Below are 56462 nucleotides of genomic sequence, written 5' to 3'. Positions count from 1 at the left end.
CCCACCCGGGGCGGTACGCGGCCACCCAGATCCGCGTCGACCCCGCCCTCGCCGCCGACTCCCCCGCCATGCGCCGCACCGCCGAGATCACCTACGGCATGCTGCGCGGCTACGGCCTGTCCGAACCCGACCTCACCGACGCGGTCCGCCTGCTGCGCGGCACCTTCCACGGCTACTGCGCGCTGGAGGCCGCCGGCGGCTTCAACGCCGCCCGGGACGTGCGCGCTTCGTGGGACAAGGCCGTGGACGCGCTGCACACAGCGCTCACCCACTGGCCGCGCGAGACGCCCGAGGCATCCGGGACGCCCGGGGCCTCCGCGACATCCGAGACTCCCGAGGAGGGGCCGGCCGCATGAGCGACCTGTACTACGACGTGAGCGGCGCCGGGCCGGTGCTGCTGATCCTGCCCGGCGGCGCCGGGCACCCCATGGGACTCGAACCGCTGACCGAGCGGCTCGCCCGGCACTTCACGGTCGTCGTGCACGACCCGCTCGGCCTCGCCCACGGACGGCTCGGACAGCCCGTCGCCGACCAGCGGGTCGAGGAGTGGAGCGAGCGGGCGCACCGGGTGCTCGACGCGGTGCTCCCGGCGGGCGAGTCGGCGTACGTCCTGGGCACCAGCGCGGGCGGCGTCGTGGCCCTCGACCTGGCGGCCCGGCGCCCCGGGCGGCTGCGGCACGTGGTCGCGCACGAGCCCCCGTGCGTGACGGCGCTGCCGGACGGGGAACACCAGCGCGCCCTGTTCGGCCAGGTCTACGACGCCTACCGCACGGCGGGCCCGCAGGCCGCCGGAACCCTGCTGAGCGCCGTGCTGACCGGGTCTCCCACGGGGAAGGTTCCCGGCGGGCGGCCCCTCTCCCCCGCCGAGGAGGCCGCCTCCCCCATGGCCCTGTTCCTCGCCCGCGTGCTGCGGCCCTTCACCTCGTACGCGCCGCCGGCGGGCTCCGTCGAGGTGCCGCTGACCCTGGCCGCCGGGGCGGACTCCGCCGGTCAGCTGCTCCACCGGACCGCCGCCCTGCTCGCCGAGCGGTGCGGCGGGGAGTTCGCCGAGTTCCCCGGCGGACACATCGGGGTGGTGGAACGGCCCGAGGCGTTCGCGGACCGGCTGGCCGAGGTGCTCGGCGCCCCGGCGCGCTGACCGCCGCGCCCGCGCGCCGACGCGGTGCCGTACCGGACGCGCCCGGCGGCCCGCCGTACGCAGGGGCGGGCTACCGTCGTGGCATGACCGGCGACGACACCTTGCCCGACCTGGCCGCCGCGCTCGCCGCCGGGACGGTGGTGCTCGACGGCGGCCTGTCCCACCAGCTGACGCGGGCCGGGCACGACCTGGACGACGCGCTGTGGTCGGCGCGGCTGCTGGCCGAACGGCCCGAGGCCGTCACCGAGGCGCACCTCGCCTACTTCACGGCGGGCGCCGACGTGGCGATCACGGCGAGCTACCAGGCCACCTTCGAGGGGTTCGCGCGGCGCGGCGTCGGCCGGGAGCGGGCCGCCGCGCTCATCGCGTCGAGCGTGGACCTCGCCCGCGACGCGGTACGCCGGGCACGGGCCCGGGGCGTGGCGCGGCCGCTGTGGGTGGCCGCGTCGGCCGGGCCCTACGGCGCGATGCTCGCGGACGGCTCGGAGTACCGGGGCCGCTACGGCCGTACCGTCGGCGAACTGGAGCGCTTCCACCGGCCCCGGCTGGAGGTGCTGGCCGCCGCCCGGCCGGACGTGCTGGCCCTGGAGACGGTGCCGGACGCCGACGAGGCGCGGGCCCTGCTGCGGGCGGTGCGCGGACTGGGCGTGCCGGCCTGGCTGTCGTACACCGTCGAAGGCGCGCGCACCCGGGCCGGGCAGCCGCTGGAGGAGGCGTTCGGCCTGGCCGCGGACGCGCGGGAGGTGATCGCGGTCGGGGTGAACTGCTGCGCGCCCGAGGACGCGGACGCGGCGGTGGCGACGGCCGCGCGGGTGACCGGCAAGCCGGTCGTCGTCTATCCCAACAGCGGTGAGACCTGGGACGCCGGGGCCCGGGCGTGGACCGGCCGCCCGTCCTTCCACCCCGAGCGGGTGACGCGCTGGCGCGCCGCGGGCGCCCGGCTGATCGGGGGCTGCTGCCGGGTGGGCCCGGAGACGGTCACGGAGATCGCCCGGACCCTGGCCGCCCGCTGACCCGCACGCCTCGGCGGTCCGTCCCCGTCCTGGTTCAGACGCCCGGTTTCAGGCACCGGGCCACAGACGCCTGGTTTCAGGCGCCGGGTCAGGCGCCGCGCACTCCGCCGGAGCGGCGCAGGCGGCGTATCACCGCGCGGAGTTCCGCCGCCCGCGCGGGCGAGGCTTCCAGCGGGGTCGACGCGGTCCGCGCGGGCGCCGGACGGGGCGCGGTGTCGGCCGTCCACAGGGCGAGTTCGGCGTCCCGCGGCCCGTACGCGGTGTACGCGGGGCCGTCGCCGAAGATCCGTACCGGGTGGGTCCGGTCCCAGGCCGCCCAGCCGGGGTCGCCGTCGGCGGCGAAGCGCACCCAGGCGGTGTGCATGGCGTCGGCCAGTTCCTGCGGCGCGTCCTCGCCCGCGAGCCGGCGGGAGTCCGGCACGTCGCCGGTGTCGAAGACGAAGCCCAGTTCCAGCGCGTGGCAGGAGCCGAGGCCGGGCAGACCCGAGGGCCAGGCGAACTCGTAGACGTACGAGGAGCCCGGGCGGGCGTCGGCCAGGCGGTGCAGCGGGCGGCGCAGCAGATGGTCGGTGACCAGCTGGCCGACTGTCTCGGCGGTGCCGGCCCGGGGGCGCAGCGACCGGTAGCCGCGGACCACCTCGTGCCCGCAGTGGCAGCGGGCCATGGCGCCGGCCAGGCCGACCGCCCCGAGCCGGTCGACGCGCTCCAGCAGGCCGCCGGGCACCAGCCACAGCCGGTACTCGTCGCGCGTCCACCCCATGAGCAGGTCCGCGCCGCGCGCCGCGTCCCCGGCCGCCAGCGCCTCCAGCGGGTCCCGGGGCACCAGGTCGCCGTCCACGACGATGCCGAAGGCGGGGCCGCCCAGGACCGGGCTGCTGAGCCGGCCGACCTCGGCCTGGGTGCGCAGCAGCAGGTCGCGGTCGACGGCGGCGAAGGCCTCGGCGGTGGCGGGCACCTTCAGCCGGGTCGCCATCCGGCGCACCATCCGCCGCACCTTGGTACGGTCCGACGCCTCCGGCGGCCCGCTCTGGAGGACGGCGCGCCGGAACAGGCCCTGGGCCTGCGGGGCGGCGATCAGCGCGCCGGTGCTGATGGCGCCGGCCGACTGGCCGCCCAGGGTGATCCGGCCGGGGTCGCCGCCGAAGGCCGCGATCGACTCGTGGACCCACCGCAGCGCGGCCAGCTGGTCGCGCAGGCCGGGGTTGGCGGGGGCGTCCGGGAACAGTCCGTAGCCCTCCACGCCCAGTCGGTAGTTGACGGAGACGAGGACGACCCCGTCGCGGGCGAAGGCGTGCCCCGCGTAGACGGGGACGGCCGAGGAGCCCCGGGTGAGGGCGCCGCCGTGCAGCCACACCAGCACGGGCAGCCGGGCGCCGGGGCCGGGTTCGGGCGTCCACACGTTGAGGTTGAGGCAGTCGTCGCCGGGTACGGCCGGGTCGGACAGGTACTGCGCGAAGGCCTCCGAGTACGGCGGCTTCGGCGCGGTCGGGCCGAAGGCGACCGCCTCACGGACCCCGTCCCACGGCTCGGGCGGTACGGGCGGCCGGAACCGGCGGGGGCCGAAGGGGGGCGCCGCGTACGGGATGCCCCGGAAGACGGCCACGCCGTGCTCGTACCTGCCGCGCACCGCCCCGTGGGGCGTTTCGACCACGGGGTCCGTCCGGTCTGCCGCCATACGCCCACCAGCCCTTCGCCGCGCTCGCTCCACGCGCTCGCGCACCGGTGACTCCAGAGCACCACAGCGACGCGCGGTATTCCGCCGCACGGGGTCCCCGGCGGGGCCGTTCGGCGTACCTCACGGCCCCGGCCACCCGCCCGACCGCCCGGCTCGGAGCACGCGGGCCGGGTGTCCGAGGCGCGCGGGCCAGGCGTCGGAAGCGCGCGGGCCAGGCGTCCGGAAGGTGCCGGCCGCGCGCCCGCGAGACGGCGGCGAGACGGCGGCAAGCGCCTCTTTCCGTACGCCACCCGGGGGAACGATGCCCGGAGCGCGGCAGCCGTGGCGGGCGGGAGCGAACGGCCGGGTGGGGCCGGCCGTTCGGGAAGTGTCAGGCGCCGTCCTCCTCCGCGTCGTGGGGCGCGCCCACCAACGCCTCCATCATGTCCACGGCGCTGCCGTCGTGGTCGCTGCCGGCGGTGCCGCTGCCGGTCTGGACGTTGCCCGTGCGGTCGACCTCCAGGATGGAGTCCGCGCGCGAGTTGTCGAGGACGGTGACCACGCTGCGGTTTCCCCCACCGGCGCCGGAGTCGTCGTCCGCTGCCGCCGTGGCCGCCGCGGCGCCCAGCAGGGCCACCGCGAGGGCGACCGCGGTCCTCATCCGCGAGACCGTGCTCACGCGCCCACGCCCGCCCGCTCGGGCCGCCGGTGCGCCAGGTTGCGCTCCAGCAGGCTGGTGGACGCCTGTACGCCGATGCCCTGCGCGGGGTCCACCACGGGCAGCCGGCCGTCCTCCTGCCGGAGTTCGGCGAGCGCGCTGTCCATCGCCTGGTGCGCGGCGAACAGGCACGGGGTGCTGTAGATCGCGACGTCCACGCCGAGCGCGGACAGCTCGCCCAGCGACAGACGCGGGGACTTGCCGCCGGCGATCTGGTTGAACAGCAGCGGCTTGTCGCCGACCACGTCGCGCACCCGGCGGATCCACTCCACGCTGCGGATGCCGTCGACCAGGATCACGTCCGCCGCGGTGGCCGCGAGGGCCTTGGCCCGGTGCAGGATGTCGGCCTCGTCCGTGGCATCGGTGCGGGCCACCACGACCAGGTCCTGACGGGTCGCCAGCACCTGCTCCAGCTTGGCGAGGTACTCCTCCAGCGGGAGCACCTGCTTGCCGTCGGCGTGTCCGCACCGGCGGGGCCGCTTCTGGTCCTCCAGGATCACTCCGGAGGCCCCGATCCGCTCCAGCTGCTCCACCACGTGGCAGGCGACCTCCGGGTCGACGTACCCGTCGTCGATGTCGACCAGCAGGTGGTGGGCGGGGAAGGCGCCGCGCAGCCGCTGGACGAAGGCGACCATGTCCGGCCAGGCGATGAAGCCGATGTCCGGCAGGCCGTAGTAGGAGGCGGCGAAGCCGAAGCCGGAGACGAACATCCCGTCGTAGTGCTTGGCCGCGATCGAGGCCGAGTACATGTCGTAGACGCCGATGAGCGGGGTGGTCTCCGGCCCGGCGATCTGCTCGCGCAGCTTCTTTCCGTACGTCAAGGCGTGACTCCTCCGGTGTGGGGGTGGGGCGCGCGGCGCGGCCGCCGGGCGCCCGTGGGACGTGCGACGCCGGGAGGACCGCCGGGGGCGGCGGTCCGCGGCGACTGCCCCTTTGCCAAGACAAAAGGATCGCTTGATCCGTGCCAGACCTCACCATGGGACGCCCTTTACTCACTCCGATGGAGCAATCCCTTCACCGCAGAAACGTCACTGACCGGCGTGTCGCGACGCCCGGTTGATGCCGCCGCCCGGGCGCGACGGCCCGCCGGCCGAAAAGATCCGGGGCCGCCGCCGGCCCCGAGGACCCCACCGCGCGCCCTGTTGGGTCGTTCCGCCTCCCCCGGCCGCCCGACACCGCCACAATGCGTGTATGACCGACGACTGGCAGCGACAGCTGCACGCGCTCCACGAGGAGTTGATCCGCCGGGACGATCCGGCGGCCTGGGTGAAGGAGGCCGACGCGGTGGACGCGTCCCTGCGCTACCCCCATCTCACGCTGCGCGGGCCGGTCTTCGGCGTGGCCGTGCAGGACCCCGCCGCGGGGCCCGCCTGGCGGCTGCTGAAGCCGGTGGTGGACGGCATGCCGCAGGTGGCCCGCGACAGCATGCACTCGCACTTGTGGTTCACCGCCAAGGACGGCACCGACGACCGCGCCGAGCGGCGCGAACTCCTGGCGGCGGTGGCGGTGCTGGAGCGCGAGCCGGCGAACGAGGTGACGGCGTGCGGGGTGCGCTACCGCGTGGTGCGCGGGGAGGAGTTCGCGCGCTGCGACCAGGACGGCGGCCCGGAGCAGCCCCGGCCGACCGACCCCGAGCCGGCCGACCGGAGCTGGGACCGGCGGCTGCGCGACGAGCCCTCCCCCGACGCGGACTTCGTGCTCGATCCGCACCGCGCGGACGGGCCGATGGCGTACGCCATGAAGCAGGGGCTGCGGGACTTCTCCTACAAGGGCGGCCGCTGTCCCGCCGACATCCGCGCCGACTCCGAGCGCGCCCTCACCAGCCACCCGGACGTGGTGCTGCTGCCGGCGGCGTTCGGCCTGGTCGAGCGCCAGGGCGAGGACTGGTTACCGCTCGGCGCGCTGACGGCCACCCCGCACCAGGCCCGGCGGATGCTCTACGACGGCATGGCCGAGGTCTGGGCGATGCTGTACGGCTACGACGACGCGAAGAAGGCGGCGTACGCGCGGGCCGCCGAGGAGTACAAGGCGGCGCAGCGCGCCGACGAGTTCGGCGTGGACGGCCGGTCGTTCCGGATCTGCCGCGTCGAGCGGATGGTGCGGACCGGGCCGGACGGGCCCGAGCCGGCGCGGCCCTCGGACGTCGACGAGTACGGCCCGATGAAGATGCACCCGACGATGGACGAGGACGGCACCATCACCCACTGAACCACGGCGCCGCCGCACCACGGGTGCCACGGCGCGGGGGCGACGGCGCGCGCCTGTCCGATTCCTTCAAGACCGGCGGGCGGGGCGCGCCTAGCGTGGCGGCATGACTCCACGATGCGCCGTGATCGGTCTGGTCGTCTCCGACCTGGCCGCCGCACTCGCCTTCTACCGCCGTCTCGGCCTCGCCTTCCCCGAGGGCGCCGAGCGGGAGCCGCACGTCGAGGCGGAGCTGCCCGGCGGGCTCGTCCTCGCCCTGGACACCGAGGACACCGTCCGCTCCTTCCACCCCGGTTGGCGTCCGCCGGCCGGCGGCGGCCGGGTCTCGCTCGCCTTCCGCTGCGACTCGCCCGCCGAGGTCGACGCCGGGTACGACGACCTGGTCGGCGCGGGGTACCACGGGGAGCTGAAGCCGTGGGACGCGTTCTGGGGGATGCGGTACGCGGTGGTGCACGACCCGGACGGCAACGGGGTCGACCTGTTCGCGCCGCTACCGGGCGCCGCCCAGTAGCACCCCGAGCGGCCGGCCCGCCAGCTCCTTCACGTCCCGTGCCAGGTGCGCCTGGTCGGCGAAGCCGGCCCGGGCCGCGCACTCGGCGTACGGCACCCCGGCGCGGGCCAGCCGCAGCGCCCGCTGGAGCCGCAGCACCCGGGCCAGCGTCTTGGGGCCGTAGCCGAAGGCGGCCAGCGCGCGCCGGTGCAGCCGGCGGGCGCCCAGGCCGAGGGCGTCGGCGCTGACGCCGACCGGGCGGCCGGCGTCCAGGGCCGCGACGAGCGCTCCCAGCAGCGGGTCGGGCGGGCCGGCCTCGGCCGCCCGGTCCAGGACCGCCTCCTCCAGCGCGGCCGCGGCCGACGGCGCGGCCTCGATCCGCTCGCGCAGGCGCCGTACGGCGGCGGCCGGCCACAGCTCGGACAGGTCCACGCGCCGGTCGCGCAGCTCGTGCGCGGGCACCCCGAGGTAGCCGGGCGCGGTGCCGGGGAAGAACCGGACGCCGGCCCAGTGCGCGGGCGGCCCGGCCGGGTCGAACGCCCGGGTGTCGGGTCCGGCGACGAGCAGCCGCCCCTCGCTCCACAGCAGGTCCATGCAGCCGTCGGGCAGCACCGGGCCCGACGCCCCCGGCCCGGCCGGGGTCTTCGTCCACACCACCGCGCCGGGCAGCCGGGCGGGCCGCTGCGCGTACCCGTCCGCCCGCACGGGCTCCTCGGCGCTCATGTCCGCCGGGCCGGTGCGGCGCGACCGGGCCGGGGCGTCATCCGCCGGGCGCCGAGCCGTTGCCGTTGCTCCGCTCCTTGTACGGGTCGCGGGCCTGGGTGTTCCTGGCGTGGGTCCGCAGGCGGGCGGTGACGTCCTCGGGCGGCAGGAAACGCGACCAGCGCTCGGGGAACTCCGAGGGCATGTCGGCGTCCTCCGGGTCGTACGGGTCGCTCTCGCGGGCGGCGGCCCAGGCGACGTACTCGGCGATCTGCGCCTCGCGCACCCGCTCGTTGGCGGCGCGGGCGGCGGCCGTCGCCGCGGCCGGCCAGACCCGGTCGATGGCGGCGTTGACCGCGGCCCCGACGAGCACGGCGAACGCGGACACGCCGATCCACAGCAGCACCGCGACCGGCGCCGCCAGCGAGCCGTAGATGGTGGGGCCCTCGACGGTGCCGGTCAGGTAGATGCGCAGCAGGAAGCTGCACACCACCCACATGGCGAGCGCGACCAGCGCGCCGGGCACGTCCTCGATCCACGGGGAGCGCACCGGCACGGACACGTGGTACAGGGTGGTCAGGAAGGCGATCGACAGGACGATCACGACGGGCCAGTACAGGATCTGCACGACCGTCGTCGACCAGGGCACGATCCGCACCACCGCGTCCGGCCCCGCCACCATCAGCGGCAGCGCGACCGAGCCGATCAGCAGCGCCACGACGAACAGCGCGAACGCCATCAGCCGGGTCTTGACGATGCCGCGCACGCCGTCGAGGCCGTACATCACGGTGATGGTGTCGATGAAGACGTTCACCGCGCGCGAGCCCGACCACAGGGCGAACACGAACCCGATGGAGATGACGTCCGGTCTGCCGCCCCGCATCACGTCCTTCAGGATCGGCTGGGTGATCTCCTTGACGCCCTGGTCGGACAGGACCGTGCGGGAGGCGTCGAGGATGTTGCGCTCCAGGCTGGCGATGGTGTGCGCGCCGGTCCAGGAGTCGACGTAGAAGAGCAGGGCGATCAGGCTGAGCAGCAGCGGCGGCACCGACAGCAGGGTGAAGAACGCGGCCTCGGCGGCCAGGCCGAGGATGCGGTACTCCATGCACGAGTTGACGGTGTCCTTGAGCAGCAGCCAGGCGGTCCTGCGTTTGGAGACGTTCCGGTAGAGGGCCCGGGCCCGGTGGAAACGGCCGGTCGGCCCGTCGGGGGTTTCACTGGCTTGCTGCACGACCTAAAGGTATCCCTGTCCGGGCTCCTCCCCCTCACCCGCCGGGAACGGGCCGCCGGGCGGGTCACGGCGGGTGCGGGCGGGCCGCGGCGGGCGGGCCGCCGGGCGTGTGGTGAGCGGCGGCGCGACGCGGGTAGGTTCCGTGCCATGGCAGCCAGCACGCACACCGTGACCAACCAGCCGCCGCCGCTGGCCGGCTACGACGTCTTCACCGCCGACCGGGCCCTGGCCGAGGCGGTCGGCCGGCACGTCGGGGCCGAGCTGCGCGACGAGGTGCGCGGGGAGCTGGCGGCCCTGGGGCGGGCCGCGGGCTCCGCGCAGCTCCAGGAGTGGGCCGCGCAGGCCGGGGAGAACCCGCCGCGGCTGCGCACCCACGACCGCTACGGCCACCGCATCGACGAGGTGGACTTCCACCCGGCCTGGCACCGGCTGCTGGGCAAGGGCGTCTCGGCGGGCCTGACGGCCGCCTGGAGCCGTCCGGCCGGGCAGGTGCGGCGCGCGGCGGCGTTCCTGGTGTGGACGCAGGTCGAGGCGGGCACCTGCTGCCCGCTGTCGATGACGCACGCGGCGGTGCCCGCGCTGCGCGCCGATCCAGCACTGGCCGCCGAGTGGGAGCCCCGGCTGACCTCCGTGATCTACGACCGCGAGCTGCGGCCCGCCGGCGAGAAGCCGGGGGCGCTGTTCGGGATGGGCATGACCGAGAAGCAGGGCGGCAGCGACGTCCGGGCCAACACCACCGCGGCGCGGCCGCTCGCCGAGGACGGCGCGTACGAGCTGACCGGGCACAAGTGGTTCTGCTCGGCGCCGATGTCGGACGCGTTCCTGGTGCTCGCCCAGGCTCCGGCCGGACCGACCTGCTTCCTGGTGCCGCGCGTCCTGGCGGACGGCGCCCGCAACGTGTTCCGCCTCCAGCGGCTGAAGGACAAGCTGGGCAACCGGTCGAACGCCTCCGCCGAGGTCGAGTTCGACGGGACCTGGGCGCGCCGGGTCGGCGAGGAGGGGCGCGGGGTGCGCACCATCATCGAGATGGTGGCGGCCACCCGGCTGGACTGCGTGCTGGGCTCGGCCGGGCTGATGCGGCAGGCGGTGGCGCAAGCGGTGCACCACTGCGCCCACCGGGAGGCGTTCGGCGGGCGGCTCGTCGACAAGCCGCTGATGCGCAACGTCCTGGCCGATCTGGCGCTGGAGTCGGAGGCGGCGACGACGCTCGCGCTGCGGCTCGCCGCGGCCTGCGACGACGGCGGCGAGCAGGAGCGGGCCCTGCTGCGGATCGCGGTGCCGGCCGCCAAGTACTGGGTGACCAAGCGGTGCGCGCCGCTCGCCGTGGAGGCGTCCGAGTGCCTGGGCGGCAACGGGTACGTGGAGGAGTCCGGGATGCCGCGCCTGGTGCGCGAGTCGCCGCTCAACTCCGTCTGGGAGGGCGCCGGCAACGTGCAGGCGCTGGACGTGCTGCGGGCGCTGCGACGGGAGCCGCAGGCGTTCGACGCGTATCTGCGGGAGGTGGGCCTGGCGCGCGGCGCCGACCACCGGCTGGACGCCGCGATCAAGGACCTGCTGACCGACCTCGCCGACCTGGCCGGCGTCGAGGCCCGCGCCCGGCGCCTGGTGGAGCGGCTGGCGCTGGTGCTCCAGGGATCGCTGCTGGTGCGGTACGCGCCGCCCGAGGTGGCCGACGCGTTCTGCGCCTCCCGCCTGGGCGGCGACTGGGGCACGTCCTTCGGCACACTGCCCCACACACTGGACCTGGCCTCGGTGGTGGAGCGGGCGCGGCCGGTGGAGTGAGGAGGCCGCCGGCGGCCGGCACGGCCCGACGCGCCGGACCGGTCCCGGCCAACCGCCGCCCCGCTCACCGCGGTTGCGTGCGGGCCGGGCCGCTGCGCCGGGAAGGAACCGGAGCGGGGCGCGTCAAGGGGGCCGGGGCGGGGGTGGTCCGACTGGTCCCGGCGTGGCATCTTCCGCATATTTGCCGGGTCTTCGTCCTGTGCCGCCCCGGACTGCCGTAGCATCCCTTGCGGGTCGTCCCATCCGTTCCTCGGTCAACGCTCGACCGGCGCGACGCAGTTGGCCCGCCGCGGCCGGCGGGCGTCCCGGCGGCGGACCGAGCCCTGAGACAAGGGGGGTTGGATGAGGCAGCGTGGCAGACACCGCAGGCGCGCGCGGGGCCGGGCGCTGCGCGCGGCGCTGGCCGGGGCCGGGCTCGCGCTGACCGGCGCCGCCACCCTGATCAGCACCTCGCAGGCCACGGTCACCGACGACCCCGGCGCGCTCAGGCCGCTGACCTCCGCCGCCCGCCTCGACCCACTGCGGCTGACCGAACAGCTGGTGCCCGAGCGGTCACTTGACCGGCTCGCCGCGGCGATGGGCCGGCCGGTCGACGCGGGCACGGTGCTGACCAGCACCGACCGGACCCTGCGCGCCGCGGACGGCTGCACCGCCGACGAGAAGAGGGCGCTGCCCGTCGAGCCGGCGGCCACCCGCGCCTACTGCTGGAACACCGCCGACTCCGCGTCCCGCCAGTGGCGCCCGCAGTCCGTGACCACCTCCGGGGACGCCGCCGACGACGGACTGTGGGGCACCCACCGGGCGATCCTCTCCGGCTGGAGCCGGCACGGCGACCGCGCCACCGGCGGCGACCTGGCCCGGGTCGCCTTCGTCAACGCCGACGACCCCGACCGCCTCACCTACACCTGGGCGCTGCTCGTGATCCCGGTCGACGGCGGCCGCGACTACCGGGGCCTGGCCTCGCACGTGTCGGGGATGGTCTGGTACCGCGACAAACTGCTGGTCACCGCGTCCGGCGACGGCGGGGACGCGCTGTACGTCTACGACCTGCGGCGCGTCCAGCGGGCCACCGTGGCCGGCGACGAGGTCGGCCGGGTGCCGGGCGGCTGGGCGGCGCACGGCTACCGCTGGGTGCTGCCCGCGGTCGCCTCCTACCGTCCCACGCGGGGAAGCTGCGCCCCGGCGGACGCGTCGGCGTCGGCGACCGGTTCCGAGGACCGCGTCGACAGCGCGGACTTCGCGTCCGGGTCCGGCGCGAACACCGCTCCTTGTCCGAACAGCCTGTCCGTGGAACGCGGTTCCGTCCCCGGCAGCCTGGTCGCCGGTGAGGCCGCGCCCCGGGGCAGCGGACGGCGCACCCTCCTGTGGCGCTACTCCTTCAGCGCGGACCCCGCCCGCGCCGGACTGCTGGCCACCGACTCCGCCGGGACGGCGAGCGCGCGGGAGGCGTACGAGACGAAGGTGGACGGCGTGCGGGGCGTGCTGTCCCGGCGTACCGGCGCCGTCGACGGCGCCTCCTGGTACCTGGCCCGGGCCGCCGGACCGGACAGCGCGCACGGCACGCTGTGGCGGCAGGACCGGCGGGGCGCGGAGACGACGGAGTGCGGTTCCTCCTCCGACACCCACCGCTGCTGGGGCGACGGGACCGGCTCCCTGTCCTACTGGCCGCAGACCGACGAGGTCTGGTCGCTGTCCGGACGGACCCTGTTCGCGGTTCCCGCGCCCTCGGTCGAGCGGGCGCTGCGGTAGGCGGGGCGCGCCGGGGGGCGCGCGGGCGTGCGGCCGGGCACTGCCGTTCGACAGGGGCCGGAGCCGGATGGTTCCCTGGCCGCCATGACGAACATCGCCGTGACCACCTGGTCCCTGGAGCAGACCGCCCCGACCGACCTCCTCCCGGCCACCGCGCCCGAGGGCGACGTCCGGGTCGTGCGCGCCGAGGTGCCCTCGCCCGAGTTCAGCCGGTTCCTGTACGCCTCGGTCGGCGGCGACATCCGCTGGACCGACCGGCTCGGCTGGACGTACGCGCGGTGGCGGGAGCTGCTGGAGCGTCCGGGGGTCGAGACGTGGGTGGCGTACGACCGGGGCACGCCGGCCGGCTACGTGGAGCTGGAGGCGCAGGACGACGGGGTGGTGGAGATCCTCTACTTCGGGCTGGTCCCGGCCTCCCGGGGCCGGCGCATCGGCGGTCACCTGCTGTCGTACGGGGCGGCCCGCGCCTGGGACCTGGCCGACCGCTGGCCGGGGCTGGCCACGACGAAGCGGGTGTGGCTGCACACGTGCAGCAAGGACGGCGAGCACGCCATGGACAACTACCAGCGCCGCGGCTTCAAGCTCTTCGACACCAAGGTCGAGGAGGAACCCGTGACGCCCACCCCGGGCCCCTGGCCGGGCGCGTTCCCGGCCTGACCCGGGCCCGCCGGCGGACCTGAGCCACTCCCCGCGGGCAGACTGAGCCGCCCCGCCCGGCGGACCGGAGCCCGCGCCGTACGAGCTTGTGATCAACGACACCCTTGTCCCACGATGCGGGACAAGGGTGTCCGCATTCTGGATTAAGCTGGACTGTGTCCAGATCGCCGTGCCACGCTGCGGTCATGTCTGGAACTGGAATCGCCTTGGTGAGCCGACGGCACGTCGACCACGGCCGCATGTCCAGCGCCATCTGTCCGGCGAGCTGAACCGCCAGCCCCGCCGCGTTCCCCCGCTTTCCCTCGCCTGCCGCGCACGGACCCGCCTTCCTGCCTCCTGCGCCAGAACACGCAGCTCCGAGCCGCTTTCCGCCTGTCCCGAAGGACGTACCAACCATGGCCGCCACCCCGCAGAACGCCGCTGCCGCGACCCCCCGCCGCAAGGTGAGCCGTCACCGCGGCGAGGGACAGTGGGCCGTGGGGCACCTGACCCCGCTCAACGGCAACGAGCAGTTCAAGAAGGACGACGACGGTCTCAATGTGCGGACACGCATTGAGACGATCTACTCCAAGCGCGGTTTCGACTCCATCGACCCCAACGACCTGCGGGGCCGGATGCGCTGGTGGGGCCTGTACACCCAGCGCAAGCCCGGGATCGACGGCGGCAAGACCGCGATCCTGGAGCCGGAGGAGCTGGACGACAGGTTCTTCATGCTGCGGGTGCGCGTCGACGGCGGCCGGCTCACCACCGAGCAGCTGCGGGTGATCGGCGAGGTCTCCCAGGAGTTCGCGCGCGGCACCGCCGACATCACCGACCGGCAGAACATCCAGTACCACTGGATCCGGATCGAGGACGTGCCCGAGATCTGGAACCGGCTGGAGGGCGTCGGTCTCTCCACCACGGAGGCCTGCGGTGACACGCCCCGCGTGATCCTCGGCTCCCCCGTCGCCGGCATCGCCGCCGACGAGATCATCGACGGCACCCCGGCCGTGGAGGAGATTCACCGCCGGATCGTCGGCAACCCGGCCTTCTCCAACCTCCCCCGCAAGTTCAAGTCGGCGGTCTCCGGCTCGCCGCTGCTGGACGTGGCCCACGAGATCAACGACATCGCGTTCGTCGGCGTACGCCACCCCGAGCACGGGCCGGGCTTCGACCTGTGGGTCGGCGGCGGCCTGTCGACCAACCCGAAGATCGGCGTGCGGCTCGGCGCCTGGGTGCCGCTGGCCGACGTCCCGGACGTCCACGAAGGCGTCATCTCGATCTTCCGCGACTACGGTTACCGCCGGCTGCGCAACCGGGCCCGGCTGAAGTTCCTGGTCGCCGACTGGGGCCCGGAGAAGTTCCGCCAGGTGCTGGAGGACGAGTACCTCGGGCGGAAGCTGACCGACGGCCCCGCGCCCGAGCAGCCCACCCAACGCTGGCGCGACCACGTCGGCGTGCACCGGCAGAACGACGGCCGCTTCTACGTCGGCTTCGCCCCGCGGGTGGGCCGGGTGGACGGCGCCCTGCTGGCCAAGATCGCCGATCTCGCCGAGGCGCACGGCTCCGGCCGGGTGCGCACCACGGTCGAGCAGAAGATGATCGTCCTCGACGTCGAGGAGACGCGGGTCGAATCGCTCGTCGCGGGTCTGGAGGCGCTGGACCTGCGGGTCGGCCCGTCCCCGTTCCGGCGCGGCACCATGGCCTGCACCGGCATCGAGTTCTGCAAGCTCGCCATCGTCGAGACCAAGGCGCGCGGCGCCTCCCTCATCGACGAACTGGAGCGCCGGCTCCCCGAGTTCGACGAGCCGATCACCATCAACCTCAACGGCTGCCCGAACGCCTGCGCCCGCATCCAGACCGCGGACATCGGTCTCAAGGGCCAGCTGATGCTGGACGAGCGGGGCGAGCAGGTCGAGGGCTTCCAGGTCCACCTGGGCGGCGCGCTCGGTCTGGAGCCCTCCTTCGGCCGCAAGGTGCGCGGCCTGAAGGTGTCCTCGGCCGAACTGCCCGACTACATCGAGCGGGTCCTCACGCGCTTCCAGGCGGAGCGCGCGGACGGCGAGCGCTTCGCCGCCTGGGCCGCGCGCGCCTCCGAGGAGGCCCTGTCGTGAGCGAGCGCGCCGCGCCGTTCCACTGCCCCTACTGCGGCGAGGAGGACCTGCGGCCGAATGAGCGGGGTCACGGCGCCTGGGAATGCGCGGCGTGCAACCGCGCATTCCAGTTGAAGTTCCTCGGGCTGCTGGCCCGGGGATTTCAGCGGGCCGACGACGGAGGGGACGAGCAGTCATGACGACCACTCAGCGAGAGCGCACCGCCGAGGAGTTGCGGGCGCTGGCCGAGCGGGCCGGACGCGAACTGGAGGACGCCTCCGCGCTGGAGATCCTGCGGTGGGCGGCCGACACCTTCGGCGAACGGTTCTGCGTGACCTCGTCCATGGAGGACGCGGTCGTCGCCCACCTGGCGGCGCGGGCCAGGCCCGGCGTGGACGTGGTGTTCCTCGACACCGGCTACCACTTCCCGGAGACCATCGGCACCCGGGACGCGGTGGAGGCCGTGATGGACGTCAACGTCATCACGCTCACCCCCGCGCAGACGGTGGCCGAGCAGGACGCCGAGTTCGGGCCGAAGCTGCACGACCGCGACCCCGACCTGTGCTGCGCGCTGCGCAAGGTCCGGCCCCTGGAGCAGGGCCTTGCCGGCTACCAGGCGTGGGCGACCGGGCTGCGCCGCGACGAGTCGCCGACCCGGGCGGACACCCCGGTCGTCGGCTGGGACGAGAACCGGCGCAAGGTGAAGATCTCCCCGATCGCCCGCTGGACCCAGGACGACGTGGACGCCTACGTCGCCGAACACGGCGTCCTGACCAACCCGTTGCTCATGGACGGCTACGGCTCCGTCGGCTGCGCGCCCTGCACCCGACGGCTGCTGGAGGGCGAGGACACCCGGGCCGGCCGCTGGGCGGACCGGGCCAAGACCGAGTGCGGGCTGCACGGCTGAGACGATGACACACATACAGGAGACACACGTGACGACCGGAGCCACCGTCTGGCTCACGGGTCTGCCGAGCGCCGGCAAGACCACCATCGCGCACGAGCTGGCGGGCCGGCTGCGCGAGGAGGGCCACCGCGTCGAGGTGCTCGACGGCGACGAGATCCGCGAGTTCATCTCCGCGGGCCTCGGCTTCAGCCGCGAGGACCGGCACACCAACGTCCAGCGCATCGGCTTCGTCGCCGAACTGCTCGCCCGCAACGGCGTCCTGGCGCTGGTGCCGGTGATCGCGCCGTACGCGGACAGCCGCGACGCGGTGCGCAAGCGGCACGAGGAGCACGGCACCGCCTACGTCGAGGTGCACGTGGCCACGCCGGTCGAGGTGTGCTCCGTACGCGATGTGAAGGGTCTGTACGCCAAGCAGGCCGCCGGCGAGCTGACCGGGCTGACCGGGGTCGACGACCCCTACGAGGAGCCCGAGTCGCCGGACCTGCGGATCGAGTCGCAGCACCAGAGCGTGCCGGAGTCCGCGGCGTCGGTGTACGCCCTGCTCAGCGAAAGGGGACTGGCATGACGACGACCGTCGCCGAGGCCGGGGAGGGTACGGGCAGCCCGTACGCCCTCTCCCACCTGGACGCGCTGGAGTCCGAGGCGGTGCACATCTTCCGCGAGGTCGCGGGCGAGTTCGAGAACCCGGTGATCCTGTTCTCCGGCGGCAAGGACTCGATCCTGATGCTGCACCTGGCGCTCAAGGCGTTCGCGCCGGCGCCGGTGCCGTTCGCGCTGCTGCACGTGGACACCGGGCACAACTTCCCGGAGGTCCTGGAGTACCGCGACCGGACGGTGGCCGAGCACGGGCTGCGGCTGCACGTCGCCTCCGTGCAGGACTACATCGACCGCGGTGTGCTCAAGGAGCGTCCGGACGGCACCCGCAACCCGCTCCAGACGCTGCCGCTGACCGAGAGGATCCAGTCGGCGAGGTTCGACGCGGTCTTCGGCGGCGGCCGCCGCGACGAGGAGAAGGCCCGCGCCAAGGAGCGGGTGTTCTCGCTGCGCGACGAGTTCTCCCAGTGGGACCCGCGCCGCCAGCGCCCCGAGCTGTGGAACCTGTACAACGGCCGGCACGCGCCCGGCGAGCACGTCCGGGTCTTCCCGCTGTCCAACTGGACCGAGCTGGACGTGTGGCAGTACATCGCCCGCGAGGGCATCGAACTGCCGGAGATCTACTTCGCGCACGAGCGGGAGGTGTTCCGGCGGGCCGGGATGTGGCTGACCGCCGGCGAGTGGGGCGGCCCCAAGGAGGGCGAGGACGTCGAGAAGCGGCTGGTGCGCTACCGCACGGTCGGCGACATGTCCTGCACCGGCGCCGTCGACTCCGACGCGGTGACGCTGGAGCAGGTGATCGCCGAGATCGCCGCCTCCCGGCTCACCGAGCGCGGCGCCACCCGCGCCGACGACAAGCTCTCCGAGGCCGCCATGGAAGACCGCAAGCGCGAGGGGTACTTCTAACCATGTCGAGCACCACCGAACCCGCCGAGCCGCTGTCGGTCGAGCAGCTGTCGGAGACCACCCTGCTGCGCTTCGCCACCGCCGGGTCCGTCGACGACGGCAAGTCCACCCTGGTGGGCCGGCTGCTGCACGACTCCAAGTCGGTCCTCGCCGACCAGCTGGAGGCCGTCGAGCGGGCCTCGGCCGGCCGCGGCCAGGACGGCCCGGACCTCGCGCTGCTCACCGACGGCCTGCGCGCCGAGCGCGAGCAGGGCATCACCATCGACGTGGCCTACCGCTACTTCGCCACGCCGCGCCGCCGGTTCATCCTGGCCGACACGCCGGGCCATGTGCAGTACACCCGCAACATGGTCACCGGCGCCTCCACCGCCGAGCTGACGGTGATCCTGGTCGACGCCCGCAACGGCGTGGTCGAGCAGACCCGCCGGCACGCCGCGATCGCCGCGCTGCTGCGGGTCCCGCACGTGGTCCTCGCGGTCAACAAGATGGACCTCGTCGACTACCGCGAGGCCGTCTTCGCCCGGATCGCCGAGGACTTCACGGCGTACGCCACCGAGCTGGGCGTCCCCGAGGTCACCGCCATCCCGATCTCCGCGCTGGCCGGCGACAACGTGGTGGAGCCGTCCTCGGTCATGGACTGGTACGGCGGCCCGACCGTGCTGGAGCACTTGGAGACGGTGCCGGTCAGCCACGACCTCAGCCACTGCCACGCCCGGCTGCCGGTGCAGTACGTGATCCGCCCGCAGACCGCCGAGCACCCCGACTACCGGGGCTACGCCGGTCAGATCGCCGCCGGCACGTTCCGGGTCGGCGACGAGGTCACCGTGCTGCCGTCGGGCCGCACCTCGAAGATCTCCGGCATCGACCTGCTCGGCGAGCCGGTGCGGGTGGCCTGGACGACGCAGTCGGTGACCGTGCTGCTCCAGGACGACATCGACGTCTCGCGCGGCGACCTGATCGTGCCGAGCAAGGACGCGCCGGCGACCATCCAGGACGTCGAGGCGACCGTCTGCCACGTCGCCGACGCGCCGCTGACCGTGGGCCACCGGGTGCTGCTCAAGCACGGCACCCGCACCGTCAAGGCGATCGTCAAGGACATCCCGTCCCGGCTCACCCTGGACGACCTCTCCCTGCACCCGCACCCGGGCCGGCTCGTCGCCAACGACATCGGCCGGGTGAAGATCCGCACCGCCGAGCCGCTGCCGGTCGACTCCTACGCCGACTCGCGCCGGACCGGCTCGTTCATCCTGATCGACCCCAGCGACGGCACTACGCTGACCGCGGGCATGGTCGGCGAGTCGTTCGCCGCGCCGGACCCGGTCAAGGACGCCGCTGACGAGGACGGCTGGGACTTCTGACGATGACCTCCCGCGACTTCTACTCCACGTTCGCCAAGGAAGGCGGCCGCGTCGGCAGCGGCGCCCTCGGCAGCGGGCAGGGCGGAGTGGCCCGATGTGTGCGCTGACGTACGCGCACCGCTCGCGCGCCCTCACCCCCCACCGCCGAAGTAGACGAAGACCTGCCGACCTCCCGGCCACGACCTGAGAGACCGTGACCGCCGGGCCTCCGAGAGGACAGCCTCCCGTGCCTGTCAACACCTCCGCCATACTCCGCCGCACCCTCGCCGCGGCCGTCGCCCTGCCGCTCCTCACGCTCACCGCGTGCAGCTACGGCTCCAAGGCCAAGGACGACGACCCCGGTCAGAAGGTCGCCGCCGGGGCGAAGAAGATCGACGGACTCGACTCCGTCAAGATCGGTTACTTCGGCAACCTGACGCACGCCACCGCTCTGGTCGGCCAGCAGAAGGGCTTCTTCCAGAAGGAGCTGGGCGCCACCAAGGTCAAGCCGTCGGTCTTCAACGCCGGCCCCTCCGAGATCGAGGCGCTGAACGCGAAGTCCATCGACATCGGCTGGATCGGCCCGTCCCCGGCGATCAACGGCTACACCAAGTCCGACGGCAAGGGCCTCAGGATCATCGGCGGTTCGGCGTCCGGCGGCGTCAAGCTGGTGGTGAACCCGAAGAAGATCACGTCCCTGAAGGACGTCAAGGGCAAGAAGATCGCCACCCCGCAGCTCGGCAACACGCAGGACGTGGCGTTCCTCAACTGGATCGCCGAGCAGGGCTGGAAGGTCGACGCGCAGAGCGGCAAGGGCGACGTGTCGGTGGTGCGCACCGACAACAAGGTCACCCCGGACGCCTTCAAGTCCGGTTCCATCGACGGCGCCTGGGTGCCGGAGCCGACCGCGTCCAAGCTGGTCGCCGAGGGCGGCAAGACGCTCCTGGACGAGTCCACGCTGTGGCCGGACAAGAAGTTCGTGATCACCAACATCATCGTCCGGCAGGACTTCCTCAGGGACCACCCCGAGGCCGTCGAGGCGGTGCTGAAGGCCTCGGTCGAGACCAACAAGTGGATCAACGCCAACCCCGAGGAGGCGAAGGCCGCCGCCAACAAGCAGCTGGCCGCCGACTCCGGCAAGGCGCTGCCCGCCGCCGTCCTGGACCCGGCGTGGAAGTCCATCCAGTTCATCGACGACCCGCTGGCCGCCACCCTCAACACCGAGGCGGAGCACGCGGTGAAGGCCGGTCTGCTCAAGCAGCCCAAGCTGGACGGCATCTACGACCTCACCCCGCTGAACAAGGTCCTCAAGGCCGCGGGCGAGCCCACCGTCAGCGACGCCGGTCTCGGCGTCAAGTAGAGCCCGTAGCCCAGTAGTTCCCAGGAGGTGACGACCATGGCCACGACCTTCGCCAAGGCCGCCGAGTCCGTAGAGCACGCGGCGCGCCTTGAGAACGTCTCGAAGTCCTTCGCGGCTCCGGGCGGGCAGCAGCTGGTCCTGGACGACATCACGCTCGATGTCGCCCCGGGCGAGTTCGTCACCCTCCTGGGAGCCTCGGGCTGCGGCAAGTCCACGCTGCTCAACCTGGTGGCGGGCCTGGACCGGCCCACCGCCGGCTCCATCACCACGGACGGCCGCCCCGCCCTGATGTTCCAGGAGCACGCCCTGTTCCCGTGGCTGACCGCGGGCAAGAACATCGAACTCGCCCTGAGACTGCGCGGCGTCGCCAAGCCGGAGCGCCGCGGCCGGGCCGAGGAACTGCTCGAACTGGTCCGGCTCAAGGGCGCGTACGGCAAGCGGGTGCACGAGCTGTCGGGCGGTATGCGCCAGCGGGTGGCGATGGCCCGGGCGCTCGCCCAGGAGAGCAACCTGCTTTTGATGGACGAGCCGTTCGCGGCCCTGGACGCCATCACCCGGGACGTGCTGCACGACGAGCTGACCCGGATCTGGCAGGAGACCGGCGTCTCCGTCCTGTTCGTCACGCACAACGTGCGCGAGGCGGTGCGGCTCGCCCAGCGGGTGGTGCTGCTGTCCTCCCGTCCGGGCCGGGTCGCCCGCCAGTGGACGGTGGACATACCGCAGCCGCGCCGCATCGAGGACGCGCCGGTCGCGGAGCTGTCCCTGGAGATCACCGAAGTCCTGCGTGGGGAGATCCGCCGCCATGGCCAGCACTGAGACGAAGACGGCGCAGGGCGCCGAACTGGCCGGCGTGGAGGCCGGACTCGACGCGCTGGAGGCCGCCGACAGCGGCCGCACCCCGTTCCGGCAGACCTTCGTCAGCAAGATCCTGCCGCCCGCCGTGGCGGTCGTGCTGGTCCTGCTGGCCTGGCAGGCGCTGATCACCTTCAAGGTGGTCGACGACCCGACCAAGCTGCCCTCGCCGTCCGACGTGGGCGCCGCGTTCAAGGACGCCTGGCTCCAGGGCGACCTGCTCGGCTACATCTGGACCTCCGTCTCGCGCGGTCTGCTCGGCTTCCTGTTCGCGCTGGCGATCGGCACCCCGCTGGGGCTGCTGGTGGCGCGGGTGAAGTCCGTGCGCGCCGCGATCGGCCCGGTGCTGTCCGGGCTCCAGTCGCTGCCGTCGGTGGCGTGGGTGCCGCCCGCCGTGGTGTGGCTCGGGCTGAACAACTCGATGATGTACGCGGTGATCCTGCTCGGCGCGGTGCCGTCCATCGCCAACGGACTGGTCTCCGGCATCGACCAGGTGCCGCCGCTGTACCTGCGGGCGGGCCGCACGATGGGCGCGAGCGGCCTCAAGGGCGCCTGGCACATCGTGCTGCCGGCCGCGCTGCCGGGCTACCTCGCCGGCCTCAAGCAGGGCTGGGCGTTCTCCTGGCGCTCGCTGATGGCGGCGGAGATCATCGCCTCCTCCCCCGACCTCGGCATCGGCCTGGGCGCGCTGCTGGAGAACGGCCGCAACGCCCTGGACATGGCCATGGTGTTCGAGGCCATCTTCCTCATCCTCTTCGTGGGCATCGCCATCGACCTGCTCATCTTCAGCCCCGTGGAGCGCTGGGTCCTGCGCAGCCGCGGTCTGCTGGTGAGGAACTGACGTCCCGTGCACAGCGAACCGGTCCTGCTCATCGTCGCCCACGGCAGCCGCGACCCACGGCACGCCGCGACCGTGCACGCCCTCGTCCGGCGGGTGTCGGCGCTGCGTCCGGGACTGCGGGTGGAGACCGGTTTCCTGGACTTCAACGTGCCGTCCGTGCCGGGCGTGCTCCAGTCGCTGGCGGCCGAGGGCGTACGGGACGTGGTGGCGCTGCCGCTGCTGCTGACCCGGGCCTTCCACGCCAAGGCGGACATCCCCGCGGTGCTGCGCGCGGCGCCGCCGGGGCTGCGGGTGCGGCAGGCCGACGTGCTCGGCCCGTCGCCGCTGCTGACCGGCGCCCTGGAGCGCCGGCTGCGGGAGGCCGGGCTGTCCCCGGCCGACAAGTCCTCGACCGGGGTCGTGCTGGCCTCGGCGGGGTCCTCCGACCCGGAGGCGATCGCGGTGATCGCAGCAATCGCGCGGGAGTGGCGGCACACCGGTTGGTGCGCCGTGCGGCCCGCGTTCGCCTCCGCGTCCCTTCCGCGCACCGAGGACGCGGTGCACGAGCTGCGCGCCCTCGGGTGCGCGCGGATCGCGGTCGCGCCCTACGTCATCGCGCCGGGCCGGCTGCCGGACCGGATCGCCGAGGGCGCCCTGGCGGCCGGCGCCGACCTGCTGGCCGACGTCCTCGGTCCCGCCCCGGAGCTGGCCTCGCTGGTCCTGCACCGGTACGCCGCCGCCTCGTCCGGCCGGCGCTTCGCGGCGGCCTGAGCCCTCGGCCGGCCCGCCCGCACCGCCCTCCTCCCATAACGCCACAGACCCTCAGCTTTCGCTCAACTCCCTTGAAAGCAGAAGCAGTTGGCGCAGATGATCAGAGTGCACGATCAAACGGGAGGAAGTTCACAGTGCACCTGAAGACCACAGCAGCGACCGGCCTCGCGGCCGCGGCCCTGTTCGTCACGGCCGCGCCCGCGCTGGCCGCACCGGCCGGCGCCGCGACCACCAGGGCGTCCGTCGCCCCGGCCGCCGCGGCCAAGGCCCTCAAGACGCAGAAGTGCGACGAGCGGCACGACGTGAAGGTGTGCATCACCTACCGCACCAAGGGCAACGCCGGCGCGAAGACCAACCAGTTCGTCGCCTCGGTCAAGAGCTACAACAAGAAGTCCTTCAAGGCCCGGCTGACGGTCACCAACCAGAAGACCTGGCACAACGACAAGACCCCCGTCGTGAAGCGGGACGACTACGTCGAGGTCGTCAAGTCGACCTCGAAGAACGGCCACGCCTGCGCGGCCCTCTACGTGGGACCCAGCTCCCACTACCCGGCCTGGATGGCCTGCATCAACTGACCGCGCGCCGACCCGGCTCGTGAACACCGCGGGGGCGAACCGAACACGGTTCGCCCCCGCGGTGCGTGCCGCCCCGGCACGGTGCGCTCAGTGCCCGGCCGCCCGCTCGGCCTCCTCGGCCTCCTCGGCCAGCCGTGCCAGCTCGGCCATCGGCATCGAGCCCGCCGGCCTGCGGTCACGGGCGAAGGCGTTGGCCAGGTGCTGCAACAGCTCGTTCAGCGGTGCGGGGACGCCGTGCAGCCGGCCCAGCAGGACGATCTCGCCGTTGAGGTGGTCGGCCTCGATGGTGCCGGTGCCCCGGGTGAGGGACTGCCACGAGGAGCCGCCGCCGCGTTCGACGCCGCCCAGCGGCACCAGGGTGATCTTGTCGCCGCGCGCCGCGCGCTGTTCGGCCTCGCTCGCGTACAGGATGCCCGCGGCGTTCAGCACCCGCTCGCCCTCGGCGCGCACCCTGCCGTACAGGGCCCGCGCCGCCTCGCTGGTCAGGGGGCCGGTCAGGGCCTCCATCGCGTTGGCCAGGTTGCCGAGGAGCTTGGCGTACTGCCAGCGGGCCACGTCCGGTACGACGGGCGCCTCGAAGTGCGCCGCGGTCAGGTCGGCGGCGATGTCCCGCAGGACGTCGTCGGCGCCGTGCGGGTGACGACCCAGGTGCAGCATGCCGGTGAGCGGGGCGCCGGCCGCCGAGACGACGCCGGGTTCGACATGGGCGGCGGGCAGCCACACGCAGACGCCGTACACGTGCCGGAACCGGCGCAGGGCGATCCGCTGCCCCTCCACGCCGTTCTGCGCGCACAGCAGCGGCAGCCGCCGCGCCGCGGTGCCGCCGCCCTCGACCGGCGCCGGGCCCCAGGCCGCGAGGGCCGCCTCGGCGTCCTGGGTCTTGACCGCCAGGACCAGGACGTCGTCGGCGCGCAGTGCGCCCAGCTCGTCCGGCCCGGCCACGGCGGGCAGCCGGTACGTCAGCCTCCCCTCGGGCACCTCCAGCCGCAGCCCTTCGGCGCGCAGTGCGGCGAGGTGCGCGCCGCGCGCGACGAGCACCACCTCGCGTCCGCTCTGCGCCAGCCGTCCCCCGACCGCCCCGCCGACCGCTCCTGCTCCGATGATGATGTAGCGCATGCCGGAAGCCTGCCACGGCGCGTCACCGCCGGCGGCCCCGGCCCGGCTCAGGTCCGCGCGGGCGCCGTCAGTTCGACGAGCTTGCGGACGGTGTTCCAGTTGCGGCTGGTCGCGATCAGGTCCTCGGCGAGGCGGGGCCGGGAGAGCTGTGCGGCGAGCGGGGAGCGGCCGAGGCCGTCCGGGGCGTAGAGGTAGAGGGCGCGGTCGCCGAGCCGGAACTCCTCGGGCAGGAAGGCCGGCCGGTCGATCCCGGCGAAGCGGGCCGCCTCGACGGGGCCGGAGAAGTAGGTGACGTGGAGCTGCCCGGGCTGGAGGTCCGCGGCCGGGAACGGGCAGTTCTCGGCGACCGCCCGCAGGTAGGCGTGGCCGCGCACGATGACGCCGGCCCGGAAGCCGAACCGCTCCTCGACCGCGGCCGTCAGCTCCGCCGCCAGCGCCTCCTCGTCACCGCGGTCGCTGGTGAAGACGGCCTGGCCGCTCTGGAGGTGGGTGCGGACCGCGCCGTGGCCCAGCTCCGCGATCAGCGCGCGCAGTCCGGCCATCGGCACCTTCCTGTTACCGCCCACGTTGATCCCGCGCAGCAGCGCCGCGTACGTCGTCATCCGCCCACCCTAGTGCTGCGACCGGAAAGGTTCACCGGCTCGCGACGCCCGGCACGGCACCTCGCCGCGTTGTCGCACGACCCGAGTACATCCAGTACGCGGGTCATGCTCCGCCTTGCGATGCACCGCACCGGACGCCGCGAGCTTCCCGGCAAACCTTTCCGGCCGCAGCACTAGACGCCCGCGCCGCGGCCGGGTCGAACACCGCCGGCCGCGCCCGTCCCCTGATCACCTCCCCTGAGGAGCGGGGGTAGTTGTAAGGGGCCGCCGTCCTCCCCAGAGCGGAGGGTCCGGGATACGAGGGGAGGACGGGCGGCGGGCGCGGCTCACCGGGCAGCACGACGAGAAGGTCTTGTCCGCCTCATACGTTCATTACGGAAGGCGGCGGCAGGGGGCCGGCGCCGTGCGCAGGGGCCTGACGAACGGGCCTGGAGGGGGCAAGCCCGTCATGGGGAACCGAGGAACACGGGCGCGGGGCATCGCCGCGCGGGCCGGCGGCTGGAGCGCCCGGCACCGATGGGCGGCGGTCGGCATCTGGGTGCTGTTCGTCGTGGTGGCGATGGGGCTCGGCTCGGCCGCGGGCCGGGTGGACGTCAAGGAGAGCGACCAGCTCAGCGGCGAGACGCACACCGCCGCGAAGATCATCGAGGACGCGGGGATCAAGGAGCCGGCGAGCGAGTCCGTCCTCGTCCAGAGCCGGGACGGCTCCGCGCGGGCGAAGGACGCCGCCTTCCGCTCCGCCGTCGCCGACGTGGTCGAGGCGGTCGGCGCCACCGGCCGGGTGACCGACGTGAAGTCGCCGTACGACACCGGGACCGTCTCCAAGGACGGCCGCAGCGTGCTGGTGCAGTTCGACGTGCGCGGCGAGGCGGAGAGTGCGGGCGACCGGATCGAGCCGGTGCTGCGGGCCGTCGAGGGCGTCCAGAAGGACCACGCGGCGCTGCGGATCGAGGAGATCGGCGGCGCGAGCATGCAGAAGCAGTACGCCGACGCCTTCGGGAACGACTTCCAGCAGGCCGAGCTGTCCGCCGTGCCGGTGGCGCTGGGCATCCTGCTGATCGCCTTCGGCGCGCTGGTGGCCGCGCTGCTGCCGGTGGCGCTGGCCATCACGGCGATCGTGGCGACGATGGGCCTGATGGGCCTCGTCAGTCATCTCCAGCCGATGAGCGACACCGCCAACTCCGTGATGCTGCTGGTCGGCATGGCCGTCGGCGTCGACTACTGCCTCTTCTACCTGCGCCGCGAGCGTGAGGAGCGGGCCGCCGGACGGGACGCGGCGACCGCGCTGCGCATCGCCGCCGCGACCAGCGGGCGGGCGATCGTCGTCTCCGGCGTCACGGTGTGCGTGGCGATGGCGGGCATGCTGTTCACCGGGATCGCCGAGTTCGAGGCGATGGGCCTGGCCTCGCTGATCGTGGTGGCGGTCGCGATGGTCGGTTCGGTGACCGTGCTGCCGGCGCTGCTGTCGCTGCTGGGCGAGCGGGTCGAGAAGGGGCGGCTGCCCTTCCTGCGGCGGCGACGCGCCTCGGGCAGCCAGGGCAGCCGGTTCTGGACGGCGGTGCTGCGGCGGGTGCTGGCCAGGCCGGTGGTCAGCGTGGTCGTCGCGACCGGCGCGCTGCTGGCCGTCGCCGCGCCGGCGCTCGGCATGAAGACCTCGCAGCTCACCCTGGACCAGGAGTTCGGCGACTCGCTGCCCATCGTGCAGACCTACAACCGGGTCAACGACGCCTTCCCGGGCGGCTCCGAGCCGGCCCAGGTGATCGTCGAGGCCAAGGACATCAAGGCTCCCGAGGTGCGGTCCGCGCTGGCCGCGTTCAAGGAGCGGGCCGTCTCCTCGGGCGCCTCGCAGGGCCCGGTGGACGTCAAGCTGTACGAGGACCGGAACATCGCCTTCGTCTCCGTGCCGCTGGTCGGCGGCTCCGACTTCGACCGGGCCGGCGACAGCCTGAAGAAGCTGCGCGACGAGGTGCGGCCGGCCACGCTCGGCAAGGTCGAGGGCGTCCGGGCGCCGATCACCGGCCAGGTCGCCGGTTCGGTCGACTTCAACGACCAACTCATCGGCTCGGTCGTCCCGGTCTTCGCGTTCGTGGTGGTCTTCGCCTTCCTGCTGATGCTGCTGTCCTTCCGCTCGCTGACGGTCGCGATCACCTCGATCCTGCTGAACCTGCTGTCGGTGGGCGCGGCCTACGGCATCCTCGTCGCCGTCTTCCAGCACGGCTGGGGCGCCTCGCTGGTGGGCGCGGAGGGCGTCGGCGCGATCGTGACCTGGCTGCCGCTGTTCCTCTTCGTGATCCTGTTCGGGCTGTCGATGGACTACCACGTGTTCGTGGTGTCCCGCATCCGCGAGGCGCGGCTGCGCGGCCGGAGCACCAAGGACGCCATCCAGCACGGGGTGGTGACCACGGCGGGCGTCGTCACCAGCGCCGCGGTCATCATGGTCGCCGTGTTCGCGATCTTCGGGACGCTGTCCATGCAGTCGATGAAGCAGATGGGCGTGGGCCTGGCGGCCGCGGTGCTCATCGACGCCACGGTCATCCGCGGTGTGCTGCTGCCCGCGGTGATGTCGCTGCTGGGCGAGCGCAACTGGTACCTGCCCAGGTGGCTGCACCGGCTGCCCGACCTCACCCACGACGAGGCCCCGCCGGCGGCGGTCGCGCCGCCCGCGCCGAGGGAGGGCGAGCGGCTGGGGGTGTGAGCGCCGCCGGGGACTCGGGGTCGAGTCCCCGGTACGGGAAGGGCGGGACCCGCCGGCCGCGCGACGGCCGGCGGGTCCCGCCTTCGCGCACCGCCGCCCCGTCCGCCGGGCCGCCGGGTCTGCGCGACCTCGCGCCGTGCCCGACCCGCCGCGGTCCGCCGTGCCGGGTCAGCGGCGGTCGGAGGGCAGTTCGGCCTCGATCAGGTCGGCCGCCCGCCGGGTGCCGCCCTCCTCGGCCATGCCGGCCTGGATCTCCTTGAGCCGCCGGGCCACTTCGGGGTCGCCGGCCAGTGCGAGGCCGACGGCGCGCAGGGTCTCGGCGGTCGCCTCCTCGGTGTCCAGACGCCGGGCGACGCCGAGGCCCTGGAGCATGTCCGCGTTGCCGAACTGGTCGACGGCCTGCGGTACGGCGATCATCGGCGTCCCGGTGGCCAGTCCCTCCTGGCTGCCGCCGGCCCCGGCGTGCGTGACGAACAGGTCGGCCTGCCGCAGGATCGCCAACTGCGGTACCCAGGAACGCACTTCGACGTTGCCGGGGATCTCGCCCAGCTCGGCGGGGTCGACCTGGCTGCCGATCTGGAGCACCGTGTGCCAGCCCGGCAGCTCGCCGAAGGCCCGCAGGCACTCCCGGTAGAAGGCGGGCTGCCGGGTGAAGGTCGAGCCGAGCGAGACGAGGACCACCTTCTCCGCGCCGGCCGGCAGCTCCCAGGCGCCCTGCGCCGTACGGTCGCCCTGGCAGGCGCCGACGAAGGAGTACACGCGCTCGTCGACCCGGTCGGCGTGCGGCTGGAGGGCCCGCGGGATCAGGACCAGCGAGCGGCCGGGGCGGCCGGCGAAGTCGTCCGGGTGCAGGGTGATGCCGTTCTCCCGCAGCCAGCCCTCGAAGCGGGCGTAGTAGGCGCGGCCCCGTTCGGTCTTCCTGGGCCCGGCCCACATCGGTTCGGCGATCTCCTCCTCGTAGCCCTCCCAGGCGACGAGGTTGGGCGAGAGGGAGACGGCGGGCACGCCCCAGCGGTGGGCGAGGACGCGGGCCGGGTAGGAGGTGATGTCGTGCAGGACGAGATCCGGCTCGTCGCCCTCGTAGAGGTCGATCAGCTGGGGCAGGGCCTGGATCGCGTCGTTCAGGAACGGTTCGACGTTGTCCAGGAGCGTGGTCCCCCAGGCGGACGGGTCGTCGTCGGGTGTGGGCAGCGTGGAGTTCCACGGTTTCACCTCCGCGCCGGTCTCGGCGACCTTCTCCGCGAACAGCGGCGGGATCGCGTAGGTGACCCGGTGCCCCCGGGCGACGAGTTCGCGGATGACCTCCAGGCTGGGGTTGACGTGGCCGTGGGCGGCGACGGAGAACATGGCGATGTGAGCGCGACGGGTCATGTCCGGGAGCCTAGGCGAGACGAGACGTCTCGTACAACGCATTTACCGCGCACCTCTCCCACCAGTGCGGATGCGACACTGACCGTCGGATCACGGACCGGGAGGCGGACGATGGACGAGGCTCTGGCGCGGGGCGTGCTGGCGGCGGCGAAGGTGACGGCCGGGGCGGCGGACGAGGCGCGGCTGCTCGCGCTGGGCGAGAACGCGGTCTTCGCCGCCGGGGACCTCGTCGTCAAGGTGGGCCGGGACGCCGAGCTGCTGGAGCGCGCGCGGCGCGAGCTGCGGATCGCGGGGTGGCTGGCCGGGGCGGGCGTCCCCGCGGTGCGCGCCGCCGAGTCCGAGGCGCTGCTCGTGCAGGGGCACCCGGTGACCGTGTGGCACCGACTGCCCGAACCGGTGCGGCCCGCCGAACCCCGCGACCTCGCCGCACTGCTGCGCGTCGTGCACGCGCTGGACGCTCCCGGCTTCGCGCTGCCGCCCCGTGAACTGCTCGGCGGGGTGGAGCGCTGGCTGCGGCTGGCGGGGGACGCGATCGACCCGGCGGACGCGGCCTATCTGCGCGAGCGCCGCGACGGCTTCGCGGCGGCCGCCGCCGCGCTCACCCCGCAACTGCCGCCCGGCCCGATCCACGGCGACGCGCTCCCGCGCAACGTGCACATCGGGCCGGACGGGCCGGTCCTGGTGGACCTGGAGACCTTCTCCGCCGACCTGCGCGAGCACGACCTCGTGGTGATGGCCCTGTCCCGGGACCGCTACGGCCTGCCCGCCGAGGCGTACGACGCCTTCACGGCGGCGTACGGCTGGGACGTGCGGGAGTGGGCGGGCTGCTCGGTGCTGCGCGGCGCCCGGGAGACGGCGAGCTGCGCCTGGGTCGCCCAGCACGCCCCGGCCAACGCCAAGGCGCGGGCCGAGTTCGAACGCCGGGTGGCGTCCCTGCGCGACGGCGACGAGTCGGTGCGCTGGTATCCCTTCTGAGATACTCGCGCCCCGAAGCCCGCGCTCGACACGCGGTCCGACGTCAGTCAGGCAGCGCCACGGTGAGATCCACCTCGACGAGCTGTCCGGTGAAGCCCAGCTGGGCGACGCCCAGGAGCGTGCTGGCGGTGGTGAACGCCGGCCCCAGGGCGGACTCGGTGAGCCGACTCCACGCGGCTCCGAGATCGTCCCTGTCGTCGCTCCGCACGTAGATCACCGACCGCACCACGTGGTGCGGCCGGGCGCTCACCGCGGCCAGGGCGGTGAGCGCGTTCGCGACCACCTGGTCGATCTGCGTCTTAAGGGAGCCGGCGCCGACGAGGTCGCCGTTCCGGTCGAGCGGGCACTGTCCCGCCAGGTGGGCCGTGCGCCCCGCCTCCACCACCGTGATGTGGTGATAGCCGGGCGTCTCGTGCAGCTGCTCGGGGTTGAGGCGGGCGATCTTGTCGGTCATGTCCGCGAGTCTGCCCGGCGGGGCGCCGGCACGCACCGCGTTTTCCCGCCGGCCCCGGCGAGCGCTCCGCGGCGGCCCGAGGCCGGGGAGCAGGCTCAGACCCGCTCGCCCGTCAGCTCCCGCAGGGGCCAGTGCCCGTCGACCACCGCGGTCGGGTCGCCCTTGCGGCGCAGGAAGCCCTGGAAGTCGGCCGCCCAGGCGGCGTACCACTCGATCTGGGAGCGGTGCAGCTCCGCCAGGCCGAGGGAGGCCACCTTGGGGTGGCGGCCGGCTATCGCGCGGGCCAGCCGGGCCGCGGCGAGGGCGTCGGCCGAGGCGTCGTGGGCGGAGCCGAGCACGACGCCGTACTCCGTGCAGACCGCCTCCAGGGTGCGCTTGCCGCGCCGGTAGCGGTCGGCCCAGCGGTCGATGGTGTACGGGTCGAGGACCGGCCCCACGTCCGCGCCGCCGAGGCGGTCGGCGAGCGACGGCAGCCCGTACCGCAGCAGTTCGGCGGAGAGCAGGGTCAGGTCGAAGGCGGCGTTGTACGCCACGACCGGCGCCCCCGCCCGCCAGTAACCGGTCAGCGCCTCGGCGACGGCGTCGGCGACCTGATCGGCGGGCCGGCCCTCGGCGGCGGCCCGTTCGTTGCTGATGCCGTGCACGGCGACCGCGTCCGGCGGTATGGGAACGCCCGGGTCGGCCAGCCATTCCCGGCGCCCGGCCGGCTCTCCGTCGCGGACCTCGATCACGGCCGCCGTGACGATGCGCGCCGTCCGCGGGTCCGTCCCCGTCGTCTCCAGGTCGAAGCCGATCATCAGCTCCTGGTGCCAGCCCATGGCGGCCCCCCTTCTCGTGGTGCTCTCCCCCAGTGGTCCTCACCTTCGCACGGGCCACTGACAATCAGCCGCCCGCCGTCCGCTCGCCGTCCGCCCCGCGACCTCGCGCGGCCGGACATCGCGGGCACTTCAGGACACGGGTCTTGAATCGACCCACATGGTCTCGAACTCCTCGCGGTAGGCGGCGAAGAGGCCGCCCTCGTCGACCTCGCCCGGCTTGACCACCCTGCTGCCGTTGCGCAGGACGAACACCGGCGCCTCCATGCCCCGGCTGCGCCGCAGATAGGACTGGGTCACCGCGACGCCGTCCGCGCCGTCGCCGTCCACCAGGTAGGCCGAGACGCGCGGCGTCTCGTCGTAGACCTGGATCTCGAAGGCGCCCGGGTCGCGCAGCCGGGCCCGCACCCGGCGCATGTGCAGGATGTTCATCTCCACCGAGCGGCTCAGCTCGCCGCGCTTGAGCCCGAGTTCGCGCTCGCGCCGCTTGACCGCGCTGGAGGCCGGGTTGAGGAAGAGCAGCCGCACCCGGCAGCCGGACTCGGCCAGCCGCACCAGGCGGCGGCCGGAGAAGTTCTGCACGAGCAGGTTGAGGCCGATGCCGATGGCGTCCAGTCGGCGGGCGCTGCCGAAGATGTCCTCGGCCGGGAACCGGCGCAGCAGCCGCACCCGGTCGGAGTGGACGGCGACCACGTCGGCGTACCGGTCGCCGATCAGGTCCTCCACCGCGTCGACCGGCAGCCGCCGGGCGGAGGGCACGTCGCCGCCGGCGCCGAGGATCTCCAGCAGGCGCGCGGAGGCGCGTTCGGCCTGGGCGAGCACCGCCTCGGACAGGGCCCGGTTGCGGGAGACGACGTTGCGCGTCACCTCCAGTTCGTCCAGGGCGAGTTCGACGTCCCGGCGGTCGTCGAGGTACGGCTCGAAGCACGGCCAGTGCTGCACCATCAGCTCGCGCAGCTGGGGCAGGGTGAGGAAGCTGATGACATGGTCGTCGGCCGGGTCGAGCAGATAGCCCTTGCGGCGGCTGACCTCGCGGACGGCGACCGCGCGCTGGGCCCACTCCTGGCCGGCCGGGCCGGCCGCGGCGACCACCCAGTCCTCGCCGTGGACGGGTTCGTAGACGGGCCGCAGCACGGCGGCGACGACGGCGCGCAGCCGTTGTTCGACCAGATTCAGCCAGATGTAGGCCCGGCCGGCCCGCTGGGCGCGGGTGCGCACCTCGCGCCAGGCGTCGGCGTCCCAGTCCAGCTCCGGGCCGATGGCGCCGGCGTCCATCGGCCGGGCCAGGGACACCGCTCCGGGCGGGACGTCTGTGGAGTTCCCCTCGTGACCCTCGTCACCAGGGGGCAGCTCCAGGCCTCCCGAGCCCACCCGCGCACCGCCTTCCGCTCCCCCGAGCATCCCCGTCCCAACGATCAAGGAAGGGTACTCCGGGAGCGGTCCGGGACGCAGCCGGATGGGCCGCTCCTTTCTCAACTTCCCCACGGTTTACCTCCGTTCTGGTAGGCGTGCCCGGGCGGAGTGAGGATATTCATAGCGTTGACGGCACGGCCCCGGCGACGGTGCACGGCCGCCGCCCGGCGACGCACCCGGGCGAAGTCATAGGTGGCGCTCTCACTTTCGGGGACACTCGGGGCCAAGGCGCCACCCCCGGCGCCGCTCACCTGAAAGAGTCGTGTCCATGCAGGTCTGGCCTGGAGAGGCGTATCCACTCGGCGCCACGTACGACGGCGCCGGCACCAACTTCGCGGTCTTCACCGAGGCCGCGGACCGAGTAGAGCTGTGTCTGCTGCACGACGACGGCTCGGAGACGGCGGTGGAACTGCGGGAGAGCGACGCGTTCGTCCGGCACGCGTACGTCCCGGGGATCATGCCGGGACAGCGCTACGGGTTCCGGGTGCACGGCCCGTACGCCCCGGAGCGCGGACTGCGCTGCAACTCCGCGAAGCTGCTGCTCGATCCGTACGCGCGTGCGATCAGCGGTGCGATCGACTGGGGAGAGGAGGTGTACGGCTACCACTTCGACGATCCCGGGCGGCGCAACGACCTGGACTCGGGCCCGCACACGATGACGTCGGTCGTGGTGAACCCGTACTTCGACTGGGGCGACGACCGGCGGCCGCGGCGCGGCTACCACGAGACGGTGCTCTACGAGGCGCACGTCAAGGGCCTCACCATGCGCCACCCGGGACTGCCCGAGGAGCTGCGCGGCACCTACGCGGCCCTCGCCCACCCGGCAGTCATCGAGCACCTGACCGAACTGGGCGTCACGGCGCTGGAGCTGATGCCCGTACACCAGTTCGTGAACGACCACCGGCTGGCCGACATGGGCCTGTCCAACTACTGGGGCTACAACACCATCGGCTTCTTCGCCCCGCACAACGCGTACGCCTCCTGGGGCGACCGCGGCCAGCAGGTGCTGGAGTTCAAGTCGGCGGTCAGGGCGCTGCACGAGGCCGGGATCGAGGTCATCCTCGACGTGGTCTACAACCACACCGCCGAGGGCAACCACCTGGGCCCGACGCTGTCCTTCAAGGGCATCGACAACCCGCAGTACTACCGGCTCACCGACGACCCGCGCTACTACATGGACACCACGGGCACCGGCAACTCGCTGCTCATGCGGTCCCCGCACGTGCTCCAGCTGATCATGGACTCGCTGCGCTACTGGGTCACCGAGATGCACGTGGACGGCTTCCGCTTCGACCTCGCGGCCACGCTCGCCCGGCAGTTCCACGAGGTGGACCGGCTGTCGTCGTTCTTCGACCTGGTCCAGCAGGATCCGGTGGTCTCCCAGGTGAAGCTGATCGCCGAGCCGTGGGACGTGGGCGAGGGCGGCTACCAGGTGGGCAACTTCCCGCCGCTGTGGACCGAGTGGAACGGCAAGTACCGCGACACGGTGCGGGACCTGTGGCGGGGCGAGCCGCGGGCGCTGGCGGAGTTCGCCTCCCGGCTGACCGGCTCCTCCGACCTCTACCAGGACGACGGCCGCCGCCCGCTGGCCTCGATCAACTTCGTCACCTGCCACGACGGCTTCACCCTGCACGACCTGGTGGCGTACAACGACAAGCACAACGAGGCCAACGGCGAGGACAACCGGGACGGCGAGAGCCACAACCGGTCCTGGAACTGCGGCACGGAGGGCGACACCGACGATCCGGACGTGCTGCGGCTGCGGGAGCGGCAGATGCGCAACTTCGCCGCGACGCTGATGCTCTCCCAGGGCGTGCCCATGATCAGCCACGGCGACGAGTTCGCCCGCACCCAGCGCGGCAACAACAACGCCTACTGCCAGGACAACGAGCTGTCCTGGGTGCGCTGGCCGGAGGAGGGGGCCGAGGGCGAGGGCCTGCTGGAGTTCGTCCGGGCGATGGCCGCCCTGCGCCGGGACCACCCGGTCTTCCGCCGGCGCCGCTTCTTCCACGGCCGGCCCGTGGAGGGGACCCACGACGAACTGTCCGACGTCGCGTGGTTCACCCCGGAGGGCGAGGAGATGACCCAGCGGGACTGGGACTCGGCGCGCGCCTCGGCGCTGACGGTGTTCCTCAACGGCAACGCGATCTCCGAGCCGGGCCAGCGCGGGGAGCGGATCGCCGACGACTCGTTCCTGCTGATGTTCAACGCCGCGCCCAAGTCGCTGGACTTCGTGGTGCCGGTGGACCACGGCCGCCAGTGGCAGGTGGTCGTCGACACCGCGCGCGACCGGCCGCTGGCCGCCGACAGCGGGCGCAAGGTGCGCGCCGGCGACCGGCTGACCCTCCAGGACCGCAGCATGACCGTCCTCCAGCGGCCGGCCTGACTCTCCCCGAATTCACCCGTTCAGGTGAATTCGGTTCGTCGCCCGCCCGGGTGGGCCACCAGGTCCACCCGAGCGGTGCCGCGGGCGGCACGAAAGGCGGCCGGGCGGGTACGTAGCTCTCCATGACACCCGAGCGCACCGCACCCGTCGTGCCCACGGCCACCTACCGGCTCCAGCTCCAGCCCGAGTTCCCGTTCGCGGCCGCCGCCGCCGCGGTGCCGTACCTGGCCTCGCTCGGCGTCTCACACCTGCACCTGTCCCCCGTCCTTCAGGCCGTGCCCGGCTCCCCGCACGGCTACGACGTCGTCGACCACGCGCGCGTGCGCGACGAGCTCGGCGGCGAGGAGGGACTGCGGGCGCTGTCGCGCACCGCGCGCGAGCACGGGCTCGGCCTGGTCGTGGACATCGTCCCCAACCACATGGCGGTGGCGCCGCGGCACAACCGTGCCCTGTGGGAGGTGCTGCGCGAGGGCCCCGAGTCGCCGTACGCGCGCTGGTTCGACATCGACTGGGAGGCGCAGGGCGGCAAGGTGCTGCTGCCGGTGCTCGGCCGGCCGGTCGGCAAGGAGATCGGCGAGCTGCGGGTGGACGGCGACGTCCTGCGCTACTACGACCACGTCTTCCCGCTGCGCGCCGGGACGCGGAAGCTGCCGCTGCCCGAGCTGCTGGAGGCCCAGTGGTACCGCCTGGGGTGGTGGCGGCTGGCCCGCACCGAGCTGAACTACCGGCGCTTCTTCAGCATCTCCGAGCTGATCGGGGTGCGGGTGGAGGACCCGGAGGTGTTCGAGGCGACCCACGCCAAGATCCTCCAGCTGCTCGCCGAGGGCGTGGTGGACGGCCTGCGCGTCGACCACCCCGACGGCCTCGCCGACCCGGACGGCTACCTGGACCGGCTGCACACGGCGAGCGGCGGCCGGTGGACCGTGCTGGAGAAGATCCTCTCCGACGGCGAGCACCTCCCCGGCGCCTGGCCGGTGGCCGGCACCACCGGCTACGACGCGCTGCGCCACGTCGACGGCCTGTTCACCGACCCGGAGGGCGCCGCCGGACTCCTCGCCGAGTACCGTCGGTTCGCCGCCCCGCAGACCGACCGGGGCGGCGACTGGGCGGCGACGGCGCGGCAGGCGGCGTACGAGGTGATCACGCACGAGCTGGCCGCCGAGACGGACCGGCTGACCCGCGCGGCGCACCGGGTGTGCGCCGCCTCGCCGGACCCCGCGCTGCGCGACCGCGCGCCCTGGGCGCTGCGCACCGCGCTGCGCGAACTGCTGGTCCGCCTGGAGGTGTACCGGCCCTACGCCTCCGTGGACGCCTCCGGCGTGGTCACCGAGGAGGCGGCGGCCGAGGCCCGGCTCGCCTTCGCGGTGCCCGAGGAGGGCGAGGCGGTGGACGTCGTGCGCGATCTGGTGCTGGGCCGGGCCGGCACCGGACCGGACGCCGTCGAGTTCCGCACCCGCTTCGCGCAGACCGCCTCGGCGCTGCGCGCCAAGTCCGTCGAGGACACCGCCTACTACCGCTACGTGCCGCTGATGGCGGCCAACGAGGTCGGCGGCGAACCCGGGCGTCCGGCGCTCGACCCGCAGGACTTCCACGCGTACTGCGCCCGCGTGCAGCGCGACTGGCCCGCCACCGGCACCGTGGTCTCCACGCACGACACCAAGCGCAGCGCCGACGTGCGGGCGGCCCTCGCGGTGCTGACCGAGTGCCCGCGGCAGTGGGCCGAGGTGCTGGCCGGGGCGTCCGGCGCCGCCGCGCCGGCGCCCGACGGACAGCTGGCGTGGGCGGCCTGGCAGACGGTCTTCGGGCTCGGCCCGGCGACGGCGGGGCGGGTGCGCGAGGCGCTGCTCAAGCATGTGCGCGAGGCGGGCCTGCACACGAGCTGGACGGAGCAGGAGCCGTCGTACGAGGAGGCGGTCGAGCGGTTCGTCACCGAGGGGCCGTGCGGGGCGCCGGGCGAACCGGTGGCCGCCTTCCGGCAGGCGCTGGAGCCGCACATCCGGGCCAACGTCCTCGGCACCGCCCTGACGCACCTGACGATGCCGGGCGTGCCCGACGTCTACCAGGGCACGGAGGCCGAGTACCGGGCGCTGGTGGACCCGGACAACCGCCGCCCCGCGCACTTCCCGCCGCTCGATCCGGGCGACAAGGGCGCGGTGACGGCGGCGGCGCTGCGGCTGCGCGCCCGCCGGCCGGAGGTCTTCGGCACGGAGGCGACGTACGCGCCGCTGGCGGCGGAGGGGCCGGCGGCGGGGCACTGCGTGGCGTTCACCCGCTCCGGGCAGGCGCTGACGGCCGTGACCCGGCTGTCGCTGCGGCTGGCGGAGGCGGGCGGCTGGCGGGAGACGCGGCTGCCGCTGCCGCCCGGCCGGTGGGCCGACGCGCTGACGCCGGGACGCGTGTTCGAGGGGCGGGTGCGCGCGGACGAGCTGTTCGCGCGGCTGCCGGTGGCGCTGCTGGAGCGGGTGGCGGAACCGTCCGGGGCGCGGTGAGCGGTTCCGGGCGGGATCGGGCGGCCGCGGGCGGCCGGGTGTTCAGTCGGCCGGGCGTTCGGGCGGCCGGGTGTTCGGGCGGCTGGGTGTTCTTGACAGCCGTCCGTGTCCGTGGGGTACTGCGAAGGCGAAGCCTGGCGGACGAGTACGGGGGTGAGTCTGCTGCCGGAGCCGCGCTACCCCAGCGTTCCCGAACTGGTCTCCTCGGTTCGGGAACTGGCCGCGCGCCGCCCGCGGCTGTGCGGCCTTGCGGAGGTCGGCGCCTCCCGCGCGGGCCGGCCGCTGCACCTGCTGTCCGTCGGGCGCGCCCGGCGGGCCGTGCTGGTCGTCGCCGGCGCCCACGCCAACGAGCCGACCGGCGGCGCCACCCTGCTCGCCCTGGTGCGCCGGGTGGTGGCCGACCACCGGCTGCGGGCCGGCGTCTCCTGGCACTTCCTGCTGTGCGCCGACCCGGACGGCGCGCGCCTGCACGTGACGCCGGCCCCGCGCACCCTCTTCGACTACCACCTCGGCTTCTTCCGGCCCGCCGGCCCCGAGCAGCCGGAGTGGTCGCCCTCCGTGCTGCCGCCCGAGCTGCAACCGCCCGAGACGCGCGCGCTGATCGGCGTCGTGGACGCGGTGCGGCCCTACCTCCAGGTGTCGCTGCACGGCACCGAGCTGGGCGGCAGCTGGGTGCAGCTGACCCGGGACGTGCCCGGCCTCGCCGAGCCGTTCCGCAAGTCGGCGGCCGAGCTGCACATCCCGGTGGAGACGGGCGCCTGCGACGCCGCGGGCTGGCCGGTCTCCGGCCCCGGGGTGCGGGTGATGCCGGCGCCGGGCACGGACCCGGCGTATCCGAGCCTGCCGGACGACGCGCGGCACAGCACCTGGTACGCGGCGCACCGGCACGGCGGGATGACCGCGGTGGTGGAGGTGCCGATGTGGGCGAGCGACCTGGTCGACGATCCGGTCGAGCATCCGGACCCGGCCGGTGCGCAACGCCGTCTCGCGGACCGGCTGCTGCGGGACGCGGCACGGGTGGAGGCGGTGCTCGCCGGTGCGCTGCCCCGGCTGGACGGCCCCGAGGGGCCGCTGCTGCGGGCGGCGCGGTGGGGGCTCGGACTGGTGCCGGGGCTGGCCGCGGACTGGGTGCGCGTCCCGCCGGCCGAGACGACGATGTCGTACGTCGGCAGCGTGGACGCGTTCGGCCGCCGGCTGCCGCTGCGGGCGGCGGCGATGGCGCTGCGGGTGCTGCGGGAGGCCGGCGACCCCGCCGTGCCCGAGCTGGAGCGCCTGGTGGCGGCCTGGAGCGCGGCCTTCGCGGCCCGGTTCCGGGCCCGCTGGGTGCCCGTGGCCCACCAGGTCGAGCACCAGAGCCGTACGGTCCTGGCGGCGGCCCATCACGCTCGCGAACTGATGATCTGATGAAACGATCCTCCGCTTGACCGGAGGCGTCCTCCTCGGGCCCTCTCCGACCGGCGTCCGGGCACGCTCACCTGCCCGGACACCGGTGCGAGAGGTCACTGGTCGAGCGCGAACACGTCTCCCGTGCGGGCCCTCATCACGCACGCGTTGGGGAAGGTCTCCGTGTAGTCGATGGCGCGCCCCTGCCACTGGCCGCGGGCCTGGACGGTCACCGGGGAGTAGATCATCGAGCAGAACACCTCCTTGTGCGGGATGACGCGGATGTCGCCGTGGGCCGAGCGGATCTGGGCACAGGCCGCGGCGGCGTGCGGGTGGCCCTGGGGCGGATCGCAGCGCAGCAGGGCGCCGCGGCTGTCGCCGGTGCGGGCGTCGTCGCCGTGGCTGACCGTGAGGTAGAGCCAGTCGCTCTGGTCGACGGTGTGCCGGGGGTGCGGCCGCGTCTCCTGGTCGGTCCGGACGGCCGGGACGGTCCGGACGGCCGGGGTGAAGTGGCTGGAGTGGGCGGAGTGGGCGGGCTGAGTGGCCGGAGTGGGCTGGGCGGCGGCCTGGGCGGCCTGGGCCGGGAGCGTCGCCGTGAGCAGGGCGGCGGCCGCCGCGAGCGCGCCGCGCCCCAGCAGGGCCGTGGTCCTGGTGAAGTGATTCATGCCCGAGGTATCGGCACGACGGCCCGCGCTCCCCAGCCCCGGTCACTCGAACGGGAGCACCCGCGCGTGACGGGGGATCAGTTCCGGCCGGGTGGGCGGCCGGACGGCGTGCCCGGAATGAACGGAAAGGGACCGGCGTCGGGCGGAACCGGCGACACCCGCCGTAAAAGGGCGGATTCAGAAGCGGATTGATCTCGTTTGGCGCACCATGGACGGGCTACGTCACGGTGAGCAGACGAAGGGGAACCGTCCGTGCAGTTCGAGGTGTGGGCACCGCAGGCCGGCCAAGTGACGCTCCAGTGCGACGGCGCCACGCGCGCGTTGGCGCGCGATCCGGACCGCGCGGGCTGGTGGTCCGGCGAGGCGGAGGGGCGGGACGGCTCGCGGTACGGGTTCGCGCTGGACGGCGGCGCGCCGCTGCCCGACCCGCGCTCGCGGCGGCAGCCGGACGGCCCGGACGGGCTCAGCGCCGTCGTCGACCAGGCGCGCTACGCGTGGCGCACCGACGAGTGGGCCGGGCGCGCGCTGCCGGGCGCGGTGCTCTACGAGCTGCACGTGGGCACGTACACGCCCGAGGGCACCTTCGACGCGGCGGCCGCACGCCTCGAACACCTGGTGGAACTGGGCGTCACCCACGTGGAGTTGATGCCCGTGTGCCCCTTCCCCGGCACGAACGGCTGGGGGTACGACGGGGTCTCGCTGTGGGCGGTGCACGAGCCGTACGGCGGCCCGGAGGGCCTGAAGCGGTTCGTGGACCGGGCGCACGAGCTGGGCCTGGGCGTGGTGCTGGACGTGGTGCACAACCACCTGGGCCCCTCGGGCAACCACCTGCCGTCGTTCGGGCCGTACTTCACCGACACGCACCACACGCCGTGGGGCTCGGCCGTCAACCTGGACGCGCCCGGCTCGGACGAGGTGCGCGACTTCCTGGTCGGCAGCGCGCTGGCCTGGCTGCGCGACTACCGGATCGACGGGCTGCGCCTGGACGCGGTGCACGCGCTGGTGGACACCCGCGCCTGCCACTTCCTGGAGGAGCTGTCCGGGGCGGTGGACGCGCTCGCCGCGAGCCTGGGCCGGCCGCTGTTCCTGATCGCCGAGTCCGACCTGAACGACCCCCGGCTGGTCACCGCGCGCGCCGAGGGCGGCCTCGGTCTGCACGCCCAGTGGAACGACGACTTCCACCACGCCCTGCACACCGCCCTGACCGGCGAGGCCCAGGGCTACTACGCCGACTTCGCGCGGGCCCCGCTCGCCGCCCTCGCCAAGACGCTGACCGGCGGCTACTTCCACGACGGCACCTACTCCAGCTTCCGGGGGCGGCGGCACGGCCGGCCGCTGGACCGCGGCCGGGTGGCCGGGCACCGGCTGCTCGGCTACAGCCAGACCCACGACCAGATCGGCAACCGGGCCCAGGGCGACCGGCTGTCCATGCTGCTCGCGGACTCTCCCGGCCTGCTGGCCTGCGCGGCGGCGCTGACGCTGACGGCGCCGTTCACGCCGATGCTGTTCATGGGCGAGGAGTGGGCGGCCGGCACGCCGTGGCAGTACTTCACCGACCACACCGATCCGGAGCTGGCCGAGGCGGTGCGCCGGGGCCGGCGGCGGGAGTTCGCCGCGCACGGCTGGGCCGAGGAGGACGTGCCCGATCCGCAGGACCCGGCCACCCGCGACCGCTCCTGCCTGGACTGGGGCGAGCCGGGGCGCGAGCCGCACGCGCGGGTGCTGGACTGGTACCGGCGGCTGACCGCGCTGCGGCGCGAGCAGCCCGACCTCACCGACCCCGACCTCGCGGACACGAAGGCCGCCCACGACGAGGAGGGCCGCTGGCTGGCGTTCCGGCGCGGTGACGTGCGGGTGGCGGTGAACCTCGGCGAGGAACCGGCCGCGATCCCGCTGGGCTCCCACCCGGTCCGGGTGCTGGCCGCGTGGGAGCCGGTGGCGCCGCCCGGCCCGGACGGGGTGCTGCACGTCCCCGGCCACTCGTGCGTGGTGCTGCTCCAGGGCTGAGGCGGCGGCTCGTGCCCGGCGCCCCGCGGTCCGGTGGCCGCGGGGCGGCTACGGCTCCTCGTCCGCGCCGTCGGCGGCCTCGTCGCGCAGCTCCGTCACCCGTTCCAGCAGGATCGCCTCCCAGGCGTGCCGCAGCTCGGCGCGCAGCACCGGGAGCGGGGCGTCGCCGCGGCCTTCGAGGCGTTGGGCGAGGCGGATCACGGCGTCGCAGCGGGCCAGCCACAGGCCGCGCAGACAGGGGCGGGCGCCGTAGCCGGCCAGGGTGGCGGCGCGCACCGCGGCGGGGGAACGGACGGCGCGGGCGAGGGAGGCGATGTCCTCGGCCGGGTCGCCGATCACCGCGTCGCCCCAGCCGAGCACGGCGCGCACCCGGCCGTCGGCGCCGACCACCAGGTGATCGGCGCTGAGCGCGCGGTGGACGAGGACCGCCGTGTTCGGCTGGGCGGCGAGCTGGGCCGCGGCGGGGCCGGTGAGCTGGGCCATCCGCGCGGGATCGAACTCGTCGGCCGCGCCGAGCTGTTCGGCTCCGTGCGCGGCCATCCGGCGCAGCGCCTCCAGGGAGCGGGGCGCGGTGCGCGGCACGCCGAGCGTCCCGGCCTGCCGCGGCGGCACCTCGCGCAGCCCGGCGAGCAGTCCGGCCAGGTCGTCCTCGCCCAGCGCGGAGACCTGCCGGCCGGCCGTGCCGCCGGCGATCCTCGTGTCCAGCGTGTACGTCAGTCCGGGCGCCCACTCGCCGTGCGCGACGCTGACGGGCGCCGCCACCGGCAGGTGCGGGCGGGCCAGGTCGCGCAGCCGCAGCTCGCGCAGCCGGCGTACGGATGCCTCGCGGTCGGGGGCCAGGCGCAGCACATGGCGGTCGCCGACCCACCAGGTCCAGGGTCCGCCGTCCTCGGCGGCGGGCCGGACGTCGGGGCCCGCCGCGGTGTCCGCGCCGTCGCGGAGGAGGGTGCGGACCAGTCGGCGGACGCTGTCCGCGGTGGGTGTCGGTGCCTGGGTCATCGTCGCGCCGTGTCGTCCGGGGGCGGGTGGCGGGTCGGGGCGGGCCTGGCCGGTCAGTCCACCGTGACCAGCTCGCGGGTGGTGTCGTTGAGGCGGCGCCCGCCGTCCTCGGTGACGGTCACGATGTCCTCGATGCGCACCCCGAAGCGGCCGGGCAGGTAGACGCCGGGTTCGACGGAGAAGCACATGCCGGGCACGAGGGCCTGCTCCTCGCCCTCGATCATGTACGGCGGCTCGTGCGTGGTGACGCCGATGCCGTGACCGGTGCGATGGATGAAGTACTCGCCGTACCCGGCGTCCCTGATGACCGCGCGGGCGGCCCGGTCGACCTCCTGGCAGGCGACGCCGGGGCGTACGGCGCGGAAGCCGGCCTCCTGGGCCTCGCGCACGACGTCGTGCACGCGCCGCTCCTCGTCGGTGGGTTCGCCGACGTGGACGGTGCGGGTGGTGTCGGAGCCGTAGCCGTCCTTGAGGCCGCCGAAGTCGAGGACGACCATGTCGCCGCGCTCGATGACGCGGTCGCCCATCTCGTGGTGCGGGTTGGCGCCGTTGGGGCCGGAGCCGACGATGGTGAAGTCGACCTGGGAGTGTCCGAACCGGCGCAGCAGCCGGGCCAGTTCGGCGCCGATCTCGGACTCGCGGCGGCCGCTGAAGGTGACGTCGCGGATCTCCTCGAACGTCGCGTCGGCGGCAGCGGCGGCGGCCGCCATCAGTTCCAGTTCGGCCGCGTCCTTGACGGCGCGCAGCATCGGCAGGGCCGTGGTGAGGGAGGCGTAGGCGGCGTCGGGCAGGGTCTGCTGGAGACCGAGCAGGTGCAGGGCCCAGGCGTTGTCGCTGACGCCGAACCGGCCCCGGTGCTCCAGGAGCGCGGCGGTGAGGGCGTAGGGGTCCTTGCCGTCGGTCCAGTCGCGCAGGGCCAGCGCGGGGGCGCCGGGGGCCTGGGCGGCGTCCGGGGCCTCCAGGGCGGGGACGACGAGGACGGGGTCCTGGCCGGGGACGAGGACGAGCAGGGTGAGCCGTTCGGTGACGGCGGTGGGCGCGTAGCCGGTGAGCCAGACCATGTCCGGTCCGGGGGCCACCAGCAGGCCGGCGAGTCCGGCGTCGGCGGCGGCCCGGGTGGCGCGGGCCATCCGGGCCCGGTAGTCGTCGGCGGCGAAGGGCGCGGGCGCGGTGCCGGTCATCCAGGTCTCCCTGTGCGGTCGGGCGTGCGGTGCGGGGCTACGGGCAGCATCCTGCCCGCCCGCACCGGGCCGCGCGAGCCGATCGGCCGCACTCGTCGGCGGCGCACGCCGGTCCCGGTCGGCCGGGCGCGCACGCGGCCAGTGGTTCTCACGACCATGGTAGGAGGCGGGGCCTCACCGAGGGACACGACCGACGCCCGACGGAGACCGTCCGGTGGCCGACGGAGACCGTCCGGTGGCCGACGGGGCGGGTGGGGACGGTTTGGGGCTCGCCCGGCCGGGTCCGGTGGGCACGGTGCCGGGGGCGGGCGTCTGCCGGGGCGGCGGGTGCCCGGCCGTCCGGGTCAGGGCGATCACCGTGCCGCCCACCGTGCCGAGGCCGATCCCCGCCAGGAGGAGGACCAGGGCGGCCAGCAGGACGTAGGCGACGGCCACCGGACGGCGGCCGCGCCGGGGCGCGGGGGCGGCCGGACGGCGGTCCGGGCCGCCCGGGCCGCCACCGCCGCCCGGCTCCTGGCCGGGCATGGGCTTGGGACGCAACGCGGTGTGTTCCATCGGGTCTCCTCCGGCCGGTGCCGCTCCCCAGGTCGCGTGCGGGTCAGCCGACCGGCAAGGCGGGGGCCGGCGGGTGGACGGGCAGCCGGAAGGCCGGCGGGCCGGCCGGACCGGCCGGGGCCGGGGAACGGTCGGGCGGCGCAGGGGACAAGGGGTGGCGGGGTGAGACGGCCGGGGCCGGGGGGTGGTCGGGCAGGAAGGCGTGGGCGCGGCGGGACAGCCACTCGTCCTTGTAGCGGTCCACCGTCCGGTGCCAGTTGAGGATGCCGGCCATCCAGTTCTGGAGGTCGCGGACATAGCCGTCCACGGCCGCGCGCGACTCCCTCGACAGCCGGAAGTCGTCCTGGACGAGGGGCAGTTCGTGGGCGAGGACGTGCTCGAACTGGCGCATGCGCTGGGTCAGCAGGTCGTGGACGACGGCGAGCGCGGCCGGGTAGTCGATGCCGAAGAAGTGCTGCACGACGAGGATCGCGTTGTGCATCTCGCCCTCGTACTCGATCTCCTTCTGGTACGAGAAGACGTCGTTGAGCAGGCAGGCGTAGTCGATGGCCGCGTTCTCCAGCGAGCGGACCGGGCCGGAGCGGTAGACCTCGGGCGGGATCGCCGGGCCGTAGCCCGTCCGGCACAGGCTCAGGGTGAGGTCGGAGCCGAAGGTGGCGCGCCGCATCTCCAGGTAGTCGACGGGGTCGGGGATCCGGTTCTGCACCTGGTTGGCCAGCTCCCACACCCAGCTCTCGGTCATCGAGTCGACGGCCTGCTTCAGGGCGCGGCGCTCGTCGGCGGTCATCCGGGCGGTGGTGCGCGCCCACAGGTCGCTCAGCGCGCGCTCCATCGCGTCGCGGGGCGCGATCGCCGTCTCCCCGTCGACGGGCATGCACGCGGACAGGCGGGCCGTGGTCAGCCGCGCGGCGGCCAGGTCGCGGCGGTGGCCGTGGACCAGCGGGTAGTAGTCGTCGCCGTAGGTGCCGAAGGCGAGCCACTGGGCGCTCAGGTCGAGGGCTTCGGGGGTGGCGTCCGGGTCGAGTCCGGCGGAGCACAGGGCGAGGTCGTAGGCGGCGAGCTTGTCCTCGTCCCAGACGCCCTCCGCGAGGATGCCCGTGCGCCGGCACCAGTCGAGCAGGGTGCCGCGGGTGCGGTCCAGGTGGGGGCTGAGGGCCAGCGGGTAGGGCATGGGGAAGTCGGGCAGGAGCGAGGGGCCGACCTTCCGGTACGGCACGTGGGTGTGGGCGCGCAGCCGCTCGGCGCCGGCCGCCGCGAGCAGCGCGCCGACGTCGGCGGCGGAGGCGCCCGGTCCGGTGGGGCGCTGCCAGGGGCTGTCCGAGCGGGCGTTCCGGTTCATGTACCGGCTGGAGCGCAGGTGCCATTCGTGCCCACCGGACTGCCAGTCCTGGAGGCCCTTGGTGTACGCCGCGACGGCCGCGAGCTGGTCCGGTGCGAGGCCGTGCTCCACGGCGAGGGCGGGCACCTCGGTGAGCGCGGTGTGCTCGAACTGGTGCAGCCGGGAGGTCAGGACGTCGTTGACGGTGTCGGCGGCCTCCTGCGTGGTGCAGCCGAAGAAGGTCTCCAGGACGAGCACGCCGTTGCTCAGCTCGCCCTCGTCCTCCACCTCGCGCTGGTAGGAGAACAGGTCGTTGCGCAGGTGCACGGCGTCGGAGAACGTCTCCATCAGCACCCTCAGCGGCCTCGACCCGGCGACGACGGCGGGCACCTCGGCGGTCGCGTACTCCACCAGCCCCGCCGACCAGGGGGCGCCGCCGACCTTGCGGCGCATCTCGATGTACTCGACGGGGTTGGCGATCCGCCCCTCGTTGATGTTGGACAGCTCCCACAGGGACTCGTTCAGCAGGTGCTCGGTGGCCAGCGCGAACCGGCGCCGCCAGTCCTCGGTCATGGACGGCACGGTGCGCGCCCACAGGTCCGCGAGGCCCGCCTCGACCGGGTTGTGCGGCTCGGGGACGGGGGTGGCGAGGTCGAGCGGCATGAACAGGGGCAGGCGGTCCAGGTACGCCTTGCCGCCGGCGCGGTCCTGGCCGCGTTTGAAGGTCTCCAGGAAGTGGTCGTCGAAGAAAAAGACCCACACGTACCAGTCGGTGATGAGGGAGAGCGCGGGGCCGTCGCAGTCGGGGTGGGTGTAGGCACACAGCAGTCCGTAGTCGTGCGCGTCGAGGTCGGCCCGCTCCCAGATGCCGGAGCCCTCCAGCATGCCCATCTCGCGGGCCCACGCGGCGCAGTGCGTACGCGCCTCGTCGAGGTGCGGGTTCAGCCGCGCGGGATACGGCATGTAGAAGTGCGGGAGTTCGAAGGGCTGCTGCGTCATGGCCCGGCCCTACCCGGGGCACTCCGGCCCCATCCGCTCGGCCCCGCGTGATCACACCATCGCGTGAATCACGGCGAAACGGGTGGTCGGCGGAAGCGGTGACGGCGGATACGGCGGGCGGCGGACGCGGCGAACGGCGGATACGGCGGGCGGCGGACGCGGCGAACGGCGGACGCGGCGGCTCGTCGGGTCACCCGGCCCGGGCCTCGCGGGCCAGTTGGGCCGCCAGGCTCAGATAGCGGGGCCGCCGGGGCACCGGGACCAGGCCGCGGATCATGAGGTGCCACATCTCGGTGAGGCGGCGCGGCAGTCGGGCCACCGGTTCCAGGGGCCGGCAGGCGAGCCGGACGCCGACGAAGAAGGAGACCAGGGAGTGCGCGGTGGCGTGCACGTCGATGTCCGGGTGCACGTCGGCCTCCCGGACCGCGCCCACGAGCTTGCGGGTGACGAGGTCCAGCCACTCGGTGAACGGGTGCCGCAGCGGCGGCCGCACGCCCACTCCCCCGGTGACGAGCCGGAGTTCGGCGCGGGCGATCGGGTTCTCCACGGAGAGCCGGGTGAGCGCGAAGGTGATGCGCATCAGGGCCTCCAGCGACGGGCAGCCGCGCCCGTCCACCTCGCGCACCGTCTGGCGCGCGGCCCGCGACTGCGCCTCCATGATCGCGTGGGCCAGGTCTTCCTTGGCCGCGAAGTGGAAGTACAGGGCGCCCTTGGTCACCCGCGCGTGCTCGGCGATGTCGCCGAGGCTGGTGCGTTCGTAGCCGTGCCGGTCGAACAGGTCGGCCGCCGCGGTGATGATGGTCCTGCGCGTCTGCTCGGCGCGTAACTGCCTCGGCATGGACAGAGCACTCCAGGGTGGTGACGCACGGGCGTGCAGTTCGTTTGCTGCATACACACGATAGCCCACCGCGCGCGACTCCCGACAAGTGCGCCGATATGGCTAGTTGATCCTTCGATGACCTCGTCCGTCGCGTCCCGTCGGCCACGCCGGCCGATCACCGCGCAGTGCCACGCGCGGTCGTGGCGTTTGCACTGCGAACACTCGGAAGCGGACGGGAGCGGCGGCGCGCCGCCCGGCGGGGCGGGGGCGGCGGCGGTCCGGTGCGCGGCCCAGGAACTTTTCCGCGACGCCGCCAGTTTCTACGTTGCTGTAGAAGCAAACCGGAATACGCACCGCCCCCGTACGGCCCGTGCCGTGCGGACTGACACGACATTTGGAGAGCACATGGCCCTGTGGGACCGCATCAAGGACTCCGCGACGCAGATGCAGACCCAGCTGGCGGCGAAGAAGAACGACCTCAAGAGCGGCGCGTTCCGCGACGCGAGCATGGCCATGTGCGCGCTCGTGGCCGCCGCCGACGGCACCGTGGACCCGTCGGAGCGCCAGCGCGTCGCCCAGCTCATCGCCACCAACGAGGTGCTGCAGAACTTCCCCGCGGACGATCTGCGCCGCCGCTTCGAGGACAACCTGAACAAGCTGACCGCCGACTTCGCCTTCGGCAAGGTGAGCGTGCTCCAGGAGATCGCCAAGGCCAAGAAGAAGCCGGCCGAGGCCCGGGCCGTCGTCCAGATCGGCATCGTCATCGGCGGCGCGGACGGCGACTTCGACAAGACCGAGCAGGCCGTGGTCCGCGAGGCCTGCTACGCGCTGGACCTGCCGCCGCACGAGTTCGACCTCTGAGGCGCGGCCGCCGCGCAGGATCCCCGTCCGGCCGCCTCTCGTGGCCGGCCGGACGGGGACCGACGGCCGGACGGCTCAGGTCTCGGCCAGGGTGCGCAGCAGTTCGGTCGCGGCCGTCACGTCCGCCGTCAGCGGGCGGTCCTCCGCGCCGCTGGGCAGCGCCGCGTCCGCGACGGTGAACGCCGAGACCGCCGGCGGGTCCGGACGCAGCCGCAACGCCCGTACGGCGGTGACCAGTTCGCAGGCCAGTACGGTGCCGTAGGCGGCCACCGCGCGCAGCGTCTGCCGGGCCGCCTGGGAGGCGAAGCTGGCCGCCTCCTCCAGACCCTGGGAGAGCACCGCGTGTCCGGCCGAGGCGGGGGCGGCGCAGTGGCGCAGTTCGGCCAGGGCCGAGTGCGCGGTGTACTCCAGGATCATCGTGCCGGAGCTGCCGGCCGGTCCGGTGGCCAGGAAGGCGGGCAGGCCGGTGAGGTCGGGACGGCCGAGCGCGGTGAGCCGGGCGGCTGAGAGCTGGGCGGTCTGGAGCACGGCGAGGTTCAGGGCGTCCAGGGCGAGGCCGACCGGCGCCGCGTAGAAGCCGCCGTGGTGGTGGGCGGCGGTGCCGTCGGGAGCGATCAGCGGGTTCTCCGAGGGGCAGTTGACCTCCACCTCGACGACGCGGCGCAGTGCGGCGACGGCGTCGAGGGCGGGGCCGTGCGCCTGCGGGAAGGCCCGGAAGCCGAACGGGTCCTGGATCCGGCGGCCGGTGCCGGGCGGCCGGTCGGGCGCGCCGAGCAGCCGCCGCACCTCGGCCGCCGCGCGGGCCGCGCCGGGGTAAGGGCGCAGGGCGTGCACCTCGGCGGCGTACGCCTCCAGGGAGCCGGAGACGGCCGCGAGCGAGAGCGCCGCCACCGCGTGCGTGGCCCGCAGCAGTACGTCGAGGTCGTGGCAGCCGAGCGCGGCCTGGGCGAGGGTGAGCGCGTTGCTGCTGAGCAGTGCGAGCGCGTCGCCGGGCCGCGGTTCGACCGGGGCGGGCAGATCGGCGGAGGCGGGCAGGTCGGCGGGGACGGCACCGTGCTGGTCACGGTGCCAGGGGCGTTCGCCGATCAGGGTCAGGCCCGTCTGGGCGAGGGCGGTCAGGTCGCCGGTGCCGAGGCCGCCGTACTCGTTGACGGCGGGGTGGACGCCGAGGCGGAGCGCTTCGGTGAGGGCGGTGACGAAGGCGGGCTGGATGCCGGAGCCGCCGGCCAGCAGCTGGTTGGCGCGGACGGCGAGCATCGCGCGGATCTGCCGGACCGGGAGCACCGCGCCCGCGCCGCCCGCGTGGCTGCGCAGCAGCCGCAGCCCGTGTCCGGTCTCGTCCCGGGCGTCGACCGGCACCGAGCGGTGGGCGCCCACGCCGGTGCTCCGGCCGTACAGGCGGCCCGCCGCGGCGAGCCGGCCGGCCGCCCGCCAGGAGCGGTGCGCCCGCCGCCACGCCTCGGGCGGGACGGCGGGCGCGGCCATGGCGTCGGCGATGCGGACCAGGCCGGACAGCTCCAGTCCGCGGCCGTCCAGGTCGACCTGATCCGGGCCGCCGTCCGGCGCGACGCGGGCCGTCCCGGCATCCGGAGCGACGCCGGCGTCGCTGACGACCTGGGCGACGCGGACGCCACCGGGGGCCGGAGCGACGCGGGCGTCGCCCGCGGTCAGGGCGGTCTCGGCGGGGCCGGGGGCGCGGTCGCGGTCGGCGCCAGGGTCGCGGCGGGGTCCGGGGTCGCGCAGGACGTGGACGGTCCCGTCGCCCGGGACCACGTAGACGTCGCCGTGGTGCGGGACGGCCCGGGTGTCGCCGGGGGCGCGGACCGCCCCGCCGGGGGCGGCCGCGGGCCCCCGGTCCGCGCCCTCGGGTGCCCGGTCCGCGCCGTCGGCGGTCGTGTCCACGGGCCCGTCTCCGCTGTGCCGGTGGCGGGTCAGACGAGTCCGGCGGACTTCAGCCAGTCCTGGGCCACGTCCATCGGGTCCTTGTTCTGCTGCTGCACCTGGGTGTCCAGGTCCAGCAGGGTGGCCGTGTCCAGCTTGGCGGAGACCGCGTTGAGCGCCTCCACGCCCTTCTGGTCGAGCCCGCTCTTGTAGACGAGCGGCTGGACGTTCTCGAACCCGAAGAGGTTCTTCGGGTCCTGGAGGACGACGAACTTCTCCTTGGCGATGGTCGTGTCCGTGGTGAACAGGTCGGCGGCCTGCACGGTGTTCTTCTTCAGCGCCGCCTGGGTCAGCGGGCCGCCCGCGTCCAGCGCCTTGAAGGACTTGAACTCCACCCCGTACACCGACTTCAGGCCCGACAGACCCTGGTGCCGGGTCTGGAACTCCGGCGAGCCGCCGATGACCAGGTCCTTGGCGGCGTCCTTGAGATCGGCGATGGAGGACTTGTCGGTCAGGTGGTACTTCTTGGCCGTGTCGGCGTTGACCGTGACCGAGTCCTTGTCCTGCGCGGGCGCCGGATCCAGCAGCGTCAGCTTGGCGTCGAGCTTGGCGTTGATCGCGGCCGTGGTGGCGGCCACCGACTTCGGGGCGGCGTTCTTGTCCAGGTAGGCCAGCAGCGCGCCGTTGTACTCGGGCAGCACGGTGATCGAGCCGTTCTTCAGCAGCCCGTACGTGGTCTCGCGGCTGCCGATGTTGGGCTTGTAGGTGACCTTGACGCCCTTGGCCTTGAGGGCCTCGCCGTAGATGTCGGCGAGCAGGATGCTCTCGGCGAAGTTGTTGGAACCGACGACGACGCTGTCACCGCTCGCCTTGCCGCCGCCCTTGAGCGGGTCGCTGCCGGAATCGCCGTCGGAGGACGACGAACACCCGGCGACCAGTGCCGCGGTGGCGGCGAGTGCGACGGCGATCGCGCCGGTGTGCCTCATGCTGGACCTGGTGTTCTTCGCGTAAGAAGTCACAATTCCCGTTCCGGGCTCGTAAGTTGGTGAGGGCATGGCGATGGCGGGGCCGCGCGGCATGCGGGATGCCGCACCCTACTGATCCAATCCAGCCGGTTCTCGGTCAGTCAAGGGCCGCCGGGTCACCGATTGGCTTCGATCCCCGGCGAGTTGTGAAGCGCGGGAGGAGGCTTCGTAACCCATTCTTGACATGGGACGAGTCGGGGGCGGTCGCCGGAACGGTTAGATTTCACGGGAGTCGACGTCGGTCACAGCGGTGCGCACGGGCCGCTTCGGTGTCCACGGGCGTCATTCCGTCACGACCGTCCCGGGTGGAGACACCCTTCGAAGGAGGCCCGGTGTCCACGAGCCAGGTGGACGCGCCCGACCGGCCGGCCTCACCGCCCGCGCCGTCCGGCGGCCGCGGCATCCGGCGCTTCGCCGACCGGTGGCCCTTCCGGCACAAGCTCAACGTCCTGGTCGGGGTGCCGCTCGCTGTGGTGGCCCTGCTGCTCGCCTACCTCATCACCGACCAGGTGGGCCAGGCCAGGGACGCCGCCGCCGCGGCGCAGCTGGTGCGCGACAGCGCTCAGGTGGCGGCCCTGGTGGACCGGGTGGAGGCCGAGCACCAGCAGGCCGTGCTGCTCTCCGTGCGCTACGAGGCCGCGGGCGCCGGCGGCCGCCCCTCGCCCGCCGCCTACCGCAAGGCGCAGGCCGCCGTGAACGCCCAGGTCGCCGTCGTACGGCGGACGTTCGGCGGCCGGCTGCCGGACACCGAGGCGCAGGCCCTGAAGGAGATCGAGGGCCTGAGCAGCCTGCGCGACACGATCGAGCAGAACTACCTGCCCGCCGACAACATCGACCCGGCCTACACCGGCGCCGCCCGGACCCTCATCGACGGCCTCGGCCTCGACCGCAACGCGGCCTTCGCGGCCACCTTCACCGGCAACCTGCTGGACTCCCTGCTGCGCGCCGACGCCGCCCACAGCTCCTTCGAGACCAGCGTCTTCTCGGCGACGACCGGTGACACCAACGCGCTCATCGAGTTCACCGCGGCGGTCGGCGCCTACGACCTGTACCTCTACCAGGCCGACCGCTTCGCCCGGTTCGCCACCGCGCCGCAGGCCGACCGGCTCGCGGAGATGGAGCACAGCCCCGCGCAGCGCGAGATCGCCGAGGCGTACGCCGGACTCCAGATCGACCCCAGCGCCTTGCAGGCCAACAGCCCGCAGGAGGTGCGGCGCACCTTCCAGGACGCGCTGGCCGACTACCCCGCCTACCCCGAACAGGCCGCCAACCGGCTGGAGATCGCCTCCTCGCTGATCGACGAGATCGCCGACTCGGCCGCCGACGCCTCCTCCGACGCCTGGTGGCGGGCGGCCGCGCTGCTGGCCTCGGCCCTGCTCGGCTTCCTGCTGTGGCTCGCCTTCTCGGTCGCCGTACGCCGCTCGGTCATCCGGCCCGTGCAGGCGCTCACCGGGGCGGCGCAGGAGGTCTCCGCCGCCACCGGCCGGGAGCTGTCCCGGGTGGCCGACGACGACGCCGACGACGCGGGGCCGCCCCGGCTGCGGGACGTGCCGGTCACCGCGCGCGACGAGATCGGCGACCTCGCCGAGGCGTTCAACCAGGTGCAGACCACGGCCGCCGCGCTGCTGGAACGGCAGGTGCTCAGCCGCCGCAACATCGGGGAGATGTTCGGCAACGTCGGCCGCCGCGTCAGCAACCTGACGACACGTCAGCTCGCGTTGATCGACGCGGTGGAGCGCGGCGAGACCGATCCCGCGCTGCTCGAACGCCTCTACTCCATCGACCACATCGCCGTCCGGCTGCGCCGCAACGCCGACAGCCTGATGCTGCTGGCCGGCATCCGCGAGACGGTCCTGGACGCCGGACCCACCGCGCTCACCAACGTGGTGCGCGCCGCGCTCGGCCAGATCGAGGGCTACCAGCGGGTGCGGCTGTACGCCGAGACCGAGGTCATGGTGGCGCCGGACATCATCGGCGACCTCACCCTGATGGTGGCCGAACTCCTGGAGAACGCCGTGTCGTTCTCGCCGGAGGGGAGCACCGTCGAGGTCAGTGTGCGGTACGGCGGCGAGGGCGCGTCGATCGCGATCGCCGATCACGGTCTGGGGATGAGCGCCGAGCGGCTGGCCGAGGAGAACGCCCGGCTGATCCGGCGCGAGCGGCTCGACGTGGTGCCGACGAAGGTGCTCGGCCTGTTCGTGGTCGGCGCGCTCGCCCGGCGCTGGGAGGTCGGCGTCACCCTGTCCCGTACGCCGGGCGGCGGCGTGACGGCCGAGGCGCTGATCCCCTCCTCGCTGCTGCTGACCATGAGCGCGGTGGACGCCGCCGGGCCGGCCGTACGGCAGCGGGCCGGCGGGCAGGACACCGCGACACGGCCCGCCGCCGACCCCGCCGACCGGCGCGCGCCCGGCTCCGCCGAGAGCACCACCGCGCAGCGGCTCACGCCGGATCCGGCGAGCTCCGGCACGCCCACGCCGAGCCGCGCCACCGCCGAGGCGGCCGCCCCGAACCCGGCCGGGCCGCACGCGCCCGCGCCGCGCCCGGGCACGCCCACCACTGCCACCTCCACCCCTGCCGTACCCGGCTCGGCCGGCCGCGCACCGGCCGCGCCGCACCCGACCGCAGCGACCCCAGACGCACCCGCCACGGCCGCGGCCGCACCCGGCTCGGCCGACCGGACCCCGGTCGGGCCGCGCCCGACCGCAGCGCGCCCGGGCACACCCACCACTGCCGCCACGAACCCGACCGTGCCCGGCCCAGCCGACCGCACCCCAGCCGTACCCGGCTCGGCCGACCGAACTCCCGCCGCGCCGCTCGTCGCCGGGGCGTCCGAGCACGCCCGGGCCGGTGACGGGGACGAGCCGGCCCGGCCGCTCCCCCGCCGGGTGCCCCGGCGCGAGACCGCGTCGGAGGAGGACGGCTCGGCCGGGCCGCTCCCGTTCATCCCCCGCGCCCGTACGGAGTCGGCCCCCGCCGGAAGCACCCCACCGGCCACCCCCGGCACCCCTCCCCCGGCCACCACCGGCACCGCGCCTTCGGCCACCCCCGGCACCCCTCCCCCAGCCGCTCCCGGCACCGCCCCCTCGGCCACGGTCGGCGACACCCCCGGCGCCGGGGACGGCGGCTCACGGCCGCTCCGTCGGCGCGTGCGCGGCGCCACCCTGCGGACGGCCGCCGACGGCGCGGCCGCGCCGTCGCGCGAACCCGCCCCGCAGGCCGACGCCGACGCCGTACGGTCCGCGCTGGAGGAGTTCGAGGCCGCCGTGGAGCGCGCCCACCGCGACACCGGCATGCACCCCCGCCCCGCGCTCCGCGACGACCCCGGCGCCGCCCCGGCGACGCCCCCCGCACGCAGTACCGCAACGACCTCCCGGAAGGAGCCGAGCAGTGAGCACGTCGACAGGTGACACGCCGCCGGAAGGCGCCACGCCGACCGAACTGCAGGCCGCCGCAGCAGACTTCACCTGGCTGCTCAACCGCTTCGCGACCGAGACCGCGGGCGTCGTCGACGCCATAGCGGTCTCCTCCGACGGACTGCTGATCGCCGTCTCGCAACTGCGCGAGCACGCCGACTCCGAGCGGCTGGCCGCCATCGTCTCCGGCATCACCAGCCTGGCCGCCGGGGCCTCCGGCAACTACCGCCTCGGCGCCCTCAACAAGGTCATCATCGACCTGGAGGGCGGCCACGTCCTGGTCTCCGCGATCGGCAGCGGCGCGGTCCTCGGCGTGGTCACCGACAAGGAGGCCAAGCTCGGCAACATCGCCTACGAGATGACGCTGTTCGCCAACCGCGCCGGCGCGGCGCTCAACCCGCAGCTGGTGCTCGAACTGAAGAACAGCGTCGGCGCGGCGGCCACGCGCTGACCGGCCGGAGCCGGTCGAGGAAGGAAGAGCGCCCCATGGCGGACGGCCCCGTGCCCCCGGGCCCCGACCCGGTGGGCCCCGCTCCCGCCGTGCGCCCGTTCCTGGTCACCGCCGGCCGGGTGGCGCCCACCGCGGCCGGCCGGCCGGTGCCGGTGGAGACCCAGGTGGTGGCGACCGCCGACGGTCTGGCGGCGCTGGACGGACTCTCCTTCGAACAGCACGACATCGTCTCCGCCTGCCGCCGCCCGCAGTCCATCGCGGAACTGGCGGCCCGGCTGCGGCTGCACCTGAACGTGGTGCGGATCCTCGCCGAGGACCTGCGCGCCACCGGGCATCTGACGGTGCACGTGCCCGACACCGGCGCCACCCACGACGCCTCCGTCCTGCGCAGGGTTATCGATGGCCTGCGGGCCATCCCCGACTCCCGGGGAGTTACTCCGTGACACCGACCGAACAACTCGTCCGCGGCGCCTCGGCGGCCGAGCAGTCCGCCGTACGCCCGCCGCTGCCGGTCAAGCTGGTGATCGCGGGCGGCTTCGGCGTCGGCAAGACCACCGCCGTCGGCGCCATCTCCGAGATCGAGCCGCTCACCACCGAGGCGGCCATCACCGAGGTCGCGGCGGGCGTGGACGACCTCAGCCACACCCCGCGCAAGACCACCACCACGGTGGCGATGGACTTCGGGTGCATCACCATCGACCCGACGCTGAAGCTGTACCTGTTCGGCACGCCCGGACAGGAGCGGTTCGGCTTCATGTGGGACGACATCGTGGAGGGCGCGGTCGGCGGGCTCGTCATCGTCGACACCCGGCGGCTGGACGACTGCTACGCGGCCGTCGACTACTTCGAGCACCGGGGCATCCCGTTCGCGGTGGCGCTCAACGCCTTCGACGGCCGTCTGGAGCACTCCCTGGAGGAGGTCCGCTGGGCGCTGGACGTGTCCGAGCACGTCCCGCTGCTCGTCTTCGACGCCCGCGAACGCGGCTCCGTACGCGACGCGCTGCTGGTCGTCCTGGAATCGGCGCTGGCCGCGAACGGCGGCTGACCGACCGCGG

The 56462-nt window shown here is 74.2% G+C and carries 48 protein-coding genes and 1 pseudogene (1 of these 49 running past the window's edge); 30 read left to right on the top strand and 19 right to left on the bottom strand.

Annotation, left to right across the window (positions count from 1 at the left end):
- From ABEB07_RS04620 to mmuM, 3 genes are all read left to right on the top strand, one after another.
- Positions 1–356 carry the 3' portion of a TetR/AcrR family transcriptional regulator gene (locus ABEB07_RS04620; RefSeq protein WP_345667127.1) on the top strand. 283 nt of this gene lie to the left of the window's left edge, so only the last 356 of its 639 coding nucleotides appear in the window; its start codon lies beyond the left edge, outside the window; the stop codon is at positions 354–356.
- Positions 353–1138, top strand: coding sequence for an alpha/beta fold hydrolase (locus ABEB07_RS04615; protein WP_345667126.1), 786 nt, complete (start codon positions 353–355; stop codon positions 1136–1138). Before ABEB07_RS04620 ends, ABEB07_RS04615 begins: the two co-directional genes overlap by 4 nt.
- Positions 1139–1221: 83 nt before the next feature.
- Positions 1222–2151 (top strand): homocysteine S-methyltransferase, encoded by a 930-nt coding sequence (gene mmuM / locus ABEB07_RS04610; RefSeq protein WP_345667125.1) that lies wholly within the window; start codon positions 1222–1224, stop codon positions 2149–2151.
- An 88-nt stretch (positions 2152–2239) separates the two neighbouring features.
- Here mmuM and ABEB07_RS04605 read toward each other — a convergent pair whose 3' ends face one another.
- From ABEB07_RS04605 to ABEB07_RS04595, 3 genes are all read right to left on the bottom strand, one after another.
- Complete coding sequence (locus ABEB07_RS04605; protein WP_345667124.1) at positions 2240–3826, bottom strand: carboxylesterase/lipase family protein; 1587 nt, start codon at positions 3824–3826, stop codon at positions 2240–2242.
- A gap of 370 nt (positions 3827–4196) precedes the next feature.
- A complete protein-coding gene (locus tag ABEB07_RS04600) occupies positions 4197–4466 on the bottom strand; it encodes a hypothetical protein (protein WP_176150985.1) in 270 nt (89 codons plus the stop codon).
- Positions 4467–4480: 14 nt separating this feature from the next.
- Positions 4481–5344, bottom strand: a complete 864-nt coding sequence (locus tag ABEB07_RS04595; protein WP_176150984.1) for an isocitrate lyase/PEP mutase family protein — start codon at positions 5342–5344, stop codon at positions 4481–4483.
- A gap of 370 nt (positions 5345–5714) precedes the next feature.
- Here ABEB07_RS04595 and ABEB07_RS04590 point away from each other — a divergent pair, with 370 nt between their 5' ends.
- Together ABEB07_RS04590 and ABEB07_RS04585 are read left to right on the top strand one after the other, a co-directional pair.
- The gene (locus tag ABEB07_RS04590; RefSeq protein WP_345667123.1) at positions 5715–6731 is read left to right on the top strand and encodes a DUF5954 family protein; all 1017 of its coding nucleotides are present in this window, start codon (positions 5715–5717) and stop codon (positions 6729–6731) included.
- A 103-nt stretch (positions 6732–6834) separates the two neighbouring features.
- Positions 6835–7239 carry a VOC family protein gene (locus ABEB07_RS04585; protein ID WP_164583698.1) on the top strand — a complete coding sequence of 135 codons (405 nt, stop codon included), beginning with the start codon at positions 6835–6837 and terminating at the stop codon, positions 7237–7239.
- Here the strand turns inward: ABEB07_RS04585 and ABEB07_RS04580 are convergent.
- A complete protein-coding gene (locus tag ABEB07_RS04580) occupies positions 7219–7941 on the bottom strand; it encodes a helix-turn-helix domain-containing protein (RefSeq protein ID WP_345667120.1) in 723 nt (240 codons plus the stop codon). The genes ABEB07_RS04585 and ABEB07_RS04580 overlap by 21 nt on opposite strands.
- A gap of 37 nt (positions 7942–7978) precedes the next feature.
- A complete protein-coding gene (locus ABEB07_RS04575) occupies positions 7979–9151 on the bottom strand; it encodes a YihY/virulence factor BrkB family protein (RefSeq protein WP_345667119.1) in 1173 nt (390 codons plus the stop codon).
- A gap of 147 nt (positions 9152–9298) precedes the next feature.
- Here ABEB07_RS04575 and ABEB07_RS04570 point away from each other — a divergent pair, with 147 nt between their 5' ends.
- From ABEB07_RS04570 to ABEB07_RS04505, 14 genes are all read left to right on the top strand, one after another.
- Positions 9299–10933, top strand: a complete 1635-nt coding sequence (locus ABEB07_RS04570; protein WP_345667118.1) for an acyl-CoA dehydrogenase family protein — start codon at positions 9299–9301, stop codon at positions 10931–10933.
- A 342-nt stretch (positions 10934–11275) separates the two neighbouring features.
- Positions 11276–12682: a hypothetical protein gene (locus tag ABEB07_RS04565; RefSeq protein ID WP_345667117.1), complete on the top strand. Its 1407-nt coding sequence runs from the start codon at positions 11276–11278 to the stop codon at positions 12680–12682.
- Positions 12683–12766: 84 nt separating this feature from the next.
- A complete protein-coding gene (locus tag ABEB07_RS04560) occupies positions 12767–13339 on the top strand; it encodes a GNAT family N-acetyltransferase (RefSeq protein ID WP_164586215.1) in 573 nt (190 codons plus the stop codon).
- 395 nt (positions 13340–13734) lie between these two features.
- A complete protein-coding gene (locus tag ABEB07_RS04555) occupies positions 13735–15432 on the top strand; it encodes a nitrite/sulfite reductase (RefSeq protein ID WP_345667116.1) in 1698 nt (565 codons plus the stop codon).
- Positions 15429–15611 (top strand): hypothetical protein, encoded by a 183-nt coding sequence (locus tag ABEB07_RS04550; protein ID WP_345667115.1) that lies wholly within the window; start codon positions 15429–15431, stop codon positions 15609–15611. Before ABEB07_RS04555 ends, ABEB07_RS04550 begins: the two co-directional genes overlap by 4 nt.
- The gene (locus ABEB07_RS04545) at positions 15608–16318 is read left to right on the top strand and encodes a phosphoadenylyl-sulfate reductase (RefSeq protein ID WP_345667114.1); all 711 of its coding nucleotides are present in this window, start codon (positions 15608–15610) and stop codon (positions 16316–16318) included. Before ABEB07_RS04550 ends, ABEB07_RS04545 begins: the two co-directional genes overlap by 4 nt.
- A gap of 28 nt (positions 16319–16346) precedes the next feature.
- Complete coding sequence (cysC, locus tag ABEB07_RS04540; protein WP_176150975.1) at positions 16347–16883, top strand: adenylyl-sulfate kinase; 537 nt, start codon at positions 16347–16349, stop codon at positions 16881–16883.
- Positions 16880–17818, top strand: a complete 939-nt coding sequence (gene cysD, locus ABEB07_RS04535) for a sulfate adenylyltransferase subunit CysD (protein ID WP_164586204.1) — start codon at positions 16880–16882, stop codon at positions 17816–17818. The genes cysC and cysD overlap by 4 nt, the downstream gene beginning before the upstream one ends.
- A 2-nt stretch (positions 17819–17820) precedes the next feature.
- Positions 17821–19176, top strand: a complete 1356-nt coding sequence (locus tag ABEB07_RS04530; RefSeq protein WP_345667112.1) for a sulfate adenylyltransferase subunit 1 — start codon at positions 17821–17823, stop codon at positions 19174–19176.
- Positions 19177–19402: 226 nt separating this feature from the next.
- Positions 19403–20515 carry an ABC transporter substrate-binding protein gene (locus tag ABEB07_RS04525; protein ID WP_345667111.1) on the top strand — a complete coding sequence of 371 codons (1113 nt, stop codon included), beginning with the start codon at positions 19403–19405 and terminating at the stop codon, positions 20513–20515.
- Between the two features lie 36 nt (positions 20516–20551).
- Positions 20552–21331: an ABC transporter ATP-binding protein gene (locus ABEB07_RS04520; protein ID WP_164586197.1), complete on the top strand. Its 780-nt coding sequence runs from the start codon at positions 20552–20554 to the stop codon at positions 21329–21331.
- A complete protein-coding gene (locus tag ABEB07_RS04515) occupies positions 21318–22208 on the top strand; it encodes an ABC transporter permease (protein ID WP_176150972.1) in 891 nt (296 codons plus the stop codon). The genes ABEB07_RS04520 and ABEB07_RS04515 overlap by 14 nt, the downstream gene beginning before the upstream one ends.
- 6 nt (positions 22209–22214) lie before the next feature.
- On the top strand, positions 22215–22958 hold the full coding sequence (locus tag ABEB07_RS04510; RefSeq protein WP_345667110.1) for a sirohydrochlorin chelatase: 744 nt from the start codon (positions 22215–22217) through the stop codon (positions 22956–22958).
- A 134-nt stretch (positions 22959–23092) separates the two neighbouring features.
- Positions 23093–23533, top strand: a complete 441-nt coding sequence (locus ABEB07_RS04505) for a hypothetical protein (protein ID WP_176150970.1) — start codon at positions 23093–23095, stop codon at positions 23531–23533.
- Positions 23534–23620: 87 nt separating this feature from the next.
- On the opposite strand, the gene ABEB07_RS04500 is transcribed toward ABEB07_RS04505, so the two are convergent.
- A complete protein-coding gene (locus tag ABEB07_RS04500) occupies positions 23621–24649 on the bottom strand; it encodes a ketopantoate reductase family protein (protein ID WP_345667109.1) in 1029 nt (342 codons plus the stop codon).
- 47 nt (positions 24650–24696) lie between these two features.
- The gene (locus tag ABEB07_RS04495) at positions 24697–25251 is read right to left on the bottom strand and encodes a DUF1697 domain-containing protein (protein ID WP_176150968.1); all 555 of its coding nucleotides are present in this window, start codon (positions 25249–25251) and stop codon (positions 24697–24699) included.
- 448 nt (positions 25252–25699) lie between these two features.
- On the opposite strand from ABEB07_RS04495, the gene ABEB07_RS04490 reads away from it, so the two are divergent.
- Positions 25700–27946, top strand: a complete 2247-nt coding sequence (locus tag ABEB07_RS04490) for an MMPL family transporter (RefSeq protein WP_345667108.1) — start codon at positions 25700–25702, stop codon at positions 27944–27946.
- A gap of 168 nt (positions 27947–28114) precedes the next feature.
- Here the strand turns inward: ABEB07_RS04490 and mgt are convergent, their stop codons facing one another.
- The gene (mgt, locus tag ABEB07_RS04485; protein WP_345667107.1) at positions 28115–29359 is read right to left on the bottom strand and encodes a macrolide-inactivating glycosyltransferase; all 1245 of its coding nucleotides are present in this window, start codon (positions 29357–29359) and stop codon (positions 28115–28117) included.
- A 69-nt stretch (positions 29360–29428) separates the two neighbouring features.
- On the opposite strand from mgt, the gene ABEB07_RS04480 reads away from it, so the two are divergent.
- Positions 29429–30292, top strand: a complete 864-nt coding sequence (locus tag ABEB07_RS04480) for a phosphotransferase enzyme family protein (RefSeq protein ID WP_345667106.1) — start codon at positions 29429–29431, stop codon at positions 30290–30292.
- Positions 30293–30335: 43 nt separating this feature from the next.
- Here the strand turns inward: ABEB07_RS04480 and ABEB07_RS04475 are convergent, their stop codons facing one another.
- From ABEB07_RS04475 to ABEB07_RS04465, 3 genes are all read right to left on the bottom strand, one after another.
- The gene (locus ABEB07_RS04475; protein WP_345667104.1) at positions 30336–30746 is read right to left on the bottom strand and encodes a RidA family protein; all 411 of its coding nucleotides are present in this window, start codon (positions 30744–30746) and stop codon (positions 30336–30338) included.
- A gap of 95 nt (positions 30747–30841) precedes the next feature.
- The gene (locus ABEB07_RS04470) at positions 30842–31564 is read right to left on the bottom strand and encodes a 3'-5' exonuclease (protein WP_345667103.1); all 723 of its coding nucleotides are present in this window, start codon (positions 31562–31564) and stop codon (positions 30842–30844) included.
- 129 nt (positions 31565–31693) lie between these two features.
- Positions 31694–32962, bottom strand: a complete 1269-nt coding sequence (locus tag ABEB07_RS04465) for an SAV2148 family HEPN domain-containing protein (protein WP_164583169.1) — start codon at positions 32960–32962, stop codon at positions 31694–31696.
- 280 nt (positions 32963–33242) lie between these two features.
- On the opposite strand from ABEB07_RS04465, the gene glgX reads away from it, so the two are divergent.
- The 3 genes from glgX (at position 33243) to ABEB07_RS04450 (ending at position 39253) form a co-directional block, all read left to right on the top strand.
- The gene (gene glgX, locus ABEB07_RS04460; protein WP_345667102.1) at positions 33243–35360 is read left to right on the top strand and encodes a glycogen debranching protein GlgX; all 2118 of its coding nucleotides are present in this window, start codon (positions 33243–33245) and stop codon (positions 35358–35360) included.
- 122 nt (positions 35361–35482) lie between these two features.
- Positions 35483–37849, top strand: a complete 2367-nt coding sequence (gene treY, locus ABEB07_RS04455) for a malto-oligosyltrehalose synthase (RefSeq protein WP_345667101.1) — start codon at positions 35483–35485, stop codon at positions 37847–37849.
- Positions 37850–38002: 153 nt separating this feature from the next.
- Entirely contained in the window at positions 38003–39253 is a 1251-nt protein-coding gene (locus ABEB07_RS04450; RefSeq protein WP_345667100.1) for a M14 family zinc carboxypeptidase, read from the top strand.
- Positions 39254–39348: 95 nt separating this feature from the next.
- Here ABEB07_RS04450 and ABEB07_RS04445 read toward each other — a convergent pair whose 3' ends face one another.
- Positions 39349–39897 (bottom strand): SSI family serine proteinase inhibitor, encoded by a 549-nt coding sequence (locus tag ABEB07_RS04445; protein ID WP_345667099.1) that lies wholly within the window; start codon positions 39895–39897, stop codon positions 39349–39351.
- Between the two features lie 252 nt (positions 39898–40149).
- Here ABEB07_RS04445 and treZ point away from each other — a divergent pair, with 252 nt between their 5' ends.
- Positions 40150–41904: a malto-oligosyltrehalose trehalohydrolase gene (treZ, locus tag ABEB07_RS04440; protein WP_345667098.1), complete on the top strand. Its 1755-nt coding sequence runs from the start codon at positions 40150–40152 to the stop codon at positions 41902–41904.
- A 48-nt stretch (positions 41905–41952) separates the two neighbouring features.
- Here the strand turns inward: treZ and ABEB07_RS04435 are convergent, their stop codons facing one another.
- The 5 genes from ABEB07_RS04435 to ABEB07_RS04415 all read right to left on the bottom strand — a co-directional run bounded on the left by ABEB07_RS04435 (position 41953) and on the right by ABEB07_RS04415 (position 47794).
- Positions 41953–42903: a phosphotransferase family protein gene (locus ABEB07_RS04435; protein ID WP_345667097.1), complete on the bottom strand. Its 951-nt coding sequence runs from the start codon at positions 42901–42903 to the stop codon at positions 41953–41955.
- A gap of 53 nt (positions 42904–42956) precedes the next feature.
- On the bottom strand, positions 42957–44084 hold the full coding sequence (locus ABEB07_RS04430; protein WP_345667096.1) for an aminopeptidase P family protein: 1128 nt from the start codon (positions 44082–44084) through the stop codon (positions 42957–42959).
- Between the two features lie 174 nt (positions 44085–44258).
- Positions 44259–44639, bottom strand: a complete 381-nt coding sequence (locus ABEB07_RS04425) for a hypothetical protein (protein ID WP_345667095.1) — start codon at positions 44637–44639, stop codon at positions 44259–44261.
- A gap of 43 nt (positions 44640–44682) precedes the next feature.
- A complete protein-coding gene (gene cyc2, locus ABEB07_RS04420; protein WP_345667094.1) occupies positions 44683–46956 on the bottom strand; it encodes a germacradienol/geosmin synthase Cyc2 in 2274 nt (757 codons plus the stop codon).
- 190 nt (positions 46957–47146) lie between these two features.
- Positions 47147–47794, bottom strand: a complete 648-nt coding sequence (locus ABEB07_RS04415; protein WP_345667093.1) for a ScbR family autoregulator-binding transcription factor — start codon at positions 47792–47794, stop codon at positions 47147–47149.
- Positions 47795–48181: 387 nt separating this feature from the next.
- Here ABEB07_RS04415 and ABEB07_RS04410 point away from each other — a divergent pair, with 387 nt between their 5' ends.
- Positions 48182–48637, top strand: coding sequence for a tellurite resistance TerB family protein (locus tag ABEB07_RS04410; RefSeq protein ID WP_345667091.1), 456 nt, complete (start codon positions 48182–48184; stop codon positions 48635–48637).
- Between the two features lie 75 nt (positions 48638–48712).
- Here the strand turns inward: ABEB07_RS04410 and ABEB07_RS04405 are convergent, their stop codons facing one another.
- Positions 48713–50539: an aromatic amino acid ammonia-lyase gene (locus ABEB07_RS04405; RefSeq protein ID WP_425588948.1), complete on the bottom strand. Its 1827-nt coding sequence runs from the start codon at positions 50537–50539 to the stop codon at positions 48713–48715.
- Between the two features lie 29 nt (positions 50540–50568).
- The gene (locus tag ABEB07_RS04400) at positions 50569–51504 is read right to left on the bottom strand and encodes an ABC transporter substrate-binding protein (protein ID WP_425588947.1); all 936 of its coding nucleotides are present in this window, start codon (positions 51502–51504) and stop codon (positions 50569–50571) included.
- 371 nt (positions 51505–51875) lie between these two features.
- Between ABEB07_RS04400 and ABEB07_RS04395 the strand changes: the two genes are divergently transcribed.
- The 4 genes and pseudogenes from ABEB07_RS04395 to ABEB07_RS04380 all read left to right on the top strand — a co-directional run bounded on the left by ABEB07_RS04395 (position 51876) and on the right by ABEB07_RS04380 (position 56452).
- On the top strand, positions 51876–54950 hold the full coding sequence (locus ABEB07_RS04395) for an ATP-binding protein (RefSeq protein ID WP_345667089.1): 3075 nt from the start codon (positions 51876–51878) through the stop codon (positions 54948–54950).
- Complete coding sequence (locus ABEB07_RS04390; protein WP_345667088.1) at positions 54931–55407, top strand: roadblock/LC7 domain-containing protein; 477 nt, start codon at positions 54931–54933, stop codon at positions 55405–55407. Before ABEB07_RS04395 ends, ABEB07_RS04390 begins: the two co-directional genes overlap by 20 nt.
- Positions 55408–55442: 35 nt before the next feature.
- Positions 55443–55857: pseudogene (locus ABEB07_RS04385) on the top strand (DUF742 domain-containing protein); the annotation flags it as partial.
- Positions 55847–56452 (top strand): GTP-binding protein, encoded by a 606-nt coding sequence (locus ABEB07_RS04380; protein WP_176150950.1) that lies wholly within the window; start codon positions 55847–55849, stop codon positions 56450–56452. The pseudogene ABEB07_RS04385 and the gene ABEB07_RS04380, both read left to right, overlap by 11 nt.
- The last annotated feature ends 10 nt before the right edge of the window (positions 56453–56462 follow it).

Source organism: Streptomyces similanensis (assembly GCF_039543625.1).
In the GTDB taxonomy this organism is placed as follows: Bacteria; Actinomycetota; Actinomycetes; order Streptomycetales; family Streptomycetaceae; genus Streptomyces; species Streptomyces similanensis.
This window is presented reverse-complemented; position numbering and strand designations above follow the sequence as displayed.

What these genes read in the sequence shown, in the direction of transcription:
- ABEB07_RS04615 (WP_345667126.1), top strand. Translation starts at nt 353, where the DNA reads ATGAGCGACCTGTACTACGACGTGAGCGGCGCCGGGCCGGTGCTGCTG.
- mmuM (WP_345667125.1), top strand. Translation starts at nt 1,222, where the DNA reads ATGACCGGCGACGACACCTTGCCCGACCTGGCCGCCGCGCTCGCCGCC.
- ABEB07_RS04605 (WP_345667124.1), bottom strand. Translation starts at nt 3,826, where the DNA reads ATGGCGGCAGACCGGACGGACCCCGTGGTCGAAACGCCCCACGGGGCG.
- ABEB07_RS04600 (WP_176150985.1), bottom strand. Translation starts at nt 4,466, where the DNA reads ATGAGGACCGCGGTCGCCCTCGCGGTGGCCCTGCTGGGCGCCGCGGCG.
- ABEB07_RS04590 (WP_345667123.1), top strand. Translation starts at nt 5,715, where the DNA reads ATGACCGACGACTGGCAGCGACAGCTGCACGCGCTCCACGAGGAGTTG.
- ABEB07_RS04585 (WP_164583698.1), top strand. Translation starts at nt 6,835, where the DNA reads ATGACTCCACGATGCGCCGTGATCGGTCTGGTCGTCTCCGACCTGGCC.
- ABEB07_RS04580 (WP_345667120.1), bottom strand. Translation starts at nt 7,941, where the DNA reads ATGAGCGCCGAGGAGCCCGTGCGGGCGGACGGGTACGCGCAGCGGCCC.
- ABEB07_RS04570 (WP_345667118.1), top strand. Translation starts at nt 9,299, where the DNA reads ATGGCAGCCAGCACGCACACCGTGACCAACCAGCCGCCGCCGCTGGCC.
- ABEB07_RS04565 (WP_345667117.1), top strand. Translation starts at nt 11,276, where the DNA reads ATGAGGCAGCGTGGCAGACACCGCAGGCGCGCGCGGGGCCGGGCGCTG.
- ABEB07_RS04560 (WP_164586215.1), top strand. Translation starts at nt 12,767, where the DNA reads ATGACGAACATCGCCGTGACCACCTGGTCCCTGGAGCAGACCGCCCCG.
- ABEB07_RS04555 (WP_345667116.1), top strand. Translation starts at nt 13,735, where the DNA reads ATGGCCGCCACCCCGCAGAACGCCGCTGCCGCGACCCCCCGCCGCAAG.
- ABEB07_RS04545 (WP_345667114.1), top strand. Translation starts at nt 15,608, where the DNA reads ATGACGACCACTCAGCGAGAGCGCACCGCCGAGGAGTTGCGGGCGCTG.
- cysD (WP_164586204.1), top strand. Translation starts at nt 16,880, where the DNA reads ATGACGACGACCGTCGCCGAGGCCGGGGAGGGTACGGGCAGCCCGTAC.
- ABEB07_RS04530 (WP_345667112.1), top strand. Translation starts at nt 17,821, where the DNA reads ATGTCGAGCACCACCGAACCCGCCGAGCCGCTGTCGGTCGAGCAGCTG.
- ABEB07_RS04520 (WP_164586197.1), top strand. Translation starts at nt 20,552, where the DNA reads ATGGCCACGACCTTCGCCAAGGCCGCCGAGTCCGTAGAGCACGCGGCG.
- ABEB07_RS04515 (WP_176150972.1), top strand. Translation starts at nt 21,318, where the DNA reads ATGGCCAGCACTGAGACGAAGACGGCGCAGGGCGCCGAACTGGCCGGC.
- ABEB07_RS04500 (WP_345667109.1), bottom strand. Translation starts at nt 24,649, where the DNA reads ATGCGCTACATCATCATCGGAGCAGGAGCGGTCGGCGGGGCGGTCGGG.
- ABEB07_RS04495 (WP_176150968.1), bottom strand. Translation starts at nt 25,251, where the DNA reads ATGACGACGTACGCGGCGCTGCTGCGCGGGATCAACGTGGGCGGTAAC.
- ABEB07_RS04490 (WP_345667108.1), top strand. Translation starts at nt 25,700, where the DNA reads ATGGGGAACCGAGGAACACGGGCGCGGGGCATCGCCGCGCGGGCCGGC.
- mgt (WP_345667107.1), bottom strand. Translation starts at nt 29,359, where the DNA reads ATGCGTTGTACGAGACGTCTCGTCTCGCCTAGGCTCCCGGACATGACC.
- ABEB07_RS04480 (WP_345667106.1), top strand. Translation starts at nt 29,429, where the DNA reads ATGGACGAGGCTCTGGCGCGGGGCGTGCTGGCGGCGGCGAAGGTGACG.
- ABEB07_RS04475 (WP_345667104.1), bottom strand. Translation starts at nt 30,746, where the DNA reads ATGACCGACAAGATCGCCCGCCTCAACCCCGAGCAGCTGCACGAGACG.
- ABEB07_RS04470 (WP_345667103.1), bottom strand. Translation starts at nt 31,564, where the DNA reads ATGGGCTGGCACCAGGAGCTGATGATCGGCTTCGACCTGGAGACGACG.
- ABEB07_RS04465 (WP_164583169.1), bottom strand. Translation starts at nt 32,962, where the DNA reads ATGCTCGGGGGAGCGGAAGGCGGTGCGCGGGTGGGCTCGGGAGGCCTG.
- glgX (WP_345667102.1), top strand. Translation starts at nt 33,243, where the DNA reads ATGCAGGTCTGGCCTGGAGAGGCGTATCCACTCGGCGCCACGTACGAC.
- treY (WP_345667101.1), top strand. Translation starts at nt 35,483, where the DNA reads ATGACACCCGAGCGCACCGCACCCGTCGTGCCCACGGCCACCTACCGG.
- ABEB07_RS04445 (WP_345667099.1), bottom strand. Translation starts at nt 39,897, where the DNA reads ATGAATCACTTCACCAGGACCACGGCCCTGCTGGGGCGCGGCGCGCTC.
- ABEB07_RS04435 (WP_345667097.1), bottom strand. Translation starts at nt 42,903, where the DNA reads ATGACCCAGGCACCGACACCCACCGCGGACAGCGTCCGCCGACTGGTC.
- ABEB07_RS04430 (WP_345667096.1), bottom strand. Translation starts at nt 44,084, where the DNA reads ATGACCGGCACCGCGCCCGCGCCCTTCGCCGCCGACGACTACCGGGCC.
- ABEB07_RS04425 (WP_345667095.1), bottom strand. Translation starts at nt 44,639, where the DNA reads ATGGAACACACCGCGTTGCGTCCCAAGCCCATGCCCGGCCAGGAGCCG.
- cyc2 (WP_345667094.1), bottom strand. Translation starts at nt 46,956, where the DNA reads ATGACGCAGCAGCCCTTCGAACTCCCGCACTTCTACATGCCGTATCCC.
- ABEB07_RS04415 (WP_345667093.1), bottom strand. Translation starts at nt 47,794, where the DNA reads ATGCCGAGGCAGTTACGCGCCGAGCAGACGCGCAGGACCATCATCACC.
- ABEB07_RS04410 (WP_345667091.1), top strand. Translation starts at nt 48,182, where the DNA reads ATGGCCCTGTGGGACCGCATCAAGGACTCCGCGACGCAGATGCAGACC.
- ABEB07_RS04400 (WP_425588947.1), bottom strand. Translation starts at nt 51,504, where the DNA reads ATGAGGCACACCGGCGCGATCGCCGTCGCACTCGCCGCCACCGCGGCA.